61 protein-coding genes (2 of these 61 running past the window's edge) are annotated in these 54,663 nt (G+C 56.1%); 38 read left to right on the top strand and 23 right to left on the bottom strand.

Features of this window, described 5'->3' with window-relative positions:
• The 3 genes from der to AC2FFB_RS04435 all read left to right on the top strand — a co-directional run.
• Positions 1 to 531: the 3' end of a ribosome biogenesis GTPase Der gene (gene der / locus AC2FFB_RS04445; RefSeq protein WP_142633070.1), read on the top strand. Its footprint begins 933 nt before the window's first position; the window shows 531 of its 1,464 coding nt (coding positions 934–1,464); its start codon lies beyond the left edge, outside the window; the stop codon is at positions 529 to 531.
• A gap of 165 nt (positions 532 to 696) precedes the next feature.
• On the top strand, positions 697 to 1,683 hold the full coding sequence (locus AC2FFB_RS04440; RefSeq protein WP_496688496.1) for a fatty acid desaturase: 987 nt from the start codon (positions 697 to 699) through the stop codon (positions 1,681 to 1,683).
• Positions 1,684 to 1,722: 39 nt separating this feature from the next.
• The gene (locus AC2FFB_RS04435) at positions 1,723 to 2,262 is read left to right on the top strand and encodes a helix-hairpin-helix domain-containing protein (RefSeq protein WP_496874540.1); all 540 of its coding nucleotides are present in this window, start codon (positions 1,723 to 1,725) and stop codon (positions 2,260 to 2,262) included.
• 57 nt (positions 2,263 to 2,319) lie between these two features.
• Here the strand turns inward: AC2FFB_RS04435 and serS are convergent, their stop codons facing one another.
• A complete protein-coding gene (serS, locus tag AC2FFB_RS04430; protein WP_496822932.1) occupies positions 2,320 to 3,612 on the bottom strand; it encodes a serine--tRNA ligase in 1,293 nt (430 codons plus the stop codon).
• A gap of 72 nt (positions 3,613 to 3,684) precedes the next feature.
• On the bottom strand, positions 3,685 to 5,343 hold the full coding sequence (locus tag AC2FFB_RS04425) for a mechanosensitive ion channel family protein (RefSeq protein ID WP_496874539.1): 1,659 nt from the start codon (positions 5,341 to 5,343) through the stop codon (positions 3,685 to 3,687).
• 226 nt (positions 5,344 to 5,569) lie between these two features.
• On the opposite strand from AC2FFB_RS04425, the gene yajC reads away from it, so the two are divergent.
• The 11 genes from yajC to AC2FFB_RS04370 all read left to right on the top strand — a co-directional run bounded on the left by yajC (position 5,570) and on the right by AC2FFB_RS04370 (position 13,202).
• Positions 5,570 to 5,857, top strand: a complete 288-nt coding sequence (yajC, locus tag AC2FFB_RS04420; protein ID WP_142633080.1) for a preprotein translocase subunit YajC — start codon at positions 5,570 to 5,572, stop codon at positions 5,855 to 5,857.
• Between the two features lie 33 nt (positions 5,858 to 5,890).
• Positions 5,891 to 7,552 carry a protein translocase subunit SecD gene (gene secD, locus AC2FFB_RS04415; RefSeq protein WP_496874538.1) on the top strand — a complete coding sequence of 554 codons (1,662 nt, stop codon included), beginning with the start codon at positions 5,891 to 5,893 and terminating at the stop codon, positions 7,550 to 7,552.
• Position 7,553: 1 nt separating this feature from the next.
• Positions 7,554 to 8,528 carry a protein translocase subunit SecF gene (gene secF / locus AC2FFB_RS04410; RefSeq protein WP_496874537.1) on the top strand — a complete coding sequence of 325 codons (975 nt, stop codon included), beginning with the start codon at positions 7,554 to 7,556 and terminating at the stop codon, positions 8,526 to 8,528.
• Positions 8,521 to 9,267 carry a sulfite exporter TauE/SafE family protein gene (locus AC2FFB_RS04405; RefSeq protein ID WP_496676192.1) on the top strand — a complete coding sequence of 249 codons (747 nt, stop codon included), beginning with the start codon at positions 8,521 to 8,523 and terminating at the stop codon, positions 9,265 to 9,267. The genes secF and AC2FFB_RS04405 overlap by 8 nt, the downstream gene beginning before the upstream one ends.
• 9 nt (positions 9,268 to 9,276) lie before the next feature.
• The gene (locus AC2FFB_RS04400; RefSeq protein ID WP_496874627.1) at positions 9,277 to 9,630 is read left to right on the top strand and encodes an Mth938-like domain-containing protein; all 354 of its coding nucleotides are present in this window, start codon (positions 9,277 to 9,279) and stop codon (positions 9,628 to 9,630) included.
• Between the two features lie 113 nt (positions 9,631 to 9,743).
• Positions 9,744 to 10,358 (top strand): heme ABC exporter ATP-binding protein CcmA, encoded by a 615-nt coding sequence (ccmA, locus tag AC2FFB_RS04395; RefSeq protein WP_496874536.1) that lies wholly within the window; start codon positions 9,744 to 9,746, stop codon positions 10,356 to 10,358.
• A complete protein-coding gene (gene ccmB / locus AC2FFB_RS04390) occupies positions 10,355 to 11,011 on the top strand; it encodes a heme exporter protein CcmB (protein ID WP_282021834.1) in 657 nt (218 codons plus the stop codon). Before ccmA ends, ccmB begins: the two co-directional genes overlap by 4 nt.
• 61 nt (positions 11,012 to 11,072) lie before the next feature.
• Entirely contained in the window at positions 11,073 to 11,846 is a 774-nt protein-coding gene (locus tag AC2FFB_RS04385; RefSeq protein ID WP_142633092.1) for a heme ABC transporter permease, read from the top strand.
• Positions 11,843 to 12,001: a heme exporter protein CcmD gene (ccmD, locus tag AC2FFB_RS04380; protein ID WP_281971899.1), complete on the top strand. Its 159-nt coding sequence runs from the start codon at positions 11,843 to 11,845 to the stop codon at positions 11,999 to 12,001. The genes AC2FFB_RS04385 and ccmD overlap by 4 nt, the downstream gene beginning before the upstream one ends.
• The gene (locus tag AC2FFB_RS04375) at positions 11,994 to 12,533 is read left to right on the top strand and encodes a DsbE family thiol:disulfide interchange protein (RefSeq protein ID WP_496688484.1); all 540 of its coding nucleotides are present in this window, start codon (positions 11,994 to 11,996) and stop codon (positions 12,531 to 12,533) included. The genes ccmD and AC2FFB_RS04375 overlap by 8 nt, the downstream gene beginning before the upstream one ends.
• 15 nt (positions 12,534 to 12,548) lie before the next feature.
• Complete coding sequence (locus tag AC2FFB_RS04370; protein ID WP_496688482.1) at positions 12,549 to 13,202, top strand: hypothetical protein; 654 nt, start codon at positions 12,549 to 12,551, stop codon at positions 13,200 to 13,202.
• Positions 13,203 to 13,374: 172 nt separating this feature from the next.
• On the opposite strand, the gene acnA is transcribed toward AC2FFB_RS04370, so the two are convergent.
• Complete coding sequence (gene acnA, locus AC2FFB_RS04365) at positions 13,375 to 16,065, bottom strand: aconitate hydratase AcnA (RefSeq protein ID WP_496874535.1); 2,691 nt, start codon at positions 16,063 to 16,065, stop codon at positions 13,375 to 13,377.
• Positions 16,066 to 16,292: 227 nt separating this feature from the next.
• On the opposite strand from acnA, the gene AC2FFB_RS04360 reads away from it, so the two are divergent.
• Complete coding sequence (locus tag AC2FFB_RS04360; RefSeq protein WP_496874534.1) at positions 16,293 to 16,994, top strand: DUF1223 domain-containing protein; 702 nt, start codon at positions 16,293 to 16,295, stop codon at positions 16,992 to 16,994.
• On the opposite strand, the gene AC2FFB_RS04355 is transcribed toward AC2FFB_RS04360, so the two are convergent.
• From AC2FFB_RS04355 to purB, 4 genes are all read right to left on the bottom strand, one after another.
• Positions 16,995 to 17,918 (bottom strand): lysophospholipid acyltransferase family protein, encoded by a 924-nt coding sequence (locus tag AC2FFB_RS04355; RefSeq protein WP_142633100.1) that lies wholly within the window; start codon positions 17,916 to 17,918, stop codon positions 16,995 to 16,997.
• 106 nt (positions 17,919 to 18,024) lie between these two features.
• Positions 18,025 to 19,116: a flagellar motor switch protein FliG gene (locus AC2FFB_RS04350; RefSeq protein WP_281994443.1), complete on the bottom strand. Its 1,092-nt coding sequence runs from the start codon at positions 19,114 to 19,116 to the stop codon at positions 18,025 to 18,027.
• A 69-nt stretch (positions 19,117 to 19,185) separates the two neighbouring features.
• Positions 19,186 to 19,731: a tetratricopeptide repeat protein gene (locus tag AC2FFB_RS04345; protein WP_281971903.1), complete on the bottom strand. Its 546-nt coding sequence runs from the start codon at positions 19,729 to 19,731 to the stop codon at positions 19,186 to 19,188.
• A 182-nt stretch (positions 19,732 to 19,913) separates the two neighbouring features.
• The gene (gene purB, locus AC2FFB_RS04340) at positions 19,914 to 21,218 is read right to left on the bottom strand and encodes an adenylosuccinate lyase (protein ID WP_496693385.1); all 1,305 of its coding nucleotides are present in this window, start codon (positions 21,216 to 21,218) and stop codon (positions 19,914 to 19,916) included.
• A gap of 89 nt (positions 21,219 to 21,307) precedes the next feature.
• Between purB and AC2FFB_RS04335 the strand changes: the two genes are divergently transcribed.
• The 5 genes from AC2FFB_RS04335 (at position 21,308) to AC2FFB_RS04315 (ending at position 23,765) form a co-directional block, all read left to right on the top strand.
• A complete protein-coding gene (locus AC2FFB_RS04335; RefSeq protein ID WP_281971905.1) occupies positions 21,308 to 21,640 on the top strand; it encodes a hypothetical protein in 333 nt (110 codons plus the stop codon).
• Positions 21,637 to 22,059, top strand: coding sequence for a DUF6314 family protein (locus tag AC2FFB_RS04330; RefSeq protein WP_496713757.1), 423 nt, complete (start codon positions 21,637 to 21,639; stop codon positions 22,057 to 22,059). The genes AC2FFB_RS04335 and AC2FFB_RS04330 overlap by 4 nt, the downstream gene beginning before the upstream one ends.
• 75 nt (positions 22,060 to 22,134) lie before the next feature.
• Positions 22,135 to 22,722 carry a biotin transporter BioY gene (locus AC2FFB_RS04325; protein WP_142633110.1) on the top strand — a complete coding sequence of 196 codons (588 nt, stop codon included), beginning with the start codon at positions 22,135 to 22,137 and terminating at the stop codon, positions 22,720 to 22,722.
• A 136-nt stretch (positions 22,723 to 22,858) separates the two neighbouring features.
• Positions 22,859 to 23,416 carry a hypothetical protein gene (locus AC2FFB_RS04320; protein ID WP_496713759.1) on the top strand — a complete coding sequence of 186 codons (558 nt, stop codon included), beginning with the start codon at positions 22,859 to 22,861 and terminating at the stop codon, positions 23,414 to 23,416.
• A gap of 10 nt (positions 23,417 to 23,426) precedes the next feature.
• Complete coding sequence (locus tag AC2FFB_RS04315) at positions 23,427 to 23,765, top strand: hypothetical protein (protein WP_271947672.1); 339 nt, start codon at positions 23,427 to 23,429, stop codon at positions 23,763 to 23,765.
• A 6-nt stretch (positions 23,766 to 23,771) separates the two neighbouring features.
• Here the strand turns inward: AC2FFB_RS04315 and AC2FFB_RS04310 are convergent, their stop codons facing one another.
• Positions 23,772 to 24,986 (bottom strand): bifunctional alpha/beta hydrolase/OsmC family protein, encoded by a 1,215-nt coding sequence (locus tag AC2FFB_RS04310; protein WP_496874533.1) that lies wholly within the window; start codon positions 24,984 to 24,986, stop codon positions 23,772 to 23,774.
• A 232-nt stretch (positions 24,987 to 25,218) separates the two neighbouring features.
• On the opposite strand from AC2FFB_RS04310, the gene AC2FFB_RS04305 reads away from it, so the two are divergent.
• Positions 25,219 to 25,401, top strand: coding sequence for a hypothetical protein (locus tag AC2FFB_RS04305; protein WP_271947667.1), 183 nt, complete (start codon positions 25,219 to 25,221; stop codon positions 25,399 to 25,401).
• Between the two features lie 4 nt (positions 25,402 to 25,405).
• Here the strand turns inward: AC2FFB_RS04305 and dddP are convergent, their stop codons facing one another.
• Positions 25,406 to 26,749: a dimethylsulfonioproprionate lyase DddP gene (dddP, locus tag AC2FFB_RS04300; RefSeq protein WP_496693391.1), complete on the bottom strand. Its 1,344-nt coding sequence runs from the start codon at positions 26,747 to 26,749 to the stop codon at positions 25,406 to 25,408.
• Positions 26,750 to 26,871: 122 nt separating this feature from the next.
• Here dddP and AC2FFB_RS04295 point away from each other — a divergent pair, with 122 nt between their 5' ends.
• Positions 26,872 to 27,615, top strand: a complete 744-nt coding sequence (locus AC2FFB_RS04295) for a heme-dependent oxidative N-demethylase family protein (RefSeq protein WP_496705908.1) — start codon at positions 26,872 to 26,874, stop codon at positions 27,613 to 27,615.
• A 37-nt stretch (positions 27,616 to 27,652) separates the two neighbouring features.
• On the opposite strand, the gene AC2FFB_RS04290 is transcribed toward AC2FFB_RS04295, so the two are convergent.
• From AC2FFB_RS04290 to AC2FFB_RS04270, 5 genes are all read right to left on the bottom strand, one after another.
• Entirely contained in the window at positions 27,653 to 28,567 is a 915-nt protein-coding gene (locus tag AC2FFB_RS04290) for a hypothetical protein (RefSeq protein ID WP_281994450.1), read from the bottom strand.
• Between the two features lie 197 nt (positions 28,568 to 28,764).
• Entirely contained in the window at positions 28,765 to 29,553 is a 789-nt protein-coding gene (locus AC2FFB_RS04285; RefSeq protein ID WP_281994451.1) for a lytic murein transglycosylase, read from the bottom strand.
• A gap of 65 nt (positions 29,554 to 29,618) precedes the next feature.
• A complete protein-coding gene (locus AC2FFB_RS04280) occupies positions 29,619 to 30,263 on the bottom strand; it encodes an MSMEG_1061 family FMN-dependent PPOX-type flavoprotein (protein ID WP_281994452.1) in 645 nt (214 codons plus the stop codon).
• Between the two features lie 105 nt (positions 30,264 to 30,368).
• Entirely contained in the window at positions 30,369 to 31,775 is a 1,407-nt protein-coding gene (gene glnA / locus AC2FFB_RS04275; RefSeq protein ID WP_142633127.1) for a type I glutamate--ammonia ligase, read from the bottom strand.
• Between the two features lie 35 nt (positions 31,776 to 31,810).
• The gene (locus AC2FFB_RS04270) at positions 31,811 to 32,149 is read right to left on the bottom strand and encodes a P-II family nitrogen regulator (protein ID WP_142633129.1); all 339 of its coding nucleotides are present in this window, start codon (positions 32,147 to 32,149) and stop codon (positions 31,811 to 31,813) included.
• A 169-nt stretch (positions 32,150 to 32,318) separates the two neighbouring features.
• Between AC2FFB_RS04270 and AC2FFB_RS04265 the strand changes: the two genes are divergently transcribed.
• The 3 genes from AC2FFB_RS04265 to tig all read left to right on the top strand — a co-directional run bounded on the left by AC2FFB_RS04265 (position 32,319) and on the right by tig (position 36,936).
• Complete coding sequence (locus tag AC2FFB_RS04265; protein WP_496822913.1) at positions 32,319 to 34,025, top strand: NAD(P)H-hydrate dehydratase; 1,707 nt, start codon at positions 32,319 to 32,321, stop codon at positions 34,023 to 34,025.
• A 271-nt stretch (positions 34,026 to 34,296) separates the two neighbouring features.
• A complete protein-coding gene (locus tag AC2FFB_RS04260) occupies positions 34,297 to 35,421 on the top strand; it encodes a porin (RefSeq protein WP_246097124.1) in 1,125 nt (374 codons plus the stop codon).
• Positions 35,422 to 35,604: 183 nt separating this feature from the next.
• Positions 35,605 to 36,936: a trigger factor gene (gene tig, locus AC2FFB_RS04255; RefSeq protein WP_496728528.1), complete on the top strand. Its 1,332-nt coding sequence runs from the start codon at positions 35,605 to 35,607 to the stop codon at positions 36,934 to 36,936.
• A 97-nt stretch (positions 36,937 to 37,033) separates the two neighbouring features.
• Here the strand turns inward: tig and AC2FFB_RS04250 are convergent, their stop codons facing one another.
• From AC2FFB_RS04250 to rpsF, 6 genes are all read right to left on the bottom strand, one after another.
• Positions 37,034 to 37,891: an acyl-homoserine-lactone synthase gene (locus tag AC2FFB_RS04250; protein WP_496874532.1), complete on the bottom strand. Its 858-nt coding sequence runs from the start codon at positions 37,889 to 37,891 to the stop codon at positions 37,034 to 37,036.
• A 96-nt stretch (positions 37,892 to 37,987) separates the two neighbouring features.
• Entirely contained in the window at positions 37,988 to 38,689 is a 702-nt protein-coding gene (locus AC2FFB_RS04245; RefSeq protein ID WP_185956601.1) for a helix-turn-helix transcriptional regulator, read from the bottom strand.
• A gap of 191 nt (positions 38,690 to 38,880) precedes the next feature.
• Positions 38,881 to 39,357, bottom strand: a complete 477-nt coding sequence (locus AC2FFB_RS04240) for a transglycosylase SLT domain-containing protein (RefSeq protein WP_281994455.1) — start codon at positions 39,355 to 39,357, stop codon at positions 38,881 to 38,883.
• 152 nt (positions 39,358 to 39,509) lie between these two features.
• A complete protein-coding gene (rplI, locus tag AC2FFB_RS04235; RefSeq protein WP_142633139.1) occupies positions 39,510 to 40,130 on the bottom strand; it encodes a 50S ribosomal protein L9 in 621 nt (206 codons plus the stop codon).
• A gap of 12 nt (positions 40,131 to 40,142) precedes the next feature.
• Entirely contained in the window at positions 40,143 to 40,370 is a 228-nt protein-coding gene (gene rpsR / locus AC2FFB_RS04230; RefSeq protein WP_005608650.1) for a 30S ribosomal protein S18, read from the bottom strand.
• 28 nt (positions 40,371 to 40,398) lie between these two features.
• The gene (rpsF, locus tag AC2FFB_RS04225; RefSeq protein WP_142633142.1) at positions 40,399 to 40,752 is read right to left on the bottom strand and encodes a 30S ribosomal protein S6; all 354 of its coding nucleotides are present in this window, start codon (positions 40,750 to 40,752) and stop codon (positions 40,399 to 40,401) included.
• Between the two features lie 285 nt (positions 40,753 to 41,037).
• On the opposite strand from rpsF, the gene AC2FFB_RS04220 reads away from it, so the two are divergent.
• The gene (locus AC2FFB_RS04220; protein ID WP_142633144.1) at positions 41,038 to 41,556 is read left to right on the top strand and encodes a hypothetical protein; all 519 of its coding nucleotides are present in this window, start codon (positions 41,038 to 41,040) and stop codon (positions 41,554 to 41,556) included.
• 126 nt (positions 41,557 to 41,682) lie between these two features.
• Complete coding sequence (locus AC2FFB_RS04215) at positions 41,683 to 42,255, top strand: YceI family protein (RefSeq protein WP_281971916.1); 573 nt, start codon at positions 41,683 to 41,685, stop codon at positions 42,253 to 42,255.
• A gap of 58 nt (positions 42,256 to 42,313) precedes the next feature.
• On the opposite strand, the gene AC2FFB_RS04210 is transcribed toward AC2FFB_RS04215, so the two are convergent.
• A complete protein-coding gene (locus AC2FFB_RS04210) occupies positions 42,314 to 43,540 on the bottom strand; it encodes a cytochrome b/b6 domain-containing protein (protein ID WP_496874531.1) in 1,227 nt (408 codons plus the stop codon).
• Between the two features lie 171 nt (positions 43,541 to 43,711).
• On the opposite strand from AC2FFB_RS04210, the gene fabD reads away from it, so the two are divergent.
• From fabD to mltG, 7 genes are all read left to right on the top strand, one after another.
• Positions 43,712 to 44,650 carry an ACP S-malonyltransferase gene (fabD, locus tag AC2FFB_RS04205; RefSeq protein ID WP_271947631.1) on the top strand — a complete coding sequence of 313 codons (939 nt, stop codon included), beginning with the start codon at positions 43,712 to 43,714 and terminating at the stop codon, positions 44,648 to 44,650.
• A gap of 27 nt (positions 44,651 to 44,677) precedes the next feature.
• Positions 44,678 to 45,415 carry a 3-oxoacyl-[acyl-carrier-protein] reductase gene (gene fabG / locus AC2FFB_RS04200; protein WP_496874530.1) on the top strand — a complete coding sequence of 246 codons (738 nt, stop codon included), beginning with the start codon at positions 44,678 to 44,680 and terminating at the stop codon, positions 45,413 to 45,415.
• A gap of 209 nt (positions 45,416 to 45,624) precedes the next feature.
• The gene (locus tag AC2FFB_RS04195; protein ID WP_005982462.1) at positions 45,625 to 45,858 is read left to right on the top strand and encodes an acyl carrier protein; all 234 of its coding nucleotides are present in this window, start codon (positions 45,625 to 45,627) and stop codon (positions 45,856 to 45,858) included.
• Between the two features lie 138 nt (positions 45,859 to 45,996).
• Complete coding sequence (locus AC2FFB_RS04190; protein ID WP_496874529.1) at positions 45,997 to 46,536, top strand: GNAT family N-acetyltransferase; 540 nt, start codon at positions 45,997 to 45,999, stop codon at positions 46,534 to 46,536.
• 120 nt (positions 46,537 to 46,656) lie between these two features.
• Positions 46,657 to 47,400, top strand: a complete 744-nt coding sequence (locus AC2FFB_RS04185; protein ID WP_496691050.1) for a 1-(5-phosphoribosyl)-5-[(5-phosphoribosylamino)methylideneamino]imidazole-4-carboxamide isomerase — start codon at positions 46,657 to 46,659, stop codon at positions 47,398 to 47,400.
• 204 nt (positions 47,401 to 47,604) lie between these two features.
• Entirely contained in the window at positions 47,605 to 48,870 is a 1,266-nt protein-coding gene (gene fabF, locus AC2FFB_RS04180) for a beta-ketoacyl-ACP synthase II (RefSeq protein WP_142633158.1), read from the top strand.
• Positions 48,871 to 50,031, top strand: coding sequence for an endolytic transglycosylase MltG (mltG, locus tag AC2FFB_RS04175; RefSeq protein WP_271947623.1), 1,161 nt, complete (start codon positions 48,871 to 48,873; stop codon positions 50,029 to 50,031).
• 33 nt (positions 50,032 to 50,064) lie between these two features.
• Here mltG and AC2FFB_RS04170 read toward each other — a convergent pair whose 3' ends face one another.
• Both AC2FFB_RS04170 and AC2FFB_RS04165 read right to left on the bottom strand, forming a co-directional pair.
• Complete coding sequence (locus tag AC2FFB_RS04170; RefSeq protein WP_142633162.1) at positions 50,065 to 51,327, bottom strand: DEAD/DEAH box helicase; 1,263 nt, start codon at positions 51,325 to 51,327, stop codon at positions 50,065 to 50,067.
• A 317-nt stretch (positions 51,328 to 51,644) separates the two neighbouring features.
• Entirely contained in the window at positions 51,645 to 52,181 is a 537-nt protein-coding gene (locus tag AC2FFB_RS04165) for a winged helix-turn-helix transcriptional regulator (protein ID WP_142633164.1), read from the bottom strand.
• 40 nt (positions 52,182 to 52,221) lie between these two features.
• On the opposite strand from AC2FFB_RS04165, the gene AC2FFB_RS04160 reads away from it, so the two are divergent.
• From AC2FFB_RS04160 to AC2FFB_RS04145, 4 genes are all read left to right on the top strand, one after another.
• Entirely contained in the window at positions 52,222 to 52,599 is a 378-nt protein-coding gene (locus tag AC2FFB_RS04160) for a VOC family protein (RefSeq protein ID WP_271947618.1), read from the top strand.
• Positions 52,600 to 52,805: 206 nt separating this feature from the next.
• Complete coding sequence (locus AC2FFB_RS04155; protein ID WP_281994458.1) at positions 52,806 to 53,150, top strand: hypothetical protein; 345 nt, start codon at positions 52,806 to 52,808, stop codon at positions 53,148 to 53,150.
• Positions 53,059 to 54,429, top strand: coding sequence for a DNA-packaging protein (locus tag AC2FFB_RS04150; RefSeq protein WP_496693395.1), 1,371 nt, complete (start codon positions 53,059 to 53,061; stop codon positions 54,427 to 54,429). Before AC2FFB_RS04155 ends, AC2FFB_RS04150 begins: the two co-directional genes overlap by 92 nt.
• 119 nt (positions 54,430 to 54,548) lie before the next feature.
• Positions 54,549 to 54,663 carry the 5' end (the start) of a class I SAM-dependent methyltransferase gene (locus tag AC2FFB_RS04145; RefSeq protein ID WP_496688433.1) on the top strand. 698 nt of this gene lie beyond the right edge of the window, so the window shows 115 of its 813 coding nt (coding positions 1–115); its start codon is at positions 54,549 to 54,551; its stop codon lies off the right edge, out of view.

Raw genomic sequence — 54,663 nt, 5'->3', positions numbered from 1 at the left:
GAGGGCCGAGCCGTCGTTGTCGCCATTAACAAATGGGATATCGAAGAGGACAAGCAGGAAAAACTGCGCGATCTGAAAGAATCGTTCGAACGTCTTCTGCCGCAGTTGCGCGGCGCTCCACTGGTCACGGTTTCCGCCAAAACAGGGCGGGGGCTTGAGCGCCTGCGTGCTGCTATCCTACGCGCCCATGATATCTGGAACCGGCGTGTGCCGACTGCTGCTTTGAACCGTTGGTTGATCGCAATGCTGGAACAGCACCCGCCGCCAGCGCCGCAGGGTCGCCGGATCAAGCTGCGGTATATGACACAGGCCAAAACCCGCCCCCCTGGATTCGTGGTTATGTGTTCGCACCCCGACAAGATGCCTGAAAGCTATAACCGTTATCTGGTCAACGGCCTGCGTGAGAGTTTCGATATGCCCGGGACCCCCATCCGACTGACCTTGCGCGGACAGGGAGACAAGAACCCTTACAAGGGACGGCGTAAGAAAAACGCAGGTGCCTTGGCCAAGCATTTGAAGGGACGCGCGTAACTGCGCCAATCTGTTGCATTTTTCATCTCGGGGCGTGACAGCCCTTTGATGGCGCGCTAGCATTCGCTGGCGCGCTTTTGTTTCCAAGCGTGTCGCTTGTTTGCGGGAAGACCGCACCCATTTTTAGAATCACATTGCAACGGGCCATTGTGGGGAGCCGACGGAATGGATTTGAGAGAATACACACGTCAATACGCGGTTCAGGACAATGGATTGGCCGCGATCAGCTACTTTGGGACTTTCGCGGTTTATTTCTCATCGTTGGCATTAGCCATCATCTATGTGGACCGCTGGTATGTTATGATGCCTGCCGGGGTGGTTTTCGCGTTTTCCGCTGTTCGCCTTTACGTGCTGCAGCACGATTGCGGCCATCATTCGCTATTTGAAACGCGTGCACAGAATGAATGGGCAGGGCATGGGCTGTCCCCGTTCACTTTCGCTCCATTCGAAGTGATGAAGCAAAACCACAACCTGCATCACTCCGGCATCGGCAATCTGGAACATCGTGAGACCGGCGAAATTCATACCATGACCGTGAGGGAATGGAATGCGGCGAACTTGTGGTCGCGGCTGTATTATCGCCTATACCGCAACCCGTTTGTGCTGGTACCGGTCGGAGCATTGTTTACTTATTTCATTCGCTACCGCTGGCCCAAGAATACGGTGCGGTTCGGCGTCAAAGGCGTGCTGCTGCACAACCTGTCGATCCTGATTTTCCTGGGCCTGCTGTATCTGATCGCCGGTGCGACCGGTATTTTGGTTTGGGTGGCCTTTTCCTTCCTTGGCGGGATGTTGGGAGTTTTCCTAGTCTATCTTCAGCATAATTTCGAAGACACATACTGGGACCGTCGCCCAGATCTGGATCCGAAATTGGCCGCGCTGCAGGGGTCGTCGGCGCTGGATTTCGGCTGGTGGTTTGATAATGCGGTGGCCTGCATCACATTGCACGATATACACCACTTCAACGCGCGCATCCCCTCTTACCGGCTGCGGGAATGCCACTATAACCTCCCGTCCGAGTATACGCCGCGCCGGATCAAATTCCCCGAGGCGGTAGCGGCTTTGAATCTGAAACTTTGGGATGAGGACAACAAACGGCTTGTACCTTTCCCTCCTAAGGATCAATCCCGGGGGCTGGCCCGTAGCAGCTAGCCGGTATTCCGGCCCGATGTGAGAAGGAAAGGAACTCTGATGACCGCAGTGACCGATGTAAAGGGTGTAGGCGAGGCGCTTGGGCAAGCGTTGATTGCCAATGGCTTCAAGACCGCAGAAGACCTTGCGAGCGCGAAACCCGCAGAGCTCGTCAAAGTTCCCCGCATTGGTGTGGCACGGGCACCGGTTCTTATTGCGGCGGCGAAAGCAGCCGTTTCAGCCAAAACCACGACTGCGCGCGCAGCAACCAAGCGCCCAGCTGCTCGGAAGGGCGTTACTGCTGCCTCCCGGAAGCGGGCTGAGGAAACCGCCCAGAAGGCTGCTGAAGAGAAAGCCGCTGCTGAAGCCAAAGCGCGAAAAAAGGCCAAGGCAAAAGCCAAGGCTGAGAAAGCTGCCAAAAAGCTGCTGGAAATGGAGGCCGCATTCTCAAAGGCAAAGGACAAGGTGAAAGTCAAAGCCAAAAAGGATAAAAAGTCCAAAAAGGACGACAAGAAAAAAGATCAAAAAAAACAGGACGCCAAAGAGAAAGTGGGCAAGAAGAAGAGTAAGAAAAAAGATAAGAAAAAGACGAAGAAGTAGACCTCCTCCGCCTTTTGATTTTCTCAGGACCGGCGCAGTTGGTTAGCGCCGGTTTTCTTATGCCAGCGTGCCGTCCCGCTGTAAGGTCAGTTTACCGCCAAGATAGGGGGCCAGAACCTTGGGCAAGGTCACAGTACCATCGGCGTTCTGACCATTTTCCAGCACGGCGATCAAGCAACGACCGACAGCCAGGCCGGAGCCGTTCAGTGTATGGACGTATTCCGGTTTGCCACCCGCTTCGGGGCGGAACCGCGCGTTCATGCGGCGGGCCTGAAAATCACCACAAGTCGAGACCGAGCTGATCTCGCGATAGGTATCCTGTCCGGGCAACCATGCCTCGATGTCATAGGTACGGCGCGCGCCAAAGCCCATGTCGCCCGTACACAGGATCACGGTGCGATAGGGTATGCCCAATTTTTCTAGAATACCTTCGGCGCAGCGTAACATGCGCTTTTGTTCCTTATCCGATTTGTCCGGATGGGTGATTGAGACCATCTCGACCTTTTCGAACTGGTGCTGGCGCAGCATCCCACGGGTGTCTCTGCCAGCGCTGCCAGCCTCGGACCGGAAGCACAGGGAATGCGCGGTATAGCGGCGAGGCAGATAGCTTTCGTCGATCAGCGTTTCATTGACGATATTGGTCAGCGACACTTCGGAGGTTGGGATCAGCCACCAGCCTTCACGGGTCTGATAGCTGTCTTCGCCAAACTTCGGCAGTTGCCCGGTGCCCTGCATCATTTCGGACAGAACCAGAACCGGGCCGTTGACCTCGGTCAGTTCGTTTTCGTTGATATGTGTGTCCAGCATGAACTGCGCCAATGCGCGGTGAATGCGGGCTACGCCACCGGACAGCAGCACAAAACGCGAACCGGACAGTTTCGCGGCAGTCTCAAAATCCATACCGGTCTGGACGGCTTCGATCTCAAAATGCTCTTTGGGCGCAAAATCCAGCGTGGGCGGAGTGCCCCAGCGGTTGACTTCGACATTGTCGTTTTCATCCGCGCCTTCGGGCACATCTTCGGCGGGCAGGTTGGCGATGCGGATCAGTTGATCGGTCAGAAGGGCGTCCAGATCCTTGGCCTCGGTCTGCATCCGGGCGATCTCGGCCTTTTTCTCGGCGACCAGCGCGCGCAGGCGCTCGAACTCGACCTCATCGCCACGACCCTTGGCCGCACCAACCTCTTTGGACGCCTTGTTTTGCTCCGCCTGAGCGGTTTCTGCGGCCAATATCTTGGCGCGGCGGCTTTCGTCCAGGCGCAACAGGTCCGACGACACCGGCGCGTCCCCACGGCGCGCAAGGGCGGCGTCGAAGGCGGCTGGGTTTTCGCGTATGGCGCGGATGTCGTGCATGGTTCAGGTCCTTAAATGCGTGAATCACTGCAGCCGCTTATGCACCATCTGAAAGGCGGGGTGTAGCACCGGTTACGACTTATCCGTATCGTCGTGTGTTTCATGCGCCAAATGGCCATCCCAGTCTTCGAGCGGAATTTTTGGTTTTGGCGGATCGGCCATGTAAGACGGCGTCATGATCTGCACATTGTTTTCATTGAACACGGCCACGATGTTGCGATGCAGGTCCGAGCGGATCTTGGGAATGATACTGCCACGGGTCGAATACCCATTGACCTGGTAGTTGATCGCGTAGTCTGCCAGCGCGGTCCACAACACAAACGGCTCGGGTTTGGCCTTGATGCCCTTGGTGCGATTGGCCGCTTCGATCAGCATGGCCTCGACTTTTTCGGATGGTTCCTCATACCCGATTCCCACGGTCGTATGCAGCAACAGCCCGCTGCCGTCGGTTCTTTTTGAGAAATTCACCACGTCCGAGTTCATCAACTGGGCATTTGGAATAGAGATCAACTCGTTCTTGATGGATTTGAGATGCGTCTCCATCAGCTTGATCTGAACCACGTCGCCGATGTGATCCCCGATCTGAATGCGATCCCCGATCGAGGTTGACCGGCGATAGATCACGAACAGACCGGCCAGCATGTTGGACACAACCGAGTTTGCGCCCAGCGACAGCATGGCACCCACCAGAAGGGTCAGACCTTGAAACGCGGCCGAGTCCGACCCCGGAATGTAGGGCACTGCAAACACCAGAGCGATCAGGATAACAACCACGCGGGCGATATTGAACGTTGGGTTCACCCAGTGCTTTTCGAAATCGCCAAGGTCAAAAGTTCCGGCCTCAACCGCGTCAAAGAACACACGCATACCCTTGATAATATACATTGTAACCCATGTGATCAGGCCCAGCATGATCAGGTTCGGGAAATAGCTGATGATTCCCTTAAAGATCAGAAGAACGGGTTCTGTCAGATAGGTTAGCAGCAGTTGAGCGAAATATCGGGTTTCAGCAAAGGAAAGTAGGACAAAGGACAGGTAGTAGTAAAAGCCCAGAAAGAAGATGATCAGCAGTATGAAGTTCAGGCCGTAACGGACCAGTGCCGCAATCGCTTCGGCCTGTACGCTTTTGGCTGTAGCGGTCTCAACATCTTTCAGGTGGCGCTTAACAAACTTCAAGGTCCGCCGTCGGATACTGCGATGCAGCCACAAGATAACCACGACGAACACAACGAAACCAAGGGTCCAGCCCGCCGCTTCTATGGCGCCGGATACGCGGGCCTGATCGGTTCGGTTGGCTCGGTAGGCGATGATCGCCTCTTCGATGGCCTGGCCATGCAAATAGCTGAGAACATCCAGCTTTATTTGATCCAGCGCGGCGTCAGCCTCTGTGACGATGGTGACCTGTACGCCGTCGGCCCGAATGCTGGTCCCCAGCTCTGTGTCTTCAAAAGTAATCGAGACCTCTGTGCTTGTTGAGGCTTCGGCAACTTCGACGATGACCTCCTGCACCCGCTCGACACGTTCCGACGCCGGTAGCGCGCTGGACCCACGCAAGAAAAACAGCATCTCACCGTCGACAATAACCGGTGCTTTGAAGGTCTCGGACTGTTCATCATCCTCGCGGATGTCTTCCACGATATCCTGAGCTGATGCCGCGATTGGCAGGGCCAGTAGCAAGGCCGTCACGATCAGCCGGACAAACATGCCAAAGGATTGAATAAAATGCGTCATCGGACCTCCCTCATTACAACTATATCCGAGCGGGAGCATCTTCATAGAGGGTAACTGACCCGGCGCCCTTAATCCTTGGAAATGCAGAAAGACCGGCAAAGTTATCCATGTTTTTTAAAGAATAAATTCCAAGCGCCTCCTGTCCTTGCAAACAGGCATTTCAAAGAATAGGTTCTCGCCAAATTTGCGGAGCATTTTCGCAGTACCAAACCAAAAGGAATATCCCATGGAAGGTGGCGCAATCGCCCAGTTTCTCCCGCTGATCCTGATCTTTGCGATCATGTATTTCCTGCTGATCCGTCCACAGCAGAAGAAAATGAAGGAACACCAAGCCATGGTCGAGGCCGTGCGCCGGGGCGATCAGGTCGTTACCCAGGGTGGGCTGATTGGTAAAGTGGCCAAGGTCAAAGAAGGCGACAACGAGATCGAAGTCGAAATCGCCGAGGGAGTCAAAGTCCGCGTGGTTAAATCGACCATTTCGCAGGTTCTGAACAAGACTGAGCCGGCGAAGTAACCTCGCGATACAATCCCTTGAAAAGGCAGGGTAATGCTGCAAATTGATACCTGGAAGCGGGTTCTGATCTGGCTGGTCTGCGTGACTGGCTTGCTGATGGCCCTGCCGAATGCGTTTTATACGCGCGTTGAACAATCCAATGACGCCAAGGCGGCGATCGAGCTTGGCGTCGACACCCCTGAAATGCAGGCAGAGGCGGCGCAATGGCCGAACTGGCTGCCGTCGTCGCTGGTCAATCTAGGGCTGGATCTGCGTGGTGGCGCGCATCTTTTGGCCGAAGTTCGGGTGGGTGACGTCTACGAATCCCGCATGGATGCGATGTGGCCGGAAATCCGGGATGCGCTTCGGGATGAACGTGCCACTGTGGGCACCATCCGTCGCCAGGACGCGGCGCCTGATGAGATTCGCCTTCGCATCAGTCAGCCCGAGGGCATGTCCCGCGCGCTGGAGGTTGTCCGCGGTCTGGCCCGTCAGGTGCAGACCCTCAGCGGTGTAGGGGCCACGGATATCGAGGCCCGCGCCGAAGGTGATACGATCATTGTACAACTTTCTGAGGCCGAGAAGCTGGCCTCAGACGACCGCACCGTGCGTCAATCGCTGGAAATCATTCGCCGCCGGATTGACGAGGTGGGCACCCGCGAGCCGACCATCCAAAGGCAAGGCACCGACCGTATTCTGATCCAGGTGCCAGGTATCGGCAGCGCAGGAGAGTTGAAAGAGATCATCGGCACGACCGCGCAACTGACCTTTAACCCCGTCGTTGGGCGCGGAACCGACCCCGATGCGATAGCGGGCGTTGGCGAAGAGGTGGTGCCGTCGATTGACGAAAATGGCGTCTATTACACGTTGGATGCCGCGCCGGTTGTAACGGGCGAGGAACTGGTCGATGCGCAGCCCGCGTTTGACCAGAATGGCCGCCCGGCGGTGAGTTTCCGCTTTAACACCTCTGGCGCGCGTAAATTTGGTGATTACACGCTGGAAAACATCGGGGCACCCTTCGCCATCGTTCTGGATGACGAAGTGATCTCAGCCCCGGTGATCCAAAGTCATATCCCCGGCGGGTCTGGTATCATCACCGGTAATTTCACCGTCGAGGAAAGTACAAATCTGGCTGTCCTGTTGCGCGCAGGGGCACTGCCCGCCGGGCTGGAGTTTCTGGAAGAAAGAACCATCGGCCCCGAGCTGGGCCAGGACAGTATCGACGCGGGTAAGGTGGCTACCATCGTGGCCTTTGTCGCGGTGCTGACATTCATGGCGCTCAGCTATGGCCTGTTTGGTATCTTCGCCAATATTGCGCTGATCATCAACGTTGGCCTGTTGTTTGGTCTGCTTTCCCTGATTGGGGCGACGTTGACCCTGCCTGGGATCGCGGGGATCGTTCTGACGGTAGGTATGGCGGTGGATGCCAACGTACTGATCTTCGAGCGTATCCGAGAGGAACTGAAATCTGCCAAAGGTCCTGCCCGCGCGATTGAGCTGGGTTATGAAAAAGCGCTGTCGGCCATTCTGGACGCCAACGTGACCACCTTCATTACCGCTGTAATCCTGTTTGCCATGGGCAGCGGGCCAGTGCGCGGGTTCGCAATCACTTTGGGTCTGGGTATTCTGACCTCGGTCTTCACCGCGATCTTCGTGACGCGCCTGATGATCGTGATTTGGTTCGAACGCCGCCGTCCGAAAACGATCGAGGTTTGACATGAGACTGAAACTCGTACCCCAGAATACCTCGTTCGATTTCTTCAGTCGCTGGAAGATCTGGCTGGGTATCTCGGCCTTGATGATGATTGTCGCGTTTACGTCTTTCATGCTGCAGGGCCTGAACTTCGGCATTGATTTCCGTGGAGGGACCACCATTCGGACCCAAAGCGCGCAGGAAATCGATGTCGGTACATATCGTGACGCTATTGCGCCGCTTGGACTTGGCGACGTGACGATCACCGAGATTTTCGATCCGAGCTTCGGGCCAGATCAACATGTCGCGATGATCCGCATTCAGGCGCAGGATGATGCTGAGGCTGTCAATGCGGCCACGATTAAACAAATTGGCGAAGCTCTTGCCGCAGCGGACCCCGGGTTGAAACTGCCCTTCGAAAGCGTCGAATCTGTAGGACCCAAAGTCTCGGGAGAGCTTATCCAGACCGCCGTAATCGCGGTGGTGCTCGCCATTGGGGCGGTGCTTGTCTACATCTGGCTGCGGTTTGAATGGCAGTTTGCGCTGGGGGCTGTCGCTGCGCTGGTGCATGACGTCATCCTGACTATCGGCATCTTTTCCGAACTGCAGATCCGCTTTGATCTGGCGATCATCGCTGCGCTGCTGACCATCGTGGGCTATTCGTTGAATGATACGGTGGTCGTGTTCGACCGGGTGCGCGAGAACTTGCGGAAATACAAGAAAAAGGACCTAAAGGAGGTTCTGAACATTTCGATCAACGAAACGCTCAGCCGGACAGTCATGACCTCTGTCACCACCTTGCTGGCGTTGATTTCGCTCTATGTTCTGGGCGGGGATGTGATCCGCGGGTTTGTCTTTGCTATGATTTGGGGTGTGATCGTAGGTACCTATTCGTCCGTCTTTGTGGCCTCAACCATCCTGTTGTGGCTGGGCGTCAAGCGCGACTGGTCCAAGCCATCAAACACTTCTGGCAACCAGTTTGCCAACATCGATGCCTGAGTATTTTGGCCAGTCCCCCACAGGGCTGGCCATCATAGTTTTTGCTGCCTTTCTTGGCGGTGTAGTGCGCGGCTTTTCCGGATTTGGGACCGCCCTGATATTCCTGCCAATCGCAACCCCATTCCTTGATCCTTTCAAGGCGCTGACCTGCTTGACAATCATGGATATACTGGGCCCGCTGCCCAACCTTCGCCGGGCCTGGCGCGAGGTCGACAGGGGTGATCTGGTCCGTCTGGTGGGAGGGTGCGCACTCGCTCTGCCATTGGGGCTGTGGTTGCTGACCACGGTCGATCCACATGTATTTCGCTATACCGTTAGCCTGTTGGCGTTTCTTATGCTGGCTATTCTGGTGTTCGGTCTGCGCTATCACGGTCATGTCAGTCGCAAAATGGTTTTGGGAATAGGAGGCGCTGGTGGGTTTTTGGGCGGTGTCGCGGGCCTGCCCGGACCGGCCGTTATCTTGTTCTATATGTCTCGACCTCTGCCCGTGGCCGTGATCCGTGCGACGATCCTGTTATACCTGTTCGCCTTTGATTTTCTGCTTCTGGGGTACCTGACTGGCATGGACCGTATCACGCTGCCTGCAGTTATATTGGGTCTGGCTCTGGCGGTCCCCAATCTGGCTGGTAATTGGCTGGGTGGTTGGATGTTCCGGCCCGAGCGGGAAAAGCTGTATCGTGCCGCTGCGTATCTGGCGATAGCGCTTGCAGCCTTGTCGGGCCTACCGCTTTGGGGCTAGATGCCTCCTATGCGTATGAATGAAATCTCTTATGACAATGCGGCCCCTGTTGACGGATATGGTCCTGGGTTTTTCCGCATCGGTGGTCAGGTCTATGACGGGTCGGTGCTGACCGGCCCTGCAGGATCAGCGAAATGGGGCGGGTACGACGACAGGGATGATCTGTTGAAATTGGCGGGTCAGGTCGATGTGCTGTTTATTGGAACCGGCGCTGAGCTGGCCCATATTCCTTCTGATCTGCGCGCCGCCTTGGAAGATTCGGGGATCGGGGTTGAGATCATGAACTCTCCGTCCGCGTGCCGCACATACAATATCCTGTTATCCGAAGGGCGCCGTATTGCGCTGGCGCTGCTACCGGTCTGATAGGATTCTTTTCCTCTGTCCTTGCGCTTAGATGCCACCCAAATACGTTGCTGTCGGTATGCTGCGGCAAATCCCGCCTTTTGCCTCTGACGGCAATAGGATAAGCGGGATTCATGACATTGACCGTGACCGACCTGTCGATCGCCCGAGGGGGCGTTCCTGTGCTGAAAAATCTCAGCTTTTCGCTGGAGCCCGGAAAGGCGCTTATCCTACGCGGGCCGAACGGGATCGGTAAAACAACGCTGCTGCGAACGCTGGCAGGCCTGCAGCCTCCGCTTGAGGGGCAGATCGACGGGGCTGAGGACCGGATCGCCTATGCCTCACATTCCGACGGACTCAAGCCGACTCTGACCGTGGTGGAAAACCTGTCGTTCTGGGCGCAGGTCTTCGGCAGTCACAGCATTCAACCGGCCTTGGACGCGTTTGCTTTGACTGAGCTGTCGGATCGCCATGCCGGCAATCTGTCGGCAGGCCAGAAACGTCGATTGGGGTTGGCGCGGATGTTGGTCACCGAACGACCCATCTGGATGTTGGATGAGCCCACTGTGTCGCTGGATAAGAATGCAGTGCAGATGTTTGCAGACGCGGTGCGCGCGCATCTGGGGCAGGGTGGGTCTGCCTTGATTGCCACCCATATCGACCTTGGTCTGGACGGAGAGGTCCTGGATGTGGGGCCCTACAAGGCTAAACCGAAACCTGTCGATGATCTCGACGGAGGTTTCCTGTGATCGCCCTGCTTTTACGTGATTTGAAACTGGCCTTCCGTGCGGGCGGAGGGTTTGGCCTTGGCCTGGCGTTTTTTCTTATCGTCACCGTGCTGGTGCCTTTTTCAGTTGGCCCGCAATCCGCGTTGTTGTCCACGATTGCACCTGGCGTGCTATGGCTGGGGGCACTTTTGGCCTGCCTTCTGTCACTTGACCGGCTGCTTGCGCTGGATTGGGAGGACGGCTCGCTCGACCTATTGGCGACGGCGCCCCTGCCGTTAGAAGCGGTCGTAACGATCAAGTCTTTGGCGCATTGGCTGACTACGGGCTTGCCACTGGTTCTGGCCGCGCCCTTCCTGGGCGTTCTGCTTAATTTGCCTTTGCCCGGCTTTTTCTGGCTTGTCGTCTCACTTTTGATTGGCACGCCCGCGATGAGCGTCATCGGAACCTTTGGTGCCGCTCTTACGGTCGGCTTGAAACGCGGCGGATTGCTGCTGTCGCTTCTTGTGCTGCCTCTTTATGTACCGACATTGATCTTCGGGGCCGAGGTCGCGCGCCGCGGCGCAACCGGAATGGAAACGCAGACACCCTTGTTGATGCTGGCTGGGATCACTGCGGCGACGATTGCCCTGTTACCTTTTGCCAGCGCCGCCGTGTTGCGCATTAACCTACGGTGACACAGTGTAACTTTGACGGATGTCAATTGAGAATGAACCCGACTCGGACTAGATAAGGCCCATGTCTATCGCAGCCAAAGCCAATACCCTCTGGGAATATGCCAATCCGCGCAAGTTTCTTGCCACCAGTGAACGGGTGATGCCGTTCTTCTGGGGCGCGGCTTTGGTTTGCATCGTCATTGGTCTGGTGTGGGGATTTTTCTTCACACCCGATGATTACAAGCAGGGATCGACCGTCAAGATCATTTACCTGCATGTGCCCGCCGCACTGATGGCGATTAACTGCTGGCTTATGATGCTGGCGACCTCTCTGGTTTGGCTGGTTCGCCGTCATCATGTCAGTGCGCTGGCTGCGCGCGCGGCCGCACCTGTGGGCATCGTGATGACATTGATTGCGTTGGCAACCGGGGCGATTTGGGGGCAGCCTATGTGGGGCACCTGGTGGGCCTGGGATCCACGTCTGACCTCATTCCTGATCCTGTTCCTCTTCTATTTGGGCTATGTCGCCTTGTGGGAGGCGATCGAAGACCCTGATACGGCTGCCGATCTGACCTCGATCCTGTGTCTGGTGGGGTCGGTCTTTGCTATCCTCAGCCGTTATGCGGTGAATTTCTGGAATCAGGGGCTGCATCAGGGCGCTTCTGTCCTGCGGGCTGGTGCCGTGACTGGAGCGGATACCGAAGAGAAGGTCAGCAATATCTATTTCTATCCTCTGCTGCTCTGCATTGTCGGGTTCGTGTTGTTGTTCATCGCCTTGGTACTTTACCGCACGGGTACTGAAATTCGCACGCGTCGGACCAAGACTCTGCTGGCGCGGGAAAGGGCAAACGGATGATCCCTGATCTTGGAAAATATGCCGATACGGTGCTCTGGTCCTATGTGGTTTCCATCGGGCTTTTGCTGGCGCTGGTTCTGGTCAGCGTGATGAGGGGCCGCAGGGCGCAGGCTGAGCTGGAAAAAGTTGAACAAAGGATAAAGCGCAATGGCTAAGATCTCGCCCCTGATGATTGCGCCCCCGCTGATCTTTGGCGCCTTTGCGGTCCTTGCCGGTATTGGCATGTTCCGCGATGACCCAAACGCTTTGCCCTCGGCGCGTGAGGGTCAAACCGCGCCGCCGGTTGTGTTGACTGAGTTTGCAGGCAAACCGCAGTTCGACGATGCAACGCTGCGCGACGGAGAGGTCAAGCTGGTGAATTACTGGGCCAGCTGGTGCGCGCCCTGCCGGGTAGAGCACCCGAACCTGCAAGCCCTGTCGGATGAAGGCATCCCTGTCTATGGCATCAACTACAAGGACAAGCTGGAAAATGCCGAGGCTTTCCTGAATGAACTCGGCGATCCCTATTCGGCCATCGGACGGGATGAACAGGGGCGCATGGCGCTGGACTGGGGTGTTTACGGCGTGCCGGAAACCTATGTGGTCGATGGCGACGGAACCATTATCCTGCGTTTTGCCGGGCCGATTACCCAGCGCGTCATCGAAAAAACCATCAGGCCCGCTCTGGAAAAGGCTGCGGCCGATTAACGCTGGTAAGGATTGATGGATAATACCGGACTTCTGAACGATCTTGTCACAATCACCCGCCTTGGTGCTGTTACCGTAGTTCTATGGTTCGGCACCCGCATGTGGGAGGTCTGGCAAAAAACAAAACAACGTCGTGAAGATCGGGATGCTTTGTTGCGGGCGCTTTTCGCCGAGGTGGATTTCAACACAAGCGATCTGACGCGGTTTCTGGAAAACGCGCCGCCTCTGACGCAATTCGAATCCCTGTTTCAAAAGAAGGGGTACATCCCGCATGTCACCGACGCCCGGCATACCGATGTCTATAGATCAGGCATCAAAGATCTGCATTTTCTGGAAGACGGGCTGATCTCGGAATTCGTGAAATTCTATGGCGGTCTTGAAAAGATCCGAACACAGATCGAAGGGCTGCATAACGCAAGTTTTCTTAAGATATCGGTGCCGGGCAAAGTGGGCACGATCCGCGGCCTGTATAATACGAGTGAGGCTTGCGAAATGGCCGGTCACAGCATTCTGACGCAGATGGAACGCAACTATACCGATCTCAAATTAAAAAGGCGCCCTGAACATCTGTCCGGGCACCTGAGCGGTGATGAGAGTGAATTATCAGCCAGATTAACGGCTTTGACGTCAAACCTGGATCGGATCAGGGCCAAAAAGCATGATTCATAGTCTCCTCTGTGTGACCAATATATAGGCGCGTCACGTCTTACTTTCAAGTGAATGATGCGGGTGCGGCCTGCCTGTAAGGGCAACGGTATTCGCTTAAATCGCTCTTGTCATCAGGGTTCTGAAACTAAAAAGGGCGCCCGGTTGGACGCCCCTTTTTATTCGTTGAAAGGTCTTAGTCCGCTTTGGCCAGGTTCCGCAGCACGTAATGCAGCACACCACCGTTTTCGATATATTCGATCTCGGGCGCGGTATCGATGCGGCACTTGAGGGTGATGGTCTTTTCCGAACTGTCACCGAAAGTGATGGTGCAGGGCACCTCTTGCAGCGGCTGGATCGTATCCAGACCGTGGATCGAGACGGTTTCATCACCCTTCAAGCCCAGCGTCTTGCGCGAGTCGCCACCGGTGAATTCGAACGGTACAACGCCCATGCCAACCAGGTTCGAGCGGTGGATACGCTCAAAGCTTTCGGCGATCACCGCTTTGACACCCAGCAGAGCCGTGCCTTTGGCCGCCCAGTCGCGCGACGATCCGGCGCCGTATTGCTCGCCACCGAATACAACCAGCGGCGTGCCCTGTTCCTGATAGGCCATCGACGCGTCATAGATTGAAGTCTGCTCGCCATCGGGGCCTTTGGTGTAACCACCTTCGACGCTGTCCAGCATCTCGTTCTTGATGCGGATATTGGCAAAGGTGCCGCGCATCATGACCTCGTGGTTGCCACGGCGCGACCCGTAAGAGTTGAACTCGCGCGGTTGCACCTGACGGTCAGTCAGATACTTGCCAGCCGGTGTTGTCGTGGCAAACGAGCCTGCAGGCGAGATGTGGTCAGTGGTGACCATATCGCCCAGAATGGCCAGAACCTTGGCGTCTTCGATGTTCGAAATTGTGCCCGGCTCGGTCCCCATGCCCTGGAAGTAGGGCGGGTTCTGGATATAGGTCGAGGTCGGTGGCCAGTCATAGGTTTCGGCATCGGTGGTATCGACCGCTTGCCATTTCTCGTCGCCTTTGAAGACGTCTGCATATTTCGACAGGAACGCCTCACGGGTGACCGTCTGTTCGACCAATTCCGCCACTTCTTGCTGGGTTGGCCAGATGTCTTTCATGAAGACATCATTGCCGTCCTTGTCCTGACCGATCGGTTCTGAGGTCAGGTCGATATCCATCGTACCGGCCAGCGCATAGACCACGACCAGCGGCGGTGAGGCCAGATAGTTGGCGCGGACGTCCGGACTGATACGGCCTTCGAAGTTGCGGTTCCCCGACAAGACCGACGTGGCTACCAAATCGCCCTCGGTAATCGCCTCAGAGAGCTCTTTCTGGATTGGACCCGAGTTGCCGATACAGGTGGTGCAGCCGTAGCCGACAAGGTTGAAGCCGATCTTGTCCAGATCTTCCTGCAGGCCAGCGGCCTCAAGATAAGCAGAAACAACCTGCGATCCCGGTGCGAGCGAAGTTTTGACCCAAGGCTGACGGTTCAGACCCAAGGCTGCGGCCTTGCGGGCCACAAGACCAGCGCCGATCATGACATACGGGTTCGAGGTGTTGGTGCAGGAGGTGATCGAGGCGATCACAACCTTGCCCGATTCCAGGGTATAGTCTTCGCCTTTGACGGCGACTTCCTTGCCCATGGGTCGCTTGAACGTCTCGGCCATTTCCCTGGTGAACGCCGCCTTGGCACCGGTCAGAGCAACATAATCCTGGGGGCGCTTCGGGCCCGAGATCGCGGGAACGATGGTGCGCATGTCCAGCGACAGGGTGTCGGTGTAGATCGGCGCGTAATCTGCGTCGCGCCAGAAGCCGTTTTCCTTGGCATAGGCTTCGACCAGCGCGATGCGATCTTCGTCACGGCCGGTGTTACGCAGATAGCGCAGCGTTTCACCGTCAATCGGGAAGAAACCACACGTCGCGCCATATTCCGGGGCCATGTTGGCGATGGTTGCCCGGTCGGCCAGCGGCAGACGGTCCAGACCTTCGCCGAAAAATTCGACGAATTTGCCCACAACACCCTTTGCGCGCAGCATTTCGACGACCTTCAGAACCAGATCGGTGCCGGTGGTGCCTTCAACCAGATCTCCGGTCAGCTCAAAGCCGACAACCTCGGGGATCAGCATCGAGATCGGCTGACCCAGCATAGCGGCTTCGGCCTCGATCCCGCCGACGCCCCAGCCCAGAACGGCCATACCGTTGACCATGGTGGTGTGACTGTCGGTGCCGACCAGCGTGTCGGGATAGGCAACCTCGTTGCCATCCTGATCCGTGTCGGTCCAAACGGTCTGCGCCAGATATTCCAGGTTCACCTGGTGACAGATCCCGGTTCCGGGGGGCACAACGCGGAAGTTGTTGAAGGCACCCTGACCCCATTTCAGGAACTGATACCGTTCCATGTTGCGTTCGTATTCGCGGTCAACGTTCATCTGGAACGCGCGCGGGTTGCCGAATTCGTCAATCATGACCGAGTGGTCGATGACCAGATCAACGGGGTTCAACGGGTTGATCTTCTGCGCGTCGCCGCCCAGAGCCTTGATACCATCGCGCATGGCGGCCAGATCGACCACTGCCGGAACGCCGGTGAAATCCTGCATCAACACGCGGGCAGGGCGATAGGCGATCTCGCGGGGGTTCTTGCCACCTTTGGCGCCCCATTCGGCAAACGCCTTGATGTCGTCGACCGAGACGGAAAATCCGTCATCTTCGAACCGCAACATGTTTTCCAACACCACCTTCAGGGCGGCGGGCAGTTTCGAGAAATCACCCAGGCCGGCCTCTTGCGCGGCGGGGATCGAGTAATACGAGATGGACTTGCCATTCACGCTCAGGCTGCGGCGTGTCTTGGCGGTATCCTGTCCGACTTTGATGGGCATCTGTGGCCTCCCTCTCAAATGACGTGGAATATGGGATTCGCTGAGGGCTATCTGCATCACCCAAGCGCGCGGTTCAAGGTCCAACAGACCAGGTGCGGCAATTTTTGTATACCATTGCACACATTTTTGCGAAAACCTTGTGTCACCGGTCTCAAGAAACCTTGATTGGTGCTTGATCAGCGTTCCGTCTAAACCAGAGATGCACCCCATGAAACCCGAGAGCAAACATGTTCAGATCTGCAACCGCGACCGCCCTGGTGTCCTTGTTTCTGGCAACTTCGGTTGTTGCAGAAAGCGGACCCGTCGTGGTCGAGCTGTTCACCTCGCAAGGATGTTCGTCCTGCCCGCCGGCCGATCGGATCATGCATGACTTGGCCAAGCGGGACGACGTCATCGGTTTGGCGCTGCACGTAGATTATTGGGATTACATCGGTTGGGAGGATGAATATGCCATTCCCGCCCATACCGACCGTCAGCGCAGCTATGCCGGAAACTCCGGGCGTATGGTGATCTATACGCCTCAGATGGTAGTGAATGGTCAGCAGGATATTGTAGGGGCAGATACGGCAAAGCTGGATTACCTGATCGGCGACCATTCCAAGGCCGCTCCGCAGGCGTCGGTTTCGGCCTCGCGTACAGGAGATAACGTAACTGTCGGCGTTTCCTCGATCAGTTTGCCACCGGATCAGGTCTATGACATCCGGGTGGTGCAATACACGCCAATGCGCCATGCTTCGATCCGGCGCGGAGAGTTGGCCGGACAAGAACTGGATTATGCCAATGTGGTCGAGGCCTGGACAGTAGCCGGGCAATGGGACGGGACAGCGCCTAAGACCTATAAGGTATCTTTGACGTCAGGTTTACCGGCCGTTGTGTTGGTGCAAGGGGTTGGCCATGGGCCGATTATTGCGGCAGCACGCGTTCGCTGATCAGGGCATGTCTTTGGCTTGGACGCCTAGCCCGTTCCAGGTTTTCCAGCGACGATGAATCCAGAACCACTGACCCATATGCTGTCGGACAACCGCCTCGAGGTCATCATTGGTGAACTGGGTCATCGTCTTTGGATCCGTATGTGGGACCGGTTCGTGCAGGATGATTTCGAAATCAACCCCATTGGGCTGACGCACCGCATAGCACGGAATCAGGACGGCTTTGTATTTCATTGCCAGTTCAGCATTCAAAACCGACGTCACGGCCGGTTTGCCGAAAAAAGTCAGTTCTTCCCCGCCATGTGCGTGCAGGTCTGACACAATAGCGATGATCCCGCCTTTTTTGAGTGTCCGCACCATTTCGACCATCCCGCGACGGCCTTGTTCGAACATCGGGGCGCCGGTTTTGTAGAACGCATCGACATACATGTCGTTGAAGTAGGGGTTCGCCATTCGACGGTAGAGGCAGCCAATAGGCTGACCGCTGCGTTCTTGAAGGGCGATACGCGCGGCCAGGTAATGGCCGAAATGCGCAGTGATCATCATCACAGGTCGCCCCTCTGCCAAGGCGGAATCAAAGGCAGCAAGGCCCGTACCCGTGACTTTGGCAAAGCGTTGGCGTTCTGTGAAATCCTCGGGCGAGAAGTGCTCCATGATCGCGCGTCCGGCGTTGTCAGGAACGGCCTTGCAGATGCGTTTCACTTCGGATTCAGTCAGGTCCGGGCAGGTGAGTTTCAGATTGCTGCGTACTCTTTTCGAGAACCCGACCAACGGTGCAAGGTTTCTCGCTATGGCGCCCATTGTGGCAATGCGTGTCTCATAGGGCAGCAACCGTAACGCTTTGATAACGCCTTTCAGGAACATGCCGGATACATAGTATTTGCCAAGCTCGGACCTGCTTAGTTCAGACTTTTCAACGGGCATCAGAAGGTCTCGGCGTCTGTTGTGAATTGCCGGGTCAGACATACAAGCCGATCGCGGTAACCACAAGCTTTCTGCTCGGCCAGAAATTTTGGCGCGCTTTCTCTCTTTATTCGTCGCCGTCATCATCCCGGAGCGTGATGGTTCCCTCATCGACAAGTGTCCGAATGGCGCCAATGATCTGGGTCATCGCCTCCTCTGCATCGGGTTGTTTGATTTTTCCGACCTCATCCATTTCTTCGCGCAGGTTTTCGGCCATACGCGACGACATGTTGGACAACAGGTAGTCAACCGATGCCCTGTCTCCTTCCGTTTCTGCACCGGCGAGCGCTGTAACCAGGACGGGTTGTTCCACACCGCGTAGAATGGCCGGTACATCACGGGGCAGAATGCGGGACGGGATATGGGCGAAGGTGAAAATGGATTGGCGAACTATGGTGGCAAAATCGGCGTCCTCTTCTTCTAATGCGCTCAGCAGGCCGTCCCGGGTCGAAGCAGCGGACTGATTCAGTATCGCGCCAACGCGGGCACCCGGTCCGTCGGCAAACGCTGTGGCAGGGCGCTGATCCATCTGAGCCGCCAGCGACCATCCGATCCGCTCGACGGCCTCTGGGCTGACATTTGCTGTTTTCGAAACCGCATAGGTAATACGCCGAGCAACTGGGCCGGGAAGGTGCCCTAGCAGTTGCGCAGCTTTGGCGGTTTCAAGTTTCGATAGCATCACGGCCGCAATCTCAGTGCTTTCGGCCTGCGCCATTTCGGCCAGATCTTCTGTAGGGATCTCTCGCAATCGCTGCCAAGGATCGCCGATCTGGCGTATGCCGGCCACTTTACGCAAACGCGCCGCAGTTGCCGGGGCGATTTTGCCGTTCACCACATCCAAAGCGCCCGCCAGACCATGTGGAAAGGACAGGCCAACACTGTCCAGCGCATCTGCAAATTCACCGGCAACAGCGTCCAAGGTAACCCGGTCGACAAGGCCCATTTTGCCCAGTTGGTGGGTTAGCTTTTCCTGTAAATCGTCGGGGAGCTCTTCCAGCGGAATGTCCGCCCCATCATTCAGCAAGAGACGCACAACCACCGCCGCCTTTTGTCGGCTGCTGAGGCTGCGGGCCACCAAGCGAAGGTCGTCATCGTTTTCTTTGGCCAGCTGGGCAGAAGCCCCCGGGGCCACCTGTACCAATGTGTTTGTGTTCTGCATCTGCCTGCGGTGCCAAAGTTCCTGTTCCACAGGCAGATTACAGAGAGTCGGGTAAAGAAAGGCTGAAGCTTAGTAGTTGTAGGTCAGTCCGGTGCGGATCGCCTCGCGCAGGGAAACCTCTGCCCAGGTTCCTTCGCCGCCACGTGCTTTGATTTCACGCCACTGCGCAATCGCCAGATCAGTTTTGCCCTCGGCGACAAAGCCTTGCGCCATATAGGAACGTGCCAGGATATTGTCGGGATTTGCGTTAATTGCACCTTCATAGAACAGGTTGGCCAGTTCCAGCTTGCCCATCTTCCGATAGGTAAATCCCCAATAGGTCAAGACGCGATCGTCATTCTGGTCCATCACGCGCAGCACGCCTTGGGCGTTTTTGAACTGCCCGTCATAGGCCAGTTCACGCACGGCGTGGTACAGCTGATCCTGAGTGAAATTGGTGTTGCTGGGCTTTACGCATTTGCCCGCGGCCTCATCATAGACCCGTCCGAACAGACATTTCTTGGTGGTGTTTGTTGTTTTTGGCGGCGTCGATCCCCCGCCGCCACCTGCGGCATGAACCATGGGGGCAAATGTAAGGGCCTGAATTGCAATAACCGAAGCTAGGATGAGGCGCATAATTGGTCTCCGTTCGTAGGGCTGCTCAGAATAAGCATAGCGCGTTCTATACAAAAGCTAACAACTGATCGCGCGAATTTATTCACAAGTTAGAAAGCGGGAATGATCCTGCCGTGATCAAGCAAAGAAAAACCCGCACAAAAATTTTGTGCGGGTCAGTATTGCAGAGTCTTTACGAAATTTTACTCGCCAAACACCCGGGCAAAGATCGTATCGACATGTTTGGTGTGATAGCCGAGATCGAATTTCTCTTCGATCTCCTCCTTGCTCAAGGCGGCGGTCACGTCAGTATCCGCCAGAAGTTCTTCTTTGAAGTCTGTGCGGTGTTCCCAGACCTTCAACGCGTTGCGTTGAACCATAGCATAAGCCTCTTCCCGGCTGACCCCTGCCTGCGTCAGCGCCAGCAGAACCCGCTGGCTCATCACTAGACCGGGGAACTTGTTCATGTTCTCCATCATGTTCTCGGGGAAGATCAGCATTTTGTCGATCACGCCCGTCAGTCGAGCCAGAGCAAAATCCAGTGTGATCGTGGCGTCCGGCCCAATCATGCGCTCCACCGAGGAGTGCGAGATGTCACGTTCGTGCCAGAGCGCCACATTCTCCATCGCCGGGATCACCGCCGCGCGCACCATGCGCGCCAGCCCGGTCAGGTTCTCGGTCAGTACAGGGTTCTTCTTGTGCGGCATCGCCGAAGACCCTTTCTGCCCCATCGAGAAGAACTCGGCCCCCTCAAGAACCTCGGTCCGCTGCATGTGACGGATTTCAATGGCAACGTTTTCGATGCTGCTGGCGATCACGCCCAACGTGGCAAAGAACGCGGCATGGCGATCGCGGGGGATGACCTGCGTGCTGATCGGTTCGGGCACCAGTCCCAGCTTGTCGCAGACATGCTCTTCGACCTGAGGGTCGATATTGGCAAAGGTGCCGACCGCGCCGCTGATCGCACCTGTTGCAATCTCGGCCCGTGCGTCGCGCATGCGGGACAGGTTGCGATCCATCTCGGCATAGAAGCGCGCGAATGTCAGGCCCATTGTGGTGGGCTCGGCGTGGATGCCGTGGCTGCGGCCGATGCGGACAGTGTCCTTATGTTCGATCGCGCGGCGTTTCAGAGCGGCCAGCAAACCTTCGAGGTCGGCGATCAGGATGTCGGCAGCGCGGGTCAGCTGAACGTTGAAACAGGTATCCAGCACGTCCGAGCTGGTCATGCCCTGATGCACGAAACGCGCCTCATCGCTGCCGACATGCTCGGCCAAGTGGGTCAGAAAAGCGATGACATCGTGTTTGGTGACAGCCTCAATCTCATCAATGCGGGCCACATCGAATTCCACATTCTTGGCCTTCCACACGGCCTCGGCGTTTTCACGCGGGATCACGCCCAGATCGGCCATGGCGTCACAGGCATGGGCCTCGATCTCGTACCAGATGCGGAACTTCGTCTCAGGCGACCAGATGGCGACCATGTCGGGGCGGGAATAACGTGGAATCATTGGCAGCGGCACCTTTTTATGATTTGGCAGAGGTCGTTGCGGCGCGGTTTAAACCCAGTCGCCCTACGGAACAAGGCGCGAGTGCGGTGATGAGACGGTTTGCCCTGATTTTATCCCTTTGGCCTGGTGTTGCGGCAGCGACAGAGTTCTGGCCGCTGACGGGTGATGAAATTGCCGAAGCCTTGTCGGGCAAAAAACTAACTTATGGCGACGGCATCTGGCAAACATTCGACCAAAGCGGGGTGACCCATTATTTTTCGGGTCGTCCCAGCACCGGAAAGTGGGCCGTGCAGGGCGATCAGTATTGCTCGGTTTGGCCGCCTTCGGATATCTGGGCGTGTTATGATGTTCTGCAAAGCGGTGTCATCATTCGATTTATTGACGACGCAGGCGAGATCACAGACGGGTATTATCCCGAATGACCTTTCCAAACGAACTGACCGACTTCGAAGGAGGCTGGAGCCTGTCACGCACCATTCGGGATGCGCGGGCCGGGCAGGTGGTTTTGGCCGATGGCTCTGCGCGATTCACCAGGTCCAAAGACGGTCTGATCTATGACGAGACGGTAACTCTGCGCATTCCGGGCCAGCCCGAGATGATGGGAACGCGCCGATACCTGTGGCAAGACAAGGGCGAAAGCGTTGCGGTGCATTTTGATGACGGGCGTTATTTCCACGCTCTCAAGCTGGGCCAGGCGCAGGCTGCGGATCACCATAATTGCCCGCCGGACAGCTATGACGCAGTCTATGATTTCTCGGGCTGGCCCTGTTGGAGGGTCCGTTGGACCGTGTCCGGCCCCCGGAAATCATACGAAATGAATACGGAATACATGCTGCGGTAGCGTAATCATCTTGCAGATGCGGCGCTGACAGGGCATTCCTGTTGCAGAATCTCGGTCCGTTTAGGGAGAAACAACATGAATGCGAACGTATTGGCCAATGCATTTGGCCCACGTGAAGGGACGGCGCTGCGCGTCAAACAGGTGGTTTTGGTTGCTTTGGGCATCGTTGCCTTGGCCGTCGCCGCCAAGATCAAAGTGCCGATGTGGCCGGTTCCAATCACCATGGGTACATTTGCGGTTCTGACCATCGGCACCGCCTATGGCGCACGGCTGGGTCTGGTAACCATGATGGGCTATCTGCTGATCGGCGCGCTGGGCTTTGACGTGTTCGCGGGCTCTTCGGCTGAAAAATTCGGCCTTACTTACATGATGGGTGGCACAGGCGGCTACCTAGTCGGATATGTGCTGGCAACCCTGATGCTGGGTACGCTGGCCGCGCGCGGCTGGGACCGTTCGGTCGTGAAAATGGCGCTGGCGCTGGTACTGGCCAACGTTCTGATCTATGTCCCCGGCCTGCTGTGGCTGGGCCAGCTCTATGGCTGGGACCAGCCGATCCTGGCATGGGGCCTGACACCATTCCTGGTGGGTGATGCGATCAAGCTCGCGCTGGCCGCGCTGCTGATCCCCGGCCTGTGGAAGCTGGTGGGCGACGCCCGCACCTAAACCACAGTCAACCTAGTTGACATGAACCGCGCCCGGAGCGATCCCAGCGCGGTTTTTTGTTGCGCCAACAAGAGGCTGGACAAAACCGGTCGACACAGTTCAAGCTGTAGCAATAGAAACAACAGGTTATTCAGATATGCCTAATCTATTGAGGGCTGTAACCCTTTCCTGCGCGGTTGTTTGCGCCGGGGCAGGGAGTGCAAAAGCCGAAACACCGATCACCTATACTGATGAAGGGCGCGCCTTGTTCAGCTTTGCGGTACCAGATTTTTGGTCGGTTCGTACTGGCGGCCCGCGTGAGGTCGATGACACCGAGCTGAACGATCCCCGCGCGGTTGCCCGAGTCATGGGGATCAAACCGGTAACGGATGACGACGTATGGATTGGATTTGTCTCGCCATCTGGTGTGTCATCCATCGACGGTGGCCTGCGATACCTTCAGGATATCGACAAGTTTCTGGTCAAAGATCCGATCGTTTCGGAAACAGTCGCAACCCGGATCGGAGGTCTGCCAGCGCGGGTTATCCGCGGTACCGGCACCCGTGATCGGCGGGGGATAAATTTCACGGCCACAGTGATTGACTTGCCGCGTGATCGCGTGGCTGTAGCAGTGGCCGTATTAAGAGACGGCGCCGACCCTGGCTATGTGGACGACCTGAATGCCGTATTCGCGTCATTCCGGTCGCTTCAGTGAGGAGGTTTGGATGACTCGTAAGCTGATGAAACGGTCGATCGCCGCGCTGGTATTCGGTTTGACCAGTATCACCTTGTCTGCCTGCGACGGCGTGACGGTTGGTGTGGGATACGGATATGATCCGTTCTATGACTCGATGCTTTGGAACGACTACTATCACGACGTTGATGTGGACATTGATGTAAATCGTCCACCGCAGGGTAAGCCTCCGGTCAAACCCAAACCTCCGGTCACCAAGCCCCCGGCGCGCCCACGCCCCCCTGTCGCCAAGCCCCCGGCACGTCCACCGGTTGCCCGGCCACCAGTTGCCCGGCCGCCTATTCACCGCCCGTCACCGCGGCGGCGCTGATGCGGATCACGACAGCAATTCCGTCGTGATTTTCGCTGTTCCTTCAAGTGTCCTGTGAACAGGGCACTTGTCGGCGATTTCAAGCAGACGTGCGCGCTGATCCTGATCCAAGGGGCCCTCGAGCCGGATTTTGCGGCGGAACAGATCGACCTTGTTGTCAGTGATCAGACCCGCATCCTGTGCGTGGACCTTGTTATGGCAAACATCGACAGTGATGCCTGTTAGTGGCCAGCCCTTGCGCCGCGCATACATCCGGATTGTCATCGAAGTACAGGCTCCCAGACCCGATGACACAAAGCCATAGGGCGACATACCGCGGTCGGTGCCTCCATATGAGGCCGGTTCGTCCGCAACAGCATGATGCTTGGGGCCGGACTGAATGTCTTGCTGGAATCCGTTGGGATCGGCCTCAGTCACCCGCACTACGCCTTCGGGCGCACCCGGTGGTGGGGCAGGCGGGCGCAGCACCACATAGCGCGTAACCCAAGCCGCTATTACATCTGCAGCATATTCCGCATCCGCCGCGCGCGTAATCAGGTGATCAGCGTCGTCCAGCGTCACGAAGCTTTTGGGATGTTTGGCTGCCAGAAAGATCGCGCTTGCATTGTCGATACTAACCGTTTCGTCGCGTGGCGCATGAAGTATCAGCAGCGCGGCCTTCAGATCCGCAATCGCAGGGGTTAGCGCGGATTGGGCGATATCTTCGACGAACGCTTTGCCAATACGGAACGGGCGACCACCCAAAGTGACCTCGGCCGATCCCTCTTGTTGGATTTCCGACAGTGCGGCGTCGAAATGGTGCGAGACATGCCCTGGATCGGCAGGCGCGCCCAGCGTAACAACGGCCTTAACACTCGAAATACCAGCTCGGGCGCGCAGAACCGCTGCCCCTCCGAGAGAATGCCCGATCAGCAGAGACGGGGACATGTTCCGTCCAGCCAGATACCGTGAGGCGGCGATCAGATCCTCAACATTCGAGGTGAAAGTGGTGTTTGCAAATTCGCCGTCTGAATGACCCAAGCCTGTGAAATCAAACCGCAATACCGCGATACCCATCGCTGCCAGACGGGCTGCGATCCTGCGCGCGGCCGGGATATCTTTTGAACAGGTAAAGCAATGGGCAAACAATGCCGTAGCAAGGATAGGCCCGTCCGGCAGGTCGAGGCGTGCAGCCAGTTGGTGGCCGTCGTGACCGGCAAAGGTGATGCGTTCGGTGGGCATGGCAGTTCCTTACGTCATGAGGTGCCTCAATATTGTGGCCGCCAGCGAGGGGTCTCAACCCCTATGTAAGAAGCGTCACGGGAAGGTGAGACTGGGTCAGGGGCCGGCGGAGTTCTGGTGCGATAGATTGCATCAACTTTTGTGATGCATTGCCAATCAAACATTCACTTTAATAAAGCGAATGCCACCCTCATCTTGAGCCTGTCGAACACAACCAGCCACGGAGGCAACAATGGTACATCTCACTTCTCAGCCACATGGCACAAATCTTCGAGTAGATTTACTGATCGCTATCGCCGTAACTGCGGTCGTCAGTTTTGCCGCGGGTCAGAACTGGACACAGCCGACATCTTTTGCCAGCGCGGAAATCGAGGACTGGCATGGGAACGTCAAACGGTCAAACTGGCCGAACTGAGGGGTCAGGCCAGCCCCATAAGCTGTGGGTCAAAGGGATAGGTGGACAGGTTTTCATACCCATCCTCAGTGATCAGAACCTGATCTTCGAGTTTGATTGAGAAATCTGCACCTATCTCGCCAACCGCGGCTTCGACGCACAGAACCATGCCCGGTTCCAGTTGGTAATCGTAGGCACCTGCAACGGCCTTGTCCGGATAGGCGACCAGAGGCCACTCGTCACACAGGCCAACGCCGTGCATCAGGCAACCGTATTTCTGATCCTGAAACTTGTCATCCAGCCTGTGACTGTTGGCGGTCAGTTCAGGGATCGTAACACCGGGTCTCAGCATCTTCATATTGGTCATGATATGCTCATGCGCGTGCTGCATGGCATAGACCATATCCGGGCGGGGTTTTTCGTCCCCGATCCACCAGGTGCGCGAGATATCGATGCAGATGCCGTAAGACCCGATCAGATCGGTATCGAAGGCGATGATTTCATTCTTTTGCGTGATCCGGGGACCACATTCCTGAAACCACGGGTTGGTGCGTTGGCCTGAGGCCAGCAGGCGGGTTTCGATCCATTCCCCGCCGCGCCGGATGTTTTCGGCATGCAGAATGGCCCAGATGTCGTCTTCCGAGGTTCTTCCGTCTCCGACATTAGCGCGGGCAAATGCCTCCATCTCGGCCACCGCGGTCTCGCAGGCGTGGTTGGCACATCGCATCGCCAGAATTTCGTCCGGGCCTTTCACGGCGCGGGACTTTTCAGTGACTTCCTCGCCTTCCATGATCTCGAACCCCTGGGCCTCAAGGGCGCGCAAACCGTGCAGCATGATCTTGTCCACAGCCAGCCGCTTGTTACCGCCGCCATGCGCATCAATCAGCGCCCGCACTTCGTTCGAGAGTACATCCGCGGCAACATCGACCTTGTCGCCGCGATCGAAATAGAACAGGTCGGCGCCCGAACGTTGTTCCTTCACTAATGGGTTGAATTTGCTTAGAAAAGGTGAGTTTTTATAATCCCAGATCACCATATACCCGTCGGCACATAACAGCACCGCGCGGAAGGGGTTATGCGTGTTCCAGAGCTGCATGTTGGTGCTGTCTGTGGCGTATCGAATGTTCAGAGGATCAAACATCAACAAGCCACCATAGCCACGATCAACGATGGCCTTGGTCAGACGTTTCCACCTAAACTCACGCATCCTCTCAAGGTTCGGCAAGGACAGCCCGGCGGCTTCCCATTCGGCGAAGGCCAGCTGTGTGGGGCCGATCTCGATCCGGTCCAAATCATTGGGCGTGCCGTCCCCAAGCGCTGTGCCTTTGGTGGGGTCGATCTTGCGGATATCTCTATGGTGACGGTTCATAGTAGCCCTCCCTGCCTGTCTATCGAGCGTGAAGAAGCATTCTTTCAGCGTCTTGATAATTTGCGACCGCCATCCGTCGCTTTTTGACCGACAAGTCGAAGTGCCGATGTTAGGTCGGGTTCATGACGACCATTTTGCAGACCTCTACTCCCTATGATCCTTTGAAACCCCGCCCGCTGCCGGGTATTCAGCCCGCCAGTATGGAAACTTGGTTGCATCAGGACGAAGCGTTCGCGGCCCAGATGGAATATCGGGAAGCGTTGCTGAAAGAGCGTCACGCTGATGTTCTTGCGCTGGCGCTCGAAGCCGAACCAGCCGCACAAGAAGTCTTGGACCTGGTGTTGCAATATGCGTACCCCGGATGCTCAGACCTCGTCACGAGAGCCGATGGGCAGAAGGTCCAGATTGATCGGCAGGCCCCAATGGAAACCCTTTGCAGACTGGTGCAGGAGGATATCTGTATCTTGCAAAAGCAAGGGGACGAACATGTTTTGACTGGCGCGGTTTTGTGTTTTCCAGCCAGTTGGCGACTGTCAGAAAAATTCATGCGTCCCCTGATCGACATCCATGTACCGGTCAACAGCTACGACGAAAGCATCGCGCGCCGTGTCCAGCGGTTGTTTGATGGAATTCAGCCCGATAAGCCGCTCTGGCGGTTTAATGCGCTGTGGTATGAGGATGCCGATCTGCATCAGCCTCGAAGCGCTACAGAACCGCGCGAGGTCAGTTCACCCGGAGACGCGTGCTATTTGCGCAGCGAGAGGCAAACATTGTTGCGGCTGCCGAAAACGCGGGCTGTGGTTTTTTCGATCCACACCTATGTTCTTGAGGCTGGAAGCCTTCGCCAAAAAGAAAACCCCACCTGACGGCGGGGCTTCTTAGGAGGGTCTTATTGGAATTAGCCTACATGCCTAAAGCAGTTGCCACACCGGCAAAGGCACCGCTGGTGCTGAGCGCTGATATTGCAACCGAATAGGCAAGTACCTGAGTATTCAGGCGGAAATCTTCACCTCGGATCAGGTTGACGGCAGCCATCGAGGCCGCGATCGGGACCGACACGCTGGCCACGGCACCCGTAAGTCCCCAACTGGTAAGTCGCAGGATATCATTGGGTTTCTCGTGGTCGAGGGGGGGAGTGTCGGTCCGATCATCCGGTTTCTGCTCGATCGGTTCTGTCCGAAAAGCAATGCTAAGCAACTGCTCGTCTGACAGCTGGATTGGCCGCGCATGTGAGGTCTGCGTTTTGTTTCTTGGCTCATCCAGATCTTCTGTCTCCGTTAATTCAAGACCTGCAAACGGCCCGGAAACGGATTCGAAAATTTGTTTTCTGTCCCGCTGTTTAACGGGCGCCAGAGTGTCAAAAGCACTCATGAATTGTTCCATGGTCAGGACTGTATTCGGAGACAGCCATTCCACGCGCTGAGTCGCACAGATATCAACCATGCGATACAGGATCACAACAAGCATAAGCTCCGAGATCTCGCTGTCGTCCAGCAAGGCGGATACTGGGGTAATTGTGACCGTCAACCGGTTTTCGGGCAGGGTCACCCGGGGTTTCGAGACGGTTCTCAGACCGGCCGCACGGTCCCGCCGTTCAAACCGGTCTTCTGTTTCAGCCAGTTGGGTATCCAGCGTAAGGCGCACGAGGTACTGACTTGAGACGATGCTCGCCTCGGTCGTGTTCAAGATCGTTTTGCGCTCAATAAGATGGCCGTAATCTTCCAGGGTCGCCGCCACGATGGCACCAAACCGCTCGATCGCGCCATTGGTCTTGCCTGTGAACTGCAGGCCGCCGTGATAGCTGTGCTTCGGAGTCACTGCGCATTCCTTTGTGCATTCCGTCAGATGACTCAAATTATCAACAGATAAGGGAAAGAATTGGGCGGAAATGGAAAAAAATGAGAAATCGGCAAGATTGATTACGCATTGGAAACCTAGGCATTTTAAGGGCTATTTAGCGTCTGTGGCGACAATGTGTCTGAATTGCGGTCGCCCTACATGACAGACCGACACAATCATCCGTCGATTCGAGCAGCCATGATTGCGATGGATTCTTGGTACACCGTCGCGGCATTCCACTGTTGAATGACCGCAAAATTCGGTTGGCCCGGTTGATATCCGCGTCCGGGCTTCCAGCCCTTTTTACGCAGGAAATTAGCGGTCGAGGCCAGCGCATCGGTCATGTTGTAGAAATCGACCTGACCGTCACCGGTGGCATCAACACCGTATTCCAAGGCATTGCCCGGCAGAAACTGTGTATGTCCCAGTTCACCGTGTTTGGCACCAACGGTGTTGGTCGTAATGCTGCCTTGATCGACCAGCTTCAGTGCTCCGATAGCGTGGGGGATGAAGAACTCGGATCGGCGACAATCATAGGCCAAAGTGGTTATTGCTGACACAACCTGACTGTCACCCATGAAATTCCCAAATCCTGTTTCCATTCCGTGGATAGCGATCAGGATGCCTGCTGGTACCCCATACTGACGCTCAAGCGTCGCATAGAACTGAGGGTTCCTTGCTTTGCGCTTGCGGCCTTGTGCAACGATAGTATCCGCGCCGCGTATCTGCATGAATTTGTCCAGCGAGTATTTAAAACTCTTTTGGTTTCTGTCCGCAGCAATGGTTCGGGTGGCATATTGGCTTTGGCTCAGCGCCTGCAATCCCTTCTTTTTTACTCCCGCGCGCTGGGCCTGCTTCGCGAAATCCCGCTTCCAGGTCTCAAATCCATTTCCGGTGTTGCCACAGGGGGCCGCTGCCGCAAAGCCAGGTAGAGAAATTGCCAAAATAAGAGCAAGCCGAAGCATCTTGTAATCCGATCCAATGAAATGACAGGGGCAGCCTAGGCAGGGAAGCCGCACACGAAAAGGGGTTAATAAAGGTCGAGTTCCCCGGTGCCCTTCAGGCTATCAAACCATTCATCCGGCGTTTTGTCGATTTTGGCGTGCTTGACCATCATGGCGTTCATATTGGGAAGCCCTGATGAATCTGGCCAGTTTTCAGGTTGCCACAGATCCGACCGGATGACGCATTTAGGGCAATGTGCAAAAGCGGTCTCGATATGAATCATAAGGGCTAGCTTAGGCGCGCGATTATTCACTGCCATACTGTTCAGCAAGTCCGGGTCAATACATATGCGCGCGGTTCCTCGGATGCGCAAAGTCTCCAACTTGCCAGGCACTAGGAAGATCACACTAACACGCGGGTCCTGTATTATATTGTGAAACGTGTCAGTCCGCTTGTTGCCTGGGCGGTCGGGAATGGCGATCAGAGTGTCTGAGATCACCCGAACAAACCCTTCGGGATCCCCACGAGGAGAGATATCCAGATAACCACCCGGATTGGCCGAAGCGATCAGGCAGAAGGTCGACTTGGCAATAAAGTCGCGGCACATGCCGTCCAGCGCGGCTTGTTCCTTGGCGATGATCTGGGGAAGGGGCGCGCCGGTGATGCGTTCCAGTTCCTCTTTCGAAGTGACGAAATCCGAGAACGGGGCGAATGCGGTTTCGGCTGACATGCGATCTCTCCTAACCGGGGTAATGGCAAGTGTGAAAGATCGGGCCAAACGAAACAAGGGGCGCCCGATGGACGCCCCTTTAGAATTTTCGACGAAAATTCTGGATCAGCAGCTGTAATACATGCCGTACTCAACCGGGTGCGGCGTGTGTTCGTAGGTTTCGACTTCGTCCATCTTCAGCGCGATGTAGCCGTCGATCTGGTCTTTGGTGAACACGTCGCCCTGCAGCAGGAAGTCGTGATCCGATGCCAGAGCTTCCAGAGCCTCACGCAGCGAGCCGCAAACGGTCGGGATGTCGGCCAGTTCTTCGGCAGGCAGATCGTAGAGGTTCTTGTCCATGGCTTCGCCCGGATCGATCTTGTTCTTGATGCCGTCCAGACCGGCCATCAGCAGAGCGGCAAACGCCAGATAGGGGTTCGCTGCCGGATCGGGGAAGCGGGCCTCGACGCGCTTGGCTTTCGGGCTTTCAGTCCACGGAATACGGACACAACCCGAACGGTTACGAGCCGAGTAAGCACGCAGGACGGGGGCTTCAAATCCGGGGATCAGTCGCTTGTAGCTGTTGGTCGCCGGGTTGGTGAAGGCATTCAATGTCTTGGCGTGCTTCAGGATACCACCGATGAAGAACAGTGCCTCGTCCGACAGATCAGCATACTTGTCGCCAGCAAACAGAGGCTTGCCGTCCTTCCAGATCGACATGTTCACATGCATGCCGGTACCGTTGTCGCCTGCGATTGGCTTCGGCATGAAGGTCGCCGATTTGCCGTAGGCATGCGCCACGTTATGGATGATGTATTTGAACTTCTGCAGCTCATCTGCCTGTTTGGTCAGGCTGTCAAAGATCAGGCCCAGCTCGTGCTGGCACGACGCAACCTCGTGGTGATGCTTGTCTACCTTCATACCCAGACGCTTCATGGTCGACAGCATTTCCGAACGCAGATCCTGGGCTTCGTCGATCGGGTTGACCGGGAAGTAACCGCCCTTAACCCCCGGGCGGTGGCCCATGTTGCCCATCTCGTATTCGGTGTCGGTGTTCCAGGATGCATCAGTTGCATCAACTTCGTAGGATACTTTGTTGATGCTGTTGGAAAAACGAACGTCGTCGAACAGGAAGAATTCGGCTTCTGGGCCCATATAGGCCACGTCGCCGATACCGGTTGCTTTCAAGTAGGCTTCGGCTTTCTGGGCGGTGCCGCGCGGGTCACGCTCATAAGCTTCACCGGTGTCGGGCTCGACAACTGAGCAATGCACGCAGATGGTTTTCTCTGCGTAGAACGGATCGACATAGGCGCTGTTGGTATCGACCATCAGTTTCATGTCCGAGGCTTCGATGGACTTCCAGCCAGCGATGGAAGAGCCATCGAACATGAAGCCTTCTTCAAGGAAGTCTTCATCTACCTGATCGGCCACCAGGGTGACGTGCTGCAGTTTGCCGCGCGGGTCAGTGAAGCGGACGTCGACATATTCGGCGCCTTCGTCCTTGATTAGCTGAAGAACTGCGTCCTTGCTCATTCTCTTGATTCCTCTGAATTGAAGATTTGGTCTTGTTACAGTGCGTCCGAACCGGTTTCGCCGGTACGGATGCGAATTGCTTGTTCGACGGGTGAGACAAAGATCTTGCCGTCGCCGATCTTGTCGGTTTTGGCGGCGGAAACGATGGCTTCGATGGCGGCATCGACCAGATCGTCGTCCAGCACAACCTCGACCTTCACCTTGGGCAGAAAGTCGACCACATATTCCGCGCCGCGGTAAAGTTCAGTGTGACCTTTCTGACGGCCAAACCCCTTGACCTCGATCACGCTGAGGCCCTGGACTCCGACGTCCTGCAGCGCCTCTTTCACTTCGTCCAGTTTGAACGGCTTGATGATCGCTTCGATCTTCTTCATACCGGGCTCCCTTTAACTCTTGTCAGGATGGCACTGACCACGTCTAAGATCGGGCGGCAATGTGAATGAGAAAATGGCGATGCCGGGTTGCATGGAAATTGGGTGGCCGGTGAAATTTTGAACAGTTTGCACAAAAAATAGTCAAAATTGAATCGCACGAGGGTTCAGCATGACAGATTTACTGACTGCAGCACAGATGCGGGCGATCGAACAAGCGGCCATTGAGTCCGGTGAGGTGACCGGTCTTGAGCTGATGGAACGGGCTGGGCAGGGTGTTGTCGAGGCGATTTTCGAGGAGTGGCCAGAGTTGGACAGGCGAGGGGCCAGCCCCTCGCGTTCCCTGACGTATCCGCGGCCAGATGAAGAGGATCCGTTGCGGGCAGTTGTCTTGTGTGGGCCAGGAAACAACGGTGGGGACGGGTTCGTCGTGGCCAGGCTTTTGCGGGAGCAAGGGTGGGAGGTCGCGGTGTTTCTGTATGGCGACCTAGAGAAGCTGCCGCCGGATGCGCGGGTGAATTATGAGCGGTGGCTGGAGCTGGGTGAAGTTTCTAAGCTTACCCTGCCGACACCGACCAAACGTGAAGTTTCCAAGTTGGAGAAACACGCAGCCCGACCGTCAAGTTCGCAAGGCCCTGATTTGATATTGGATGCTTTGTTTGGAACAGGGCTAATACGTCAGATTGGTGGATTGAAACCTGCTCTTTCCAAGCTTCAGATAGGTTCAGAGGCGGATGCCGATCCGTGGTGGCCGCGCGTCGTTTCGGTCGACATTCCGTCTGGTCTTTGCGCTGATAGCGGTAGGATTCTGGGGGACGAAGGTGTAATTGTTGGCGCCCACCTAACAGTGACGTTTCATAGCAAAAAGCGTGGACATCTTCTGGACGTAGGGGCCCAGTTCTGTGGAAAGACCGTCATAGTTGACATTGGGTTGTCTTCGCCAAGCGATCTCGGTTCGATCTCGCGCAAGTCTTTGGCTGATCTGCATAGCGAGCGACGTTTGAGGAGAGTGCTGTCTCAATTGGTAGATGAAAGTGGATTGCCACAGAATCTCAGCAAGGCTTCGTTTGAGCACAAATACTCGCACGGCCACGCCTTGATCATGACCGGAGGCCCCGGCAAAACCGGTGCTGCGCGGCTGGCAGCGCGGGGGGCGCTGCGGATTGGGGCGGGGCTGGTGACTCTGGGCGTGCCTCCTGCGGCTCAGATGGAGGTTTCGGTGCAAGTGACGGCGGTCATGTTGCAGCGGGTCGAGAGCGCGGATGGTCTGTCGAAAATCCTAGAGGATGAGCGGCTGAATGCTCTGTGTCTCGGCCCCGGTCTAGGGCTGGACCGTGCGCGCGATCTGGTGCCGGTTGCGTTGGCTGCGGAGCGCGCAACGGTTCTGGATGCTGACGCACTGACGGCTTTCGCGGATGATCCTGCAGCCCTGTTTGGGATGCTGCATGAAAACTGTGTTCTCACCCCGCATGGCGGCGAGTTTGCGCTGTTGTTCCCGGACATTGCGGAAAAACTGAAGGCGGTTCCCATCAAGGGTCCGGCCTATTCCAAAGTGGACGCCACCCGAGAGGCTGCCGGGCGGGCAGGGTGCGTGGTTCTGTTCAAGGGACCCGATACCGTGATTGCGGATCCGAACGGCCGATGCTCAGTGAATTCGGCCGTTTATGAACGTGCGGCGCCCTGGTTGGCGACAGCCGGGGCCGGGGACGTGTTGGCGGGGTTTATCACCGGGTTGCTGGCGCGGCGGTTCTCGCCCTTGCAGGCCGCGGAAACTGCGGCATGGCTGCATGTGGAATGTGCGCGATCTTTCGGGCCGGGGTTGATCGCTGAAGATTTGCCCGAACAGTTGCCACGGGTTTTGCGGGAAGTGGGTTCTTAATCGTCTCGGCGAAAATCCGCCGCTGCAGTATTCGATGTCCCAAAATGAGCGTATGATGAAATTCAGGTCAGGCGTCAGTATTGCGGCAAGCGGTCTGGGTGACTTGGATGACATATATTCTATCGTTTTGAAGTAGATCAAATTAACACCCTTCAGCTGCGGTTATATTCGCACAAGATGCGCGAGCTGAATGGGCCCGAGACAGGGGATCATAGAGAAATCGCGCACAAGCGAGCAGTGCCCGTAAATGGATCCATTATGGTGAATGACTATGACCCAGAAAGTATCAATAAGCACGATTGCGACCTGCCTGACCGCTGCATCGGCCATCCCAGCAGCGGCAGAGCTTAGATATAACAATAACAGCGGCGGTTATGTTGAGCTATATGGCCAGTTTAACCCCGTCATTGTCTCGGTTGACGACGGCGATGAAACGGAAACCCGTTTGCTGGACAATGATCTGTCAAACAGCCGGGTCGGGCTGTTCTTGATGCAACCCTATGGCAGCAATGAGTTTACCTTCCGGTTCGAATCCGGTCTGGGCCTGCCCAGCACGGGGAGCGCCAATCAGGATGGGACAAACACCGATGGCTGGAACCGCGAAGATATTCGGCATGTCGATTTTGCGCTGAAGGGGGGCTTTGGTAAGTTCTCTGCCGGGCAGGGCAGCATGGCCTCGGACGGGGCGGCAGAATCCGATCTGTCCTATGTTGGTACCGCGCTCTATTCCTTTACCAACGATGAGAACGGCGCATTTTTCTACCGTGAGGCTGATGGTATGCTCAGCGGCATTACCGTTGGTGACACCTCTGATAACTTCGATGGATCACGGCGCGGGCGCATTCGCTATGACACGCCGGATTTCAATGGGTTTTCAGCAGCCATAGCCTATGGTCAAAACATCCTGTCCAGCAGCGATGACGATGATTACTACGATGTGTCGGTGTCCTATGGAAATACCTTATCCAACGGGGTGGAGATTGCTGCATCCCTCGCCTACGCCGTGCGCGATTACGATAGCAGATCCGGGGAGAGAAAAGACACAATCGGGTCCGCCTCGGTTCTGCTGCCCAGTGGTTTCAGCGTAACCGCAGCTTTGGGTACAAGAGATGACACTTCCAGCGGTGCCAGTGACCCGAATTACTGGTATGCGAAGCTTGCGTATGAAGACGATTGGGTGTCATGGGGTAAGACTGGTATCGGCATTGACTATTTCGACGGATCTGATTTCTCGATCGACGGCTCGAGTACTAAGGCCTGGGGTATCGCTGTCGTACAGCGCATCGACAGTATCAACACCGATGCCTACTTGAAATACCGTAACCATGATTTTGATGACACCACGAGTTTCGATGACAACGAGGCTTGGGTGCTGGGTGCGCGCTGGAAGTTCTGATCCCGCGAACAATTCCTCAAGAACGCTCCGGCCAGGTCCGGGGCGTTTTTTTGGTCAAATCGGCGGCAAAACAAGGCTGATCCGGGCTTTGCCCCTTGCACGCGGGCGGCTGGGCAAATAGAAGGCCTCAAATTTGCCCGGCGCGCCGTTTTGCGCGCCCCGAATCCTATGGGGACTACCATAATGCAGGTTACCGAGACGCTGAACGAAGGTCTGAAACGCGGCTATAACATTGTCGTATCCGCAGCTGAGCTGGACGACAAAGTTAACGAGAAACTGGTCGAAGCACAGCCTGAAGTCGAGATGAAGGGCTTCCGCAAAGGCAAGGTACCGATGGCACTGTTGAAAAAGCAGTTTGGTCAGCGTCTGCTTGGCGAGGCGATGCAAGAAAGCATCGACGGTGCAATGAACCAGCATTTCGAAGACAGCGGTGAGCGTCCGGCACTTCAGCCTCAGGTGAAGATGACCAATGAGGATTGGAAAGAAGGCGACGACGTACATGTCGAGATGTCTTATGAGGCCCTGCCTGTCATCCCTGAGGTCGACTTGAAATCGGTTGAATTGGAAAAGCTGGTTGTCAAAGCCGATGACGCGGCCGTTGAAGAAGCGCTGGGCAACCTGGCTGAAACCGCGCAGGATTTCAAATCCCGCCGCAAAGGCTCGAAAGCCAAGGACGGCGACCAGATTGTGTTCGATTTTGTCGGCAAGGTTGATGGCGAAGAGTTCGAGGGCGGATCCGCTGAAGACTATCCGTTGGTTCTGGGTTCCAACAGCTTCATCCCCGGTTTCGAAGAGCAGCTGGTTGGCGTAAAGGCCGAGGAAGAAAAAGACGTAAACGTCACCTTCCCCGAAGAGTACGGTGCCGAGCATCTGGCCGGCAAAGACGCTGTGTTTACCTGCACCGTCAAGGATGTGAAAGAACCCGTCGCCGCCGAGATTAACGACGAGCTGGCCACCAAATTTGGTGCAGAAGACTTGGAAGCGCTGAAAGGCCAGATTTCAGAACGTCTGGAAGCGGAATATAGCGGTGCTTCGCGGGCGGTGATGAAGCGTGCTCTGCTGGACGCATTGGACGTGAAGGTTTCGTTTGATCTGCCACCGTCGCTGGTAGATGCCGAGGCCAAGCAGATCGCACACCAGCTGTGGCACGAAGAAAACCCGGAAGTGGAAGGCCACGACCACGATGAGATCGAGCCGACTGACGAGCACAACAAGCTGGCCGAACGCCGCGTGCGTCTTGGCCTGTTGCTGGCCGAGCTGGGCCAGAAGGCCGAAGTTGAAGTCACCGATGCCGAGATGACCCAAGCGATCATGAACCAGGCGCGCCAATACCCTGGTCAGGAACGCCAGTTCTTTGAGTTCGTGCAGCAGAACGCTCAGATGCAGCAGCAACTGCGCGCGCCGATCTTCGAAGACAAAGTCATCGACTATATCGTCGAGCTGGCCCAGGTTGCGGATAAAGAAGTCAGCAAAGACGACCTGCAGAAAGCCGTAGAGGCATTGGAAGAGGAGTAATCCTCTTCTGCCCATAGAATTCTTATGGGCACAAAAAACGGAGCCGTCTGAAAAAGACGGCTCCGTGTGGGTGGCTTTATGCTATGAGGTGAGGGGGTCAGGCCTCATGAGCAAAAGCACGGGGGGTCCTTAGCAGAGCAGTTTTCTGCTCAGGGGTGAACCGATCCGAAACTGCTTCGATCAGGTTCAATACAGCTTCGGCTTCGGCTTTTGTGGTTGCCGAATTCATCTGTTCGACAAAGTATTTTTCCATCTGGCTTAGTGGTTGGTGGTCGTAATTCGCCACACCTGTATCTGCCGGTGTTTTGTTTCTGGCATACAGATCTATTGCCTGCTCGTCCGTCAGGAATACATCGTGAGCGATGTTCGCATATTCCCGAATTCCGGAAATTCTCTCATCTGAGCAGTCCATCAAAGCGGCCATGGCTACGACTTTACCCATGGGCTTAGCACTGCCGAGGTAGTCATAAGGCGCGTTACCGGACCTTTGCAGAACGCGGTTCATAACTGGATCAATCACCGCGATCGAGTCAAGAACGCCAGCCGCTTTGGCATATTCGAAAGAGCCAATCATAACTTCGCTGGTCACATAGGATACAGAATTTTCACCGCGCCCTCGGCCCAGTTTTTTAGTATCGACACAGAACCGGGTGGCTTCCCAGACTTGCGAGCTCCGAATTGGAGGTTCTCCATCCAGGATCGAATGGAAAACATCGGACAGCATATGCGGTCCTTTGGTTTGCAGTAGTCTCATGCACCCGACAACGTCCCCCTCGTCGTCGATGCTGACTACATGTGCTGGATGCAGATCATCGAAGTGGTCGCGCTCGCGCCCATCCTCAATATTGACCTCCCAACCAAGGCGATCGCCGAAAACACGAGCGCGCAGTTTGAACATGTCATCCAAGACATCTTTGAACTTATGTTGATTAATACCATCAATAACGATGATCATTTCCATCCCCCTACAGTCTGGTTACCGTAGGGATTAGGTTAACCAAGAAATAAGCGCAGACTATTAGGGATTTCCCGTAGAAGTGCTTTTTTTTGATTAACCAGGGGCAATTAGGCCCAGGCCGATCGCACGACCAATAGCCTGTGAGGTGGTCAGTGCGCCCAACTTTTCACGCCCGGACCGCATATGAACTTCGACGGTACGGTGTGAAATGGACAAAATATCACCGATATCTTGTTGCGACTTTCCGTCAGCTACCCATTGGAGGATTTCCTGTTCGCGTGTGGACAGCGTGGGCAGGTAAAGAGCTTTGGCCAGCAAGCCGGATTGCATAACAGTATCGTGGGCTTGAACGGCAGCAAGTTGCAGATCACCCATGACATGTTTCTTTAGCTTATCCCATTCGGAATCCGAACAGTCCCGGGTAACGTTTAACAGTCCGCATTCACCATAAGGTCCTCGAACAGGAACTGTTAACCCTCTGGAACTAATGCCAAAATCATGGGCGTCACGAAATACCGCGTTGAACTTCTCGTCCTGATCAAAGCGTCCCCAATCAACGGGTGCAATGCTTAGGACAGATTGATAAAGCGTCGGATCGAAGTGATGAAAGCCCTGGCTGCCATAGTGGATTTTCCACTCATCTGGATAGTTTGCATAGCCCTGCACATCACCTTTCACAGGGTTAAAGGTGGCATAAGACGCATAGTCGAAGCCAAGCTCTTCGCAGACGGCGTTTATAACGTCAGCGGCCGACTTCTCTGTGTGGTCGACCGCGGCCAAATCTATAAGTTTCACCTGTCCAACCCTTGTGGCGGCATATCTCTCCCCCAAGACATGCCAGACTTGTCCTTAGGGGTATACGTTGCGTCAACCACAGGGCATTGTGCAAGCAAATTGTTCGCCTTGTGTAGTCATATTGCGATGTAATGGCAACAGAATGGTCCGAAACAGCATGTCTCAGATGATTCGTTTCGGGGTAAATCCGGTTATTCCGGACGTAGCCCTGTTTCGACCAGCATCCCACGTGCCTTGGCTTCGGGATAGAACCCTTTTGCGTAAAGGAATATGGCGCGTTGCTGGTCGCCGTCGGACAATAGCCAAGCGCCCCGCAGATATTTTCCGGCAAATTCGAGATTTGTGTCTGCATCCAAAAGGCCTTTGGCGTTTCCAGTATATCCCATTGAACGAGCTGTGGCCGGCAGGATTTGCAGCAAGCCATAATAGGGCCGATTCACAGCCCAAGGTCGGTGGGTGCTTTCGCGAATTGCTAGCTTGTGCACCAGTTCGCGCGGCACTTCGTAGTGGTCGGCCCATTTGTTTATGGAGGCCCGCAGTTCCGGTGTTTCGTTGGGATAGAGCGGAGGATCAAACGTGTTCTGGGTTGGGGTATCGGGCCCTCCGCACGCCGCAAAGGGTGCAATTATCAATAATGCCAATACACTGCGGCGCAGAAGAAATGTCATTGATCGTCTCCGAATAGTTATTATGCGATGATAGGAAACCTATTGATGACCGCAAGCAAAGGCCGGGGCCCAAGCTGGATTTCGCCGGGCGGAGGCATAAAAAAGGCCGCACAGATCGTGCGGCCTTTCTTGTTCAATTCGAAACCCGAGGATCAGGCTTTGGCTTCGTCTTCTTCGGCCGAAGCATCCTGAGCAACCAGATCGTCGTCGTCGGAAGCGGCGGAACCGATATCGTCGAACAGCTCGGCGATTTCGAATTCTGCGGCGGCTTCTTCTTCGGCGGCCAGTTCCTGAATCGATTTGCCAGATGCCTGTAGTTCGGCTTCTTCTTGCGAACGAGCAACGTTCATTTCGATTTTCACTTCAACCTCGGGGTGCAGTTTAACTGCGACTGTGTGCAGACCCAGATCCTTGATCGGTGCAATCAAGGCAATCTGCTTCTTGTCGACAGTGAAACCTGCTTCGGTAGCGGCGTCTGCGGCGTCACGCGGGGTGACCGATCCGTACAGTGCGCCGGCATCCGAGGCCGAGCGAATCACAATGAATTGCTGTCCGTCCAGCTTTTCAGCCAGCGCTTCAGATTCTTTCTTGGATTCCAGGTTGCGGGCTTCAAGCTGCGCTTTCTGGGCTTCGAACGACGCGATGTTGGCGTCCGATGCGCTCAGCGCTTTGCCCTGAGGCAACAGGAAGTTGCGGGCATAACCGGACTTGACGTCAACGACGTCGCCCATCTGACCCAGTTTCGCAACGCGTTCCAGCAGGATAACTTGCATGTCAGTATCTCCTTACTTAACGGCGTAGGGCAGCAGGGCGAGGAAGCGGGCGCGCTTGATAGCACGGGCCAGTTCACGCTGCTTTTTCGCCGAAACGGCGGTGATGCGCGAAGGTACAATCTTGCCACGCTCAGAGATGTAACGCTGCAGCAGACGAGTGTCTTTATAGTCGATCTTCGGCGCGTTCTCACCCGAGAACGGGCAGACCTTGCGGCGGCGGAAAAATGGTTTTGCGGCCATGGTTTAGTGTCCTTTCTTCAGGCGTTAATCAACGGCGCTCGCGGCGGCCTTCGCGCTCGTCGCGCTTCTGCATCTGGACCGAAGGGCCCTCGTTGTGCTCGTCTACCTTGATGGTCAGAACGCGCATAACGTCGTCATGCAGGCGCATCAGGCGTTCCATTTCCTGAACGGCGCCAGCGGGAGCGTCGGTCTTGAGGAAGGAATAGTGACCCTTGCGGTTCTTGTTGATCTTGTAGGCCATCGTCTTGACGCCCCAGTACTCGCTGTCGATGACGTTGCCGCCATTGTCAGCCAGAACGGTGCCGAAATGTTCGACGAGGCTTTCTGCCTGCGCGTTGGACAAATCCTGACGCGCGATCATTACATGCTCATATAGTGGCATGTGCACTCCTGTTTCTATCAAGGCGCATTTCATAGGCGGGGCCGTTTCGTCCTTCGCGACCCTGCCACGAGAGGCTGCGCGATTCATGTCGTTTGCGAAGGATGGCCCGATATACACGTTTGTACGCTGGGGGCAAGGCCTGCCACAGATGCCTTTGTGAAGTCGCGCTATTTCCTCTGCGCTGCCCAATTCCTGACGCTTTTCGGCTCAAAGTTGTTTTGTATACCGGAAATTAACCGGACTGACAAAAGTTGGAACGGCAACCTGAGAAACAGGGTACTGAAAATGACCGCGATTAACACAAATACCTTCGAGAAATCCGCCACAGGCGTAAGTTTTGAAAAGTCAGTGCCGGTGCTCATTAGCTTTGCACCAAATTGGAAAGCTCGGATGGTTCTGGCCCGTGTGGCTGGTGCGCTACTGATAGTTTCTGCCTTTTCCATGTGGTTGATGCCCAGCACGGCAATGGCCGCTGAAGTCTGGCCGATCAAATTGGCGGCTTCTCTGATGTTCCTTCTGGTAGGTGTAAGCCTTCTGACCATCGAAGTTCTGGACGCGCGTCCTGATGCGTATTTTGACCCGATCCGCCGCGAGGTCCGGGTATTGCAAAAAAATGAAAATGGCCGCCCGCAAACAGTTTTGCGCCGGAGCTATGACAGCCTGGGTGGTGCCCGTTTCATTGAAGACCAGATCGAGTTGTTCGATGTGGACGGCAGCCTGTTGATGAAATTGCCGCTTGAATCGGCGGATGTCAGCCGAGCGCTCAAAGGTCAACTTAGCGGAAGTGTAACAATTTTCGCCTGAGTTTTATTCTGTTCAAATAAGAACAGATATTGTGAAATAATATTACTTGTGTGCTGCCCTAGGGCAGCACATTTTCGTTGTCGAGCAACCGAAGAGGTTTGCATCTACAAAATTGCGGAGATTATCATGAAATCCACCCTTCTTGCAGCAGCGCTCGCGGTTTCGGCCACAACGGCATTTGCCGGCGCCGAAAAATACGTTCTGGACTCAAGCCACAGCCAAGTTCTTTTCAGCTATAACCACCTTGGCTTCTCGACCACCCATGGCATGTTCTCGGGGTTTGAAGGCGAGATCATGTTCGATCAGGAAAACCCGGCTGCATCCAGTGTTACAGTTTCCATGCCAGTGGTTGAGATGATTACCGGTTGGAAGCCACGTGAAGACCACTTTATGTCCGAAGATTTCTTTGGTGTGACCGAAGGAGAAATGGTGACCTTTACTTCTACTGGTATCGAAGTCACGGGCGAAAACACTGCCAACATCACTGGCGATCTGACTATGAACGGCGTGACCAAATCGGTTGTTCTGGATGCCAAGCTGAACCAAGTGGGTGAACATCCTATGGCAGGAAAGCCCTGGGCCGGTTTCGACGCCACCACCACCTTGGTGCGTAGTGAGTTCGACCTTGGTCAGTTCGCGCCATTCGTAAGTGACGAAGTCGAACTTCAGATTTCAGTCGAAGCCCAGAAGGCCGACTAATACCATTGCAACGAGTTGAAACGAGGCCGCCGGAGTAACCCTTCGGCGGCCCATTTTATTAGTTGCCACGTTTTGCTGAAAGATCAACTGATACTGTAACAGCAAAACCCAGCGAATCCTCGGTCGACTGCGAAGTGCCGATGTCGAAATCCAGCCGGTTCAGATCAAGCTGTCCTGATATAGCTGCGCTGTCATCCTGAAGGTCGAGAGTAAATGGCAACACTACGTCCACACTCTTGTCGCGAATGGTCAACGCGCCGCGCGCTTCGTACCCGTCCTCAGTTTTGAAGAGATCAGCTTTGAATTGAGCGGTTGGAAATTGCGCACTGTCGAAGAAATCAGCACCCATTGCCTGATCTGTGACTGTCCCGAGCTTGAGCGACGTTATCGCGATTGTGACATCTGCTGATCCGGCTAAGCCCGGCGTGGGCGGATCTTCGAAAGCGATTGCAGCGGTCCAATCGGAAAAGCTGCCGGTTACCGGGCTGCCCAGCTGGGTGATGGTAATGCTTAGATTGCCTTCCTGGACGTTCCAGTCGGACTGTACCTGGATCAGTTCTGCGACCTCTGTGCTAGCTGTAGATTGGTGGTCAAACGCGCCGATTGACCATCCTCCGACCAGAACGGCACCCCAAATGGCCAAAGAGGCCAAAGCGGGCGTCATTGAATGGCTTTGCTTTGGCGGTTCCGGTGCATCCGAGGCGCCCGGCATCATTCGGCGCAGCGTGCTGTCTTTATCGATAATGTGGTGTTTTAGCGCCCCGGCGACGTGCAGCGCGACTGACCCGGCCAGTGTCCAGACGAACAGCCAATGTAGGCTTCCGGTCAGCTCTGCCAGATACTCGGATTTTGGTACAAGGGGTAGGCCCTGTCCGAAGGGCCACAAAATCGGAGCGAAACCTTCGGCGGCAGCGTGATGAGTCCACCCAGTCAATGGGGCCAGAACCAAAGATGCGTAAAGCAGCCAATGCACGGTTTCAGCTGCAAAGGCCTCGGGCTTGTTCTCTGCGTTCAATAGGCCGGGTTTGGTCTGCGTTATCGCCCACAAGATACGCGCGAGCGCGACGAAGAAAACAGTGACCCCGACGGTTTTATGGAGAGAAAAAAGGCTGGCGGCGCGTGCAATGTCATCTTCGGTTGTGGCTATTGCAGGATCGTAAATCGCATGGGCCAATCCGTTGGCGACCCACCCCAGAGGGAATGCGGTGAAGATAAGTAACGCGGTCAGCCAGTGAAAAGTCTTGGTTACGCTTCCATAGCTTGAGAAGGTGTTTGACGAAGGCATCTGAGGCTCCGGAAGGTGGATCGTATGCAACAACCTACCGCTACAAGCCTAGGACACAATAGCAAGGGATGCACAGAGCCGGTGCCAAAGTGCAGAGATCAGGCAAAGCTTGTGCCGCGCGGTCTGTCGGTTTACACCCCGCGGCAACCTAACGTCATCCAAGAGGTTGCAATGACACGCGCATTTGTTTTCCCGGGGCAAGGTGCCCAGACTATCGGTATGGGTAAGGCTCTGGCCGAGGCCTATCCGGCTGCACAGGCTGTATTCGACGAGGTGGACGAGGCGCTCGGGGAAAAGCTGAGCGATCTGATCTGGGAAGGTGATATTGCGGACCTGACCCTAACCCAGAACGCGCAGCCAGCGCTAATGGCGACCTCGATGGCTGCGATGCGAGCCCTGGAGGCCAATGGGATTTCGATTGCAGATGCTGGTTTTGTCGCTGGGCATTCGCTGGGGGAATACTCCGCGCTCGCTGCGGCAGGGGCATTGTCGGTCGCTGATACGGCGCGCCTTTTGCGCACCCGCGGGCAAGCGATGCAGAGTGCGGTTCCCGTTGGAGAGGGCGCAATGGCCGCTATTCTTGGATTGGATCTTGATGCTGTGCGCGCTGTTGCAGACCAAGCTGCCCAGGGTCAAGTTTGTCAGGCTGCCAATGACAATGATCCCACACAAGTCGTGGTATCAGGCGCAAAGGCTGCTGTGGAACGCGCCGCCGAAATCGCCAAAGAAAAAGGCGCCAAGCGCGCGGTCATGTTGCCCGTCAGCGCACCTTTCCACTGTGCATTGATGCAACCTGCAGCTGATGTCATGGCCGAAGCCCTGGCAAATGTCGAAATCAAAGCTCCTGCCGTGCCATTGGTTGCCAATGTGCGGGCCGAGGCTGTCACAGATCCCGATCTGATCCGTGGGTTGCTGATCGAGCAGGTCACAGGTTCGGTTCGCTGGCGCGAAAGCGTACTGTACATGGTTGCGCAAGGCGTGAGTGAAACTTGGGAAATCGGGGCGGGCAAAGCTCTGTCCGGTATGATTCGCAAAATTGACCGTGCGATCGTTGGTAAAGCTGTCGGTACGCCTGATGACGTGCAGAATGTGACACAGGCCGAATCGTAAGACACCGAGCATCAAGAGGAAGACCGAATGTTTGATTTGACAGGTAAGAATGCACTGATCACCGGTGCATCGGGCGGGATCGGTGGAGAAATTGCGCGAAGTTTGCATGAAGCCGGTGCAACTGTGGCTTTGTCTGGAACGCGAGTTGAGCCGCTACAGGCTCTGGCCGACGAATTGGGTGAACGCGCCCATGTTCTGCCCTGCAACCTGAGTGATGCCGAGGCGGTGACAGCCCTTCCGAAGCAGGCTGCTGAGGCAATGGGATCGGTTGATATCCTGGTGAATAATGCCGGGATCACGCGAGACAATCTGTTCATGCGCATGTCCGATGAGGAGTGGCAGAGCGTGATCGACGTCAACCTGACATCTACTGCTCGGCTGTGCAAAGGCGTTTTGAGGGGCATGATGAAAGCGCGCTGGGGCCGGATCATTAATATCTCATCGGTGGTGGGTGCGACAGGGAACCCGGGACAGGCCAACTATGCTGCATCCAAAGCAGGCATGGTGGGCATGACCAAATCGTTGGCCTATGAGGTTGCCAGCCGTGGAATCACCGCCAATGCGGTGGCACCCGGTTTCATTACGACTGCAATGACCGACAAACTGACCGAGGATCAGAAATCTGGGATTTTGACGCAGGTTCCTGCCGGTCGTATGGGTGACCCCTCGGAAATTGCTGCGGCTGTGCTGTATCTTGCAAGTGCCGAAGCCGGATATGTTACCGGAACCACCTTGCATGTGAACGGCGGTATGGCCATGTTGTGAGCGCGGATCGAGGTGGGCGCGAAAGCGTTTGCCTCGGGCGTTGTCTGTGTTATAGGCGGCGCACATATGCAGGGGCTGGCCGGATGGTCAACCTTCTACTTACCCGGTAATCGGGGACCTAAACCGCCCAGAACGGGCACATCAAGGCCAGCCTGAGCGGGCAAGGGCAGAACCGGGCACTATGCCCTGAAATGAAATGAGGAATAGACATGAGCGACGTCGCAGATCGCGTTAAAAAGATCGTTGTTGAGCACTTGGGTGTTGAAGAAGATAAAGTTACCGAAAACGCGTCCTTCATCGACGATCTGGGTGCAGACAGCCTGGACACTGTTGAGCTGGTTATGGCCTTCGAAGAAGAGTTCGGCATCGAGATTCCTGATGACGCAGCCGAAACCATCCAAACGTTTGGCGACGCCGTCAAATTCATCTCTGAAGCGTCTTAAGACCTTCTTTATCCGCTAAAACGGCGCTTCCGGGCAACGGAGGCGCCGTTTTTTTTGCCCAGCCGGAATTCGCGCTTGCCAGATAGCTATTGACCCGCAACCATTTACGCGAGGCAGGAAATTCTGAGCGGGCAGGGCATGCTACGATCCACCCCGATGATAAATACGGCACGTCTGATGCTTTGCGCCATGCGTCCCGACGACTTTAGTCGTTACGCTGAGATTTGGCGGAACCCTTGTGTTGTGCGCCATCTTGGCCGGGAACCGCTATCGCGGGGCGAAGCGTGGGAATCCTTTCTGAGGAATGCCGGTCACTGGCAGATGGCCGGTTTTGGCCAATGGGCCGTCTTTCGACAGTCGAATCGTCAGATGATAGGTCAAGCTGGCTTTTTCTATCGTAACCGAGGGTTAGGCGACGACTTCGACAGCTTTCCCGAGGCCGGATGGCTATTGGCACCAGAAGCCCAGGGGCAGGGATTTGGTCTTGAAGCGGCTCAGGCCGCACATGACTGGTTTGACAGAATAATGCCTGGACCACTGGTTTCCCTGATTGATGCTGAAAACCACGCGTCGCAGAATCTGGCGGCAAAGCTTGGTTATGAGCTCATGGCCGAGCGCGACTATATGGGAAGTCAGGTGAAACTGCTGAAAAGAAACGGGCCGCCCAAACTGGCTTAACCTTTCTCTTTGATCGTGCCGCAAATTGCCTTTGGTTTGCCGAAACTGGAAATTCTCGCCGATAGAGTTGAGGGTATGGTATCCTCTATTGACGTTGCGATTGAGCGGAGGAGCAAGCTCATGAGGATTTACCCTACGATGGAACTGCAGAACGGCCGCTGTGTCACACTGGACAAGGGTCGTCTGGATGAGGCCATGATTTGGCACGTGAATCCCGCAGAAACGGCACGCAGTTGGGCCGATGCTGGAGCCGAGTGGATGCACTTGACCGATTTTGACGCGATTGAAGGGCGCGATACCAATTCGGAGATGGTTGAAGAGATCATCCGTTCTGCCGAAATCCCTGTGCAGTTGGCAGGTGGTATGAGAACGCGCGAGCAAGTCGAGCACTGGATCGACAAGGGCGCAGGCCGGATTGTTATCGGCACTATGGCTGCGTGGGATCCAAATCTGGTGAAAGAATTGGCCAAACTCTATCCGGACCAAATCGTTCTGGCCGTAGACGTTTGGCAAGGCTTAGTGATGACCGACGGTTGGCGTAGTCAAAGTGCGTTTACACCAGAGGCCTTTATCGAAGCGTTTTCAGAGACGCCGTTTGCGGCAATTCTGGTCACTGATATCGATAGCGACATGGAAGACGTTGAGGCACAGCTGGGCCTGATCTCGGGGCTGGCAGAGACATCTCGCACACCGATCATCGCAAGCGGTGTGGTCCGCACGACAGATGATATCTCGCGGTTGGCTTATATCCCGAATATTTCGGGCGCCTTGGTTGGCCGCGCGCTGTTCAGAAAGACGCTCGAGCTTTCAGATGCGCTGAATGTTGCCAGCACAGCGCACGAACCGGTTGCGGCGTTTCAGTAAGATTTCTTCCAAAACAACAGGTTCCGCCCTTTCATGTCCAGTGAAAGGGCGGGCTTTCATCTGGCCAGGAGCCGCATTGCAAGAGTGTATACTGTAGATGTTCCGCTCAATCTGCTTGTGTGATGATTGCGCCTTGCTCTTGCCCCCGCACCCCGGCCCGGGGTATGAGCGTTTCTCAAACAGGAAGCAGGCAAGAGGCATTTTATGCGCAGAGTCGTTGTAACCGGTCTTGGGTTGGTCACTCCATTGGCCAGCGGGGTCGAGGAAACATGGTCGCGGTTGCTGGATGGGGAATCCGGTGCAGGCCCGATCACGCAATTTGATGCTGAGGCAAGTGGGGTCACCACAACGTATGCCTGCGAAGTTCCGCGAGGCGACGGCACCGACGGGACATTCAATCCTGACGACTGGATGCCGCCGAAAGAGCAGCGCAAGATCGAAGACTTCATTCTGTACTCGATTGCAGCTGCTGAAATGGCCTGCAAGGATTCCGACTGGCTGCCCGAGGATGAAGAGGCGCGCTTGCGCACCGGCGTTCTTATCGGTTCAGGTATCGGTGGGCTGGGCTCCATTGCAGCAACGGCTAACCTGATCCGCGACAAGGGCCCTCGACGGGTGTCGCCATTCTTTATTCCAGGCGCGCTGATTAACCTGGCCTCGGGTCAGGTGTCGATCCGCCATGGATTCAAAGGCCCGAACCATTCGGTTGTGACTGCATGTTCGACCGGTGCTCACGCTATTGGTGACGCAAGCCGCATTATCCGTGCCGGTGACGCTGACGTAATGGTTGCCGGTGGTGGCGAAGGGTGCATTTGCGAAATCGGTATCGCTGGATTCAACGCTTGCAAGGCGCTGTCGACTAAATACGCGGATAACCCCAAAGCAGCCAGCCGCCCCTATGACGTCGACCGAGACGGTTTTGTCATGGGTGAAGGTTCGGGCATCGTTGTTCTGGAAGAGTACGAACACGCAAAAGCGCGTGGCGCGAAAATCTATGCCGAAGTTCTGGGCTATGGCATGTCCGGTGATGCCTATCATATCACCGCACCCAGTGAGGACGGCGATGGCGCAGAGCGTTCTATGAACGCAGCGCTACGCAGCGCGGGGCTGGAGCCGAAGGACCTAGACTATATTAACGCGCATGGCACATCGACCATGGCCGATACCATTGAATTGGGTGCGGTCGAGCGTCTTCTGGGCGAGCATTCGGCGAATGTAACCATGAGTTCGACCAAATCGGCCACGGGCCATCTGTTGGGCGCTGCAGGCGCCATCGAAGCCATTTTCTCGATCCTCGCAATCCGCGATCAGGTTGCGCCACCGACGATCAATTTGGACAACCCAGCGGTCGAGACACCGATTGATCTGGCTCCGAATGCCAAGCGTGAGCGCAAGATTGATGTGGCGTTGTCAAACTCGTTTGGATTTGGCGGCACCAATGCAAGTGTGATCTTCGGAAAGGTCAGCTAAATGTGGCGCGCGATGGCCTCCAACATGCTGACCATCCTGGTGGTCGGCCTGTTTCTTGCCGGTGGACTGATTTTATGGGGGCAGGCGCGATACAAGAATGCGGGCCCTCTGGAAACTGCGATGTGTTTGCAGGTCGAACGTGGCTCGAACATGACGCAGGTCAGCCGACAGCTGGAGGATCAGGGCGCGATCAGCAGCGCTACGATATTCCGTATGGCGGCGGATTATACCGACAAGGCACCTCAGCTGAAGGCAGGCAGCTTTCTGGTCCGCGAGGGTGCTTCGATGGAGCAGATCATTGATGAGATTACGCGGAGCGGGGCCAGTACCTGCGGATCCGAGATTGAGTACCGGATCGGTGTAACCCGCATACAAACCCGTGTACGCGAATTGAACCCCGCAACATTGGACTTCGATGAAATCGCATCGTTCGATGTAGCGGAAGAAGAAATACCCGCGGCTTATACCCAAAAGCGCGAAGACTCAGACACACGGTACCGGGTCTCGATTGCTGAAGGTGTTACATCCTGGCAAGTGGTCGAGGGTCTTAAGCAGATCGACGCGTTGACGGGGGAAATCCCTGAAATACCGGCCGAAGGGGCGCTGGCACCGGACAGCTATGACATTGTGCGAGGTGCCGATCGGGCGGCAATCCTGCAGTCGATGCAGGATAAGCAGCAACTGCGCATTAACGCCGCCTGGGAAGGGCGGCAGGATGATTTGCCAATCAATACCCCCGAAGAGATGCTGATTTTGGCGTCAATCATCGAAAAGGAAACTGGTGTTCCGCATGAGCGTGGACAGGTCGCTAGCGTATTTGTAAACCGGCTTGAGCGAGGCATGAAGCTGCAGACGGACCCGACTGTAATCTATGGTGTCACCAAGGGGCAGGGCACGTTGGGCCGAGGCCTGCGCCGCAGCGAACTGCGCCGTGCAACGCCTTGGAACACTTATGTGATTGATGGGCTCCCGCCAACACCTATCGCAAATCCTGGTCTTGCAAGTCTTGAAGCCGCAGTTTCGCCCGAAGCGACTGATTTTGTTTTCTTTGTTGCAGATGGCACCGGCGGACATGCTTTTGCCGAGACACTGGATGAGCATAATCGAAACGTCGCCAAATGGCGTGAGATTGAGGCCGAGCGCCAAAGCACCGGAAATTAAAAAAGGCGCCGCTAATAGCGGCGCCTTTTAGATTTAGGCGGCGGAGGATCGACGCGGTCGCCGACGTTTTGGGCCTCCGGGATTGCCCGACTTGTTAGCTGCTTGCGGTTTTGGACCACGGCGACGGAACCCTCCGCCTTTCCGCGATTTTGCGGGTTCGGCGAACTCGGGCATTGTGCCGCTGGCGACCGGAACCTCAATTTTCATCAGTTTCTGAATCTGCTTCAGTTGATCCAGTTCATCCGGTGCACAGAAAGCGATCGCCTCGCCTTCGCGACCGGCACGGGCGGTTCGGCCAATGCGGTGGACGTAGTTATCCGGCACTTCGGGTAGGTCGTAGTTGATGACATAGGCAACGCCCGGGATGTCGATGCCGCGAGCGGCCACGTCTGTTGCCACCAAGACATTTATTTCGCCTGCGCGGAAAGCTTTGATCGCCCGGTCACGCTGTCCCTGACTTTTGTTGCCATGGATCGAGGCGGCGTTGAAGCCGTCGGCCACGAGACCCTTCATCAGCTTCTCGGCGCCATGTTTTGTACGCGAAAACACCAGCGTCAGAGCTTCTTTGTCCGCAGATAAAATCTCCCGCAGTTTGCTCGGTTTTTCCGCGCGGCTCAGGAAATGAACCGATTGGGTGATCTTGTCGGCGGCTTTACCCGGAGGGGACACTTGAATGCGTTGCGGGTTTGTCAGGTAGGCCTGGCTGAGTTCTTCCATCTGCTTGGGCATAGTGGCAGAGAACAGCATCGTTTGGCGGGGCGTGCCCAACTGCGGTGCAATCCGGCGCAGAGCATGAATAAAGCCCATGTCCAGCATCTGATCGGCTTCGTCTAGTACCAGATGACGTACCGAGCCGAGGTCGACTGCTCTGCGTTCCATCAGGTCGATCAAACGACCAGGGGTGGCAACCAGAATGTCTGTGCCGCGTGCCAGAAACGAAATCTGCCTACTGATGGACTGACCGCCAACAACTGTCGCCACACGCAGCTTCGTATTCGTGGTCAAATTGCGCAGGCTATCTGCGATTTGGTTGACCAGTTCACGGGTCGGGGCAAGGATCAGAGCCTTGGCGGTTTTCGGCGCAGGCTTGCCGGTCTGAGCCAGCAGATGGTCGATCAGAGGTAGGCCAAAAGCCAGCGTCTTGCCGGTGCCGGTCTGGGCAAGGCCCAGAATATCGTGCCCCTGCAATGCCATGGGGATTGCCTGGTTCTGAATCGGAGTGGGTTGTGAAAAATTGGCGCGTTTCAATGCGTCATTCAGGGCCGGGGCAAGACCCAGCATATCAAAGTCGAACAAATATCATTCCTTTTTTGCCCCTGGCGACTGGATCACCACGGGCGACATAAATCAGCAGCGCAATATGCGATGCCAACAGGGTTACGCTAAGACTCTGGATGCACAGGCGTTTCCTGCGGCATCCGGCCGTCGCATTCAGAACCCTGCGTGAAGGGGAACTATGGGGTGAATCGAGCGCTGTGGAGCAGGTCGGACCTGCCAATGCTCACGCGTCAGCGCTTTGTTAAGGCGCTCATGCAGGTTGCGGGGCGGAATGTCAAGCTGTGCGTTATAGATCACATCCGGCGAAAAGGATCGTTGTGGGCTGTCTGCAACCTTTAAGCAGTGAGATTGACCGCTTGGTTGATCGCAAAACCTGTTCTTACAGCTCGATATGTAGGGAAGGGCATCCGCGCGGCAGTTTCAATGTCCCGTCGGATCCAGTCGAGCGCCTCTAGCTGTTGAAGGGACGACGACAGCGCCCGATCCGTGATCGATACCAAATCCGATTTGATGGCGGAAAAGCGGTGCGGAGTGCCGGTGAGTGCCAGGATCGGGACGGTCCAGGATTTACGGACGAGCTTGAACTTGGTGTCATCCGGAACGGCGTTTACGATTGCGCTGGCCATACTGGCGGCTTCGATCCCCGGCAGGGTTAATCGGAATTCAGGGCGCAATGGGTGCCCGTGGCCCGGATTCCTTTCGATCAGGTCAAGGCGTATGAGATGGTCCAGACTTGCCGCGAAGGCAGTTCTTCCTGCGCTGGTGGCAGCAAGCAGAGCGGCCTGCCTGCCAGGAGTGCCGGAATGCATGAGTGCCAGAATATTCAGCGACCAAGCTCGGGAGGTCAGCTTGACAAGCAAATTAATGTCCATAAAGTATAGTTAATATAATTTAGCTCAAAAGGAAAGATTGATGCCCCTTGTTTCTTTGAAAAACACGATCACCCTTGCGATTTCGGTTCGGGACCGCCATGCAAGCGCCGAATGGTTCAGCGACAAATTGGGGTTTGAACTTTCCCATCACATAGACGAGGCGGGTTGGAGTGAGATGCGCACCAATGTGGATGGCGTCACATTGGGTTTAGGAGAGCAGGCCGAGCCCTCACCGGGAAATTGTGTTCCAGTGTTTGAGGTCGCCGATATCTCCACCGCGCGCAGTGCGTTAGAGGATGCAGGGGTGGCATTCGACGGTGCGACGGAAACGATCGAAGGAATGGTCAGCACGGCCACGTTTTATGATCCGGATATGAATGCGCTGATGCTGGCACAGGATTTGACTGGCAGCAGCTAAAGACGCGCGCGGGGAAGAAATTGTTAACCTGCACCGAACGTTCCCTGTTGCGTGGGTGTTGCGCAATTCATTGACTTTTCGAACTTAATTTGGTACGAACTGTGTCATGCTAGAAGAAGTGAGCAACGGCCTCGGGGTAACATCCGGCGGCCGTTTTTCGTTTCTCTCGTGCGGAGAAAACTCACGCATGAGGTCAATACGCAAACATGACATTGATTACCCCGGAAGAGCGGATTTCCCAAACGGCTGACTTGTTGCAGTCACTTGAGACATCCATTCGCGGTCTGCGCAAAGCAGCGGAAGAACTGCGCAGGCAGATCAGTGCCGGGGAGGATGCAGATATTGCTGGTGCAGGTAAGCAACTGGGACAGCTTGAGGGGCTGATCCGAAGTTGCCAAAAAGTGGAGACAAGCTTTGTCGAACAACATCACAGACAAGCCGGAGTTGCTCAAGGGGGCTATGCGCTCGACCTTGATCGGGCACGATCTGAGATCGGGTGCAGGCTGGCTCGCCTCCGCGCCTGTTGCGGTGCAGGACAGATTTCTGAGTGAGATCGGGGAGGGGGGGCTGTGCGCCCTCCCTTTCCTGTTTGAGTTCTGGGCGCTGCCGCATCAATTGCCGCCAGAAGGTGACTGGCGGTCCTGGGTGATCATGGGCGGGCGCGGAGCCGGTAAGACCCGGGCCGGGGCTGAATGGGTGCGGTCTATGGTCGAGGGGTCTTTGCCGTTGGACACGGGTAAGGCGCGCCGGGTGGCTCTGCTTGGCGAGACGTTTGATCAGGTGCGCGACGTGATGATCTTTGGCGATAGTGGGATATTGCAATGCTCACCACCGGATCGTCGACCTATTTGGAAGGCGTCAGAGCGAAAACTAGTCTGGCCAAATGGGGCCGAGGCGCAGGCGTTCTCGGCCCATGATCCTGAGGGGTTGCGCGGGCCACAATTCGATGCGGCCTGGGTTGACGAGCTGGCCAAGTGGAAAAAGGCTGGGGAGACATGGGATATGCTGCAGTTTGCTTTGCGGTTGGGGGATCAGCCCCGGGTCTGTGTGACAACTACGCCGCGCAATGTGAAGGTTTTGAAGGACTTGCTGGCGTCTCCGTCCACGGTGCAGACCCATGCGCCGACCGAGGCGAACCGGGCCAATCTGGCGGAGTCGTTTTTGGACGAAGTGCGCGCGCGGTATACGGGGACGCGGCTGGGGCGGCAGGAGTTGGACGGGGTGTTGCTGTCGGATGCGGAAGGCGCGCTGTGGACCGGTTCGATGCTGGAGGCGGCGCGATGCGCACAGGTTCCTGCGTTGGATCGCATCGTCGTGGCGCTGGACCCGGCGGTGACGTCCGGTTCTGGCGCGGATGCCTGCGGGATCGTGGTTGTTGGCGCGCAGGTGCAGGGGCCGCCCGAGGAGTGGCGCGCTTACGTGCTGGCCGACCGCACAGTGCAAGGCGCGGGTCCGGCTGGCTGGGCGCAGGCGGCGATTGACGCGATGGATGAGTTCGGGGCCGAGCGGCTGGTGGCCGAGGTCAATCAGGGCGGGCAACTAGTCGAGGAGGTGGTGCGGCAGGTGGACCCTCTGGTCCCTTATCGCGCGGTGCGGGCGTCTCGCGGCAAGGTCGCGCGGGCCGAACCTGTAGCGGCTTTGTACGAACAGGGGCGGGTGGCGCATATGGCGGGGCTGGACGCGTTGGAGGAGCAGATGTTCCAGATGACCGCGCGCGGGTTCGAAGGGCAGGGCTCGCCCGACCGGGTCGACGCTCTGGTCTGGGCGTTACATGAGTTGGTTGTGGGGCGTGCGGGGGCGTATCGGCGGCCTAGGGTGCGGAGTTTGTGAGGATAAAAACAGGCGGAGAGTGGCGGTTGAAGAACTGATCGCGGTCCGAAGTGACGTGGCCAGCGATTTATGCTAGGAATACACCCTTTGCGACCACGGGGTCGGGGAGGGATTTCGTAGTGTCTACAAGTGACAAAAACTTCACCGGCTCAATTCCAGACATTTATGATGAATTTCTGGTTCCATTGATTTTCGAATCTTATGCCGCAGACTTGGCAAAGAGAGTCGCTGATA

The sequence above is a fragment of the Ruegeria sp. YTSA219 genome (assembly GCF_059609985.1).
This window is presented reverse-complemented; position numbering and strand designations above follow the sequence as displayed.

What these genes read in the sequence shown, in the direction of transcription:
- AC2FFB_RS04360 (WP_496874534.1), top strand. Translation starts at nt 16,293, where the DNA reads ATGTTCAGATCTGCAACCGCGACCGCCCTGGTGTCCTTGTTTCTGGCA.
- AC2FFB_RS04315 (WP_271947672.1), top strand. Translation starts at nt 23,427, where the DNA reads ATGACTCGTAAGCTGATGAAACGGTCGATCGCCGCGCTGGTATTCGGT.
- AC2FFB_RS04310 (WP_496874533.1), bottom strand. Translation starts at nt 24,986, where the DNA reads ATGCCCACCGAACGCATCACCTTTGCCGGTCACGACGGCCACCAACTG.
- tig (WP_496728528.1), top strand. Translation starts at nt 35,605, where the DNA reads ATGCAGGTTACCGAGACGCTGAACGAAGGTCTGAAACGCGGCTATAAC.
- acnA (WP_496874535.1), bottom strand. Translation starts at nt 16,065, where the DNA reads ATGCCCATCAAAGTCGGACAGGATACCGCCAAGACACGCCGCAGCCTG.
- AC2FFB_RS04280 (WP_281994452.1), bottom strand. Translation starts at nt 30,263, where the DNA reads ATGTCAGCCGAAACCGCATTCGCCCCGTTCTCGGATTTCGTCACTTCG.
- AC2FFB_RS04405 (WP_496676192.1), top strand. Translation starts at nt 8,521, where the DNA reads ATGCCTGAGTATTTTGGCCAGTCCCCCACAGGGCTGGCCATCATAGTT.
- serS (WP_496822932.1), bottom strand. Translation starts at nt 3,612, where the DNA reads ATGCACGACATCCGCGCCATACGCGAAAACCCAGCCGCCTTCGACGCC.
- AC2FFB_RS04320 (WP_496713759.1), top strand. Translation starts at nt 22,859, where the DNA reads ATGCCTAATCTATTGAGGGCTGTAACCCTTTCCTGCGCGGTTGTTTGC.
- AC2FFB_RS04150 (WP_496693395.1), top strand. Translation starts at nt 53,059, where the DNA reads ATGCGCTCGACCTTGATCGGGCACGATCTGAGATCGGGTGCAGGCTGG.
- AC2FFB_RS04220 (WP_142633144.1), top strand. Translation starts at nt 41,038, where the DNA reads ATGACCGCGATTAACACAAATACCTTCGAGAAATCCGCCACAGGCGTA.
- mltG (WP_271947623.1), top strand. Translation starts at nt 48,871, where the DNA reads ATGTGGCGCGCGATGGCCTCCAACATGCTGACCATCCTGGTGGTCGGC.
- AC2FFB_RS04270 (WP_142633129.1), bottom strand. Translation starts at nt 32,149, where the DNA reads ATGAAGAAGATCGAAGCGATCATCAAGCCGTTCAAACTGGACGAAGTG.
- yajC (WP_142633080.1), top strand. Translation starts at nt 5,570, where the DNA reads ATGGAAGGTGGCGCAATCGCCCAGTTTCTCCCGCTGATCCTGATCTTT.
- rplI (WP_142633139.1), bottom strand. Translation starts at nt 40,130, where the DNA reads ATGCAAGTTATCCTGCTGGAACGCGTTGCGAAACTGGGTCAGATGGGC.
- AC2FFB_RS04190 (WP_496874529.1), top strand. Translation starts at nt 45,997, where the DNA reads ATGCTACGATCCACCCCGATGATAAATACGGCACGTCTGATGCTTTGC.
- AC2FFB_RS04425 (WP_496874539.1), bottom strand. Translation starts at nt 5,343, where the DNA reads ATGACGCATTTTATTCAATCCTTTGGCATGTTTGTCCGGCTGATCGTG.
- secD (WP_496874538.1), top strand. Translation starts at nt 5,891, where the DNA reads ATGCTGCAAATTGATACCTGGAAGCGGGTTCTGATCTGGCTGGTCTGC.
- glnA (WP_142633127.1), bottom strand. Translation starts at nt 31,775, where the DNA reads ATGAGCAAGGACGCAGTTCTTCAGCTAATCAAGGACGAAGGCGCCGAA.
- AC2FFB_RS04215 (WP_281971916.1), top strand. Translation starts at nt 41,683, where the DNA reads ATGAAATCCACCCTTCTTGCAGCAGCGCTCGCGGTTTCGGCCACAACG.
- AC2FFB_RS04435 (WP_496874540.1), top strand. Translation starts at nt 1,723, where the DNA reads ATGACCGCAGTGACCGATGTAAAGGGTGTAGGCGAGGCGCTTGGGCAA.
- AC2FFB_RS04265 (WP_496822913.1), top strand. Translation starts at nt 32,319, where the DNA reads ATGACAGATTTACTGACTGCAGCACAGATGCGGGCGATCGAACAAGCG.
- fabF (WP_142633158.1), top strand. Translation starts at nt 47,605, where the DNA reads ATGCGCAGAGTCGTTGTAACCGGTCTTGGGTTGGTCACTCCATTGGCC.
- purB (WP_496693385.1), bottom strand. Translation starts at nt 21,218, where the DNA reads ATGATTCCACGTTATTCCCGCCCCGACATGGTCGCCATCTGGTCGCCT.
- AC2FFB_RS04165 (WP_142633164.1), bottom strand. Translation starts at nt 52,181, where the DNA reads ATGGACATTAATTTGCTTGTCAAGCTGACCTCCCGAGCTTGGTCGCTG.
- AC2FFB_RS04370 (WP_496688482.1), top strand. Translation starts at nt 12,549, where the DNA reads ATGGATAATACCGGACTTCTGAACGATCTTGTCACAATCACCCGCCTT.
- AC2FFB_RS04160 (WP_271947618.1), top strand. Translation starts at nt 52,222, where the DNA reads ATGCCCCTTGTTTCTTTGAAAAACACGATCACCCTTGCGATTTCGGTT.
- AC2FFB_RS04155 (WP_281994458.1), top strand. Translation starts at nt 52,806, where the DNA reads ATGACATTGATTACCCCGGAAGAGCGGATTTCCCAAACGGCTGACTTG.
- ccmA (WP_496874536.1), top strand. Translation starts at nt 9,744, where the DNA reads ATGACATTGACCGTGACCGACCTGTCGATCGCCCGAGGGGGCGTTCCT.
- AC2FFB_RS04355 (WP_142633100.1), bottom strand. Translation starts at nt 17,918, where the DNA reads ATGCCCGTTGAAAAGTCTGAACTAAGCAGGTCCGAGCTTGGCAAATAC.
- AC2FFB_RS04330 (WP_496713757.1), top strand. Translation starts at nt 21,637, where the DNA reads ATGACCTTTCCAAACGAACTGACCGACTTCGAAGGAGGCTGGAGCCTG.
- AC2FFB_RS04350 (WP_281994443.1), bottom strand. Translation starts at nt 19,116, where the DNA reads ATGCAGAACACAAACACATTGGTACAGGTGGCCCCGGGGGCTTCTGCC.
- AC2FFB_RS04240 (WP_281994455.1), bottom strand. Translation starts at nt 39,357, where the DNA reads ATGACATTTCTTCTGCGCCGCAGTGTATTGGCATTATTGATAATTGCA.
- AC2FFB_RS04325 (WP_142633110.1), top strand. Translation starts at nt 22,135, where the DNA reads ATGAATGCGAACGTATTGGCCAATGCATTTGGCCCACGTGAAGGGACG.
- AC2FFB_RS04400 (WP_496874627.1), top strand. Translation starts at nt 9,277, where the DNA reads ATGCGTATGAATGAAATCTCTTATGACAATGCGGCCCCTGTTGACGGA.
- AC2FFB_RS04375 (WP_496688484.1), top strand. Translation starts at nt 11,994, where the DNA reads ATGGCTAAGATCTCGCCCCTGATGATTGCGCCCCCGCTGATCTTTGGC.
- dddP (WP_496693391.1), bottom strand. Translation starts at nt 26,749, where the DNA reads ATGAACCGTCACCATAGAGATATCCGCAAGATCGACCCCACCAAAGGC.
- rpsF (WP_142633142.1), bottom strand. Translation starts at nt 40,752, where the DNA reads ATGCCACTATATGAGCATGTAATGATCGCGCGTCAGGATTTGTCCAAC.
- AC2FFB_RS04440 (WP_496688496.1), top strand. Translation starts at nt 697, where the DNA reads ATGGATTTGAGAGAATACACACGTCAATACGCGGTTCAGGACAATGGA.
- rpsR (WP_005608650.1), bottom strand. Translation starts at nt 40,370, where the DNA reads ATGGCCGCAAAACCATTTTTCCGCCGCCGCAAGGTCTGCCCGTTCTCG.
- AC2FFB_RS04250 (WP_496874532.1), bottom strand. Translation starts at nt 37,891, where the DNA reads ATGATCATCGTTATTGATGGTATTAATCAACATAAGTTCAAAGATGTC.
- AC2FFB_RS04210 (WP_496874531.1), bottom strand. Translation starts at nt 43,540, where the DNA reads ATGCCTTCGTCAAACACCTTCTCAAGCTATGGAAGCGTAACCAAGACT.
- AC2FFB_RS04295 (WP_496705908.1), top strand. Translation starts at nt 26,872, where the DNA reads ATGACGACCATTTTGCAGACCTCTACTCCCTATGATCCTTTGAAACCC.
- AC2FFB_RS04305 (WP_271947667.1), top strand. Translation starts at nt 25,219, where the DNA reads ATGGTACATCTCACTTCTCAGCCACATGGCACAAATCTTCGAGTAGAT.
- AC2FFB_RS04345 (WP_281971903.1), bottom strand. Translation starts at nt 19,731, where the DNA reads ATGCGCCTCATCCTAGCTTCGGTTATTGCAATTCAGGCCCTTACATTT.
- AC2FFB_RS04185 (WP_496691050.1), top strand. Translation starts at nt 46,657, where the DNA reads ATGAGGATTTACCCTACGATGGAACTGCAGAACGGCCGCTGTGTCACA.
- AC2FFB_RS04335 (WP_281971905.1), top strand. Translation starts at nt 21,308, where the DNA reads ATGAGACGGTTTGCCCTGATTTTATCCCTTTGGCCTGGTGTTGCGGCA.
- AC2FFB_RS04195 (WP_005982462.1), top strand. Translation starts at nt 45,625, where the DNA reads ATGAGCGACGTCGCAGATCGCGTTAAAAAGATCGTTGTTGAGCACTTG.
- AC2FFB_RS04285 (WP_281994451.1), bottom strand. Translation starts at nt 29,553, where the DNA reads ATGCTTCGGCTTGCTCTTATTTTGGCAATTTCTCTACCTGGCTTTGCG.
- fabD (WP_271947631.1), top strand. Translation starts at nt 43,712, where the DNA reads ATGACACGCGCATTTGTTTTCCCGGGGCAAGGTGCCCAGACTATCGGT.
- ccmD (WP_281971899.1), top strand. Translation starts at nt 11,843, where the DNA reads ATGATCCCTGATCTTGGAAAATATGCCGATACGGTGCTCTGGTCCTAT.
- fabG (WP_496874530.1), top strand. Translation starts at nt 44,678, where the DNA reads ATGTTTGATTTGACAGGTAAGAATGCACTGATCACCGGTGCATCGGGC.
- AC2FFB_RS04385 (WP_142633092.1), top strand. Translation starts at nt 11,073, where the DNA reads ATGTCTATCGCAGCCAAAGCCAATACCCTCTGGGAATATGCCAATCCG.
- secF (WP_496874537.1), top strand. Translation starts at nt 7,554, where the DNA reads ATGAGACTGAAACTCGTACCCCAGAATACCTCGTTCGATTTCTTCAGT.
- AC2FFB_RS04260 (WP_246097124.1), top strand. Translation starts at nt 34,297, where the DNA reads ATGACCCAGAAAGTATCAATAAGCACGATTGCGACCTGCCTGACCGCT.